Below are 55037 nucleotides of genomic sequence, written 5' to 3' on the forward strand. Positions count from 1 at the left end.
TGCAACATGGCGATCGTCGCCCAGGGATTAACCCGTTTCAGCTCGATCGCCAGGTTGGTCATCATCATATTTTGGGCGGCCTTTGCGGCCCGGTAGCTGTGCCAACCGCCCAAGCGATTGTCGCTGATCGAGCCGACCCGAGCGGACAGCGTGACGTACGTCGGCTCAGGACTTTTGCGTAACCACTGCCAAAAGGCCTTACCGATCAGTGCCGGCGCCAGGGTATTAATTTGGAAACTGCGCAGGGCATTCGCCGGTTGCAACTGGCGAATGCTTTTTTCAGGCCCCATCCCGTCCGCGTGCAGCAGCCCGACTGTGTAAATCAGCCTGTCCAAGGGTTCGTCCGCGGCCATCACCGCGTTCGCCAAGGCCTGGATGCTGTCCTCGTCGGTGACATCGACGCGCCAATCGCCGCCGCTGCGTGCGGCCACCCAGACCGTCTGGCCGAGGTCGCGCAAGTGCGCCGCCCAGGCCTTTCCGATGCCGGCGGTGCCGCCAATGATCAAAGTCGCCATTTACGAGGCCGTGCCCGCGCGGGCTTCCGAAGGCCGTGCCCAGGCATCCGGCCAATGGCCACCGAGTTCGAGTGTGCGCTGATAGGCGGTCGCGGCCACCCAGCGACCCAGCTCATGGACACGTGCCTCGTCCATGCGCGTGGCTGGCCCGGACAATGAAATCGCCACCTGGGCGGCCCCATGCTCGTCAAACACCGGTGCAGCCACGCAGCGCAAACCCGGGTTGCGCTCTTCCCAGTCGATCGCATAGCCACGCTCGCGGATGGCCTGCATATCGGCCAACACCGCGTCCGTTGAATCCAGTGTGGTGGCGGTAAAGGCCGCCGGCATCGGTTGTGGCAGGTGACGCAGGATCGAAGCGGATTCCCGGGACGCTAACAGGGCCTTACCGACGCCCGATGCGTATGCCGGTGCGCGCGATCCCAGGGGCGCCACCATGCGCATGACTTCGCGGCATTCGACCTGCCCGACAAAGATCACCTCGTCACCATCCAGGGTGCCCATGTTGGCGGTTTCGTTGCCGCGCTCGGACAGTTCAACCAAGGCTGGGTAAAGATCGCGGACCCAGTCGCGGGCGACGAAAAATGCGGTGCCGACCTCGAAACAGGTCATGCCAACCTGCCATAGGCCGTCACTGGACTGGCGCACGAAACGTTGTTGCACCAAGGTGTCCAACAGCCTGTGTGTGGTCGACGGCGCCAGCTCAACCGCGCGCGCCAAATCGGCCAGCGCAAGCCCGTGGGGATGGGCGGCCAAGGCCTTTAACATGTTCAGCCCGCGGGCCAAGCTTTTAACTTGAGTGGTGTCGTTTTGGCTCATTCATCTAGTCTACCGCGCCGGCTGAATTTCACCAGATGGAATTGACTTCCATTTACACCCGGCGTCGGATTCTGATGGCCTAGGCCAAACCCTCGATACGCGGCACCAGACGTGTTTCGCCACGAAAGGTTTCGCTGACCGGGCGCCAGACCAGTCGTACTGACTGGCCGAGCGCGACTGGCGCCGTTTCACCGGCGCGCTTCAACGCCCGAAACCAGACCGTACGGAACTGCCGGCCCCCGCAGCTCACTTGCAGACTTAAATGGACCGGATCTTTGCCCACGGCACGCAACGCATCGATTTTGAATACACCGACAAAGCTGGGCGCCTCGAAGCCGCGGCCGTAGGGCTGAAGGCCGTCGATTTGCTCGATCAGCGGGGCGCTTAAATCGGCCGGATCCAAGTCGCCATCGTGCCAACGCATCGGTTGGGGCTGCTCGCTGACTTGCTGACGCACGGCGGTGTCTAAGGCCATGGCGAATTCGGTTAGGTGAGCCTTGGGCAAGGTCAGGCCGGCCGCCCCATGATGGCCGCCAAAACGCGACAGCCACTGGCTACAGGCCTGCAAGGCTTGTTTCGCATTGACCCCCGGAACCGAACGCATTGAGCCGACGAAATACGCCGGTGCCTGGGCTGGTGCCAATACCACGCTGGGCAACCCGGTGCGCTCGGTGATACGCGAGGCAACAATGCCTTGGACGCCGGGGTGTCCTCCTTCATCCGACACCACTACACAGAAACGGCCGGTCTCGCGCTGACGAACCGCCTTGGGCATGCAGGCGTCGACCATGGTGCGCTCCAAGGCCTTGCGCGACTCGTTGTCTTGACTCAACTGATTAAGGTGACGGATGGCCTCGCCCTTGGCCCCCGACAGCATCAGGTAAAGCGCCTGCATCGGGTCATCAATTCGGCCGCGGGCATTGATTCGGGGCCCCATCTGAAAAGCCAGCGTCTCGGCGCTTATCGGCAGGTTGTCCGCCCCCATCAGTTCGGCGAAGGCTTGCCACACCGGACGCTGCAGCCGATTGATTTGACCCAACCCGGCACGCACCACCGCGCGGTTAATCGCACTGCCACCCAAGTCGACACAGTCCGCGACCGTGCCCAAGGCCACCGCATCCAGGGCGTCGATCAACTTAGGCGCGTCCGCCGCCAGCTGGCCCGCCTCGATCAGCCCCTGGCGTAGCCCGCTCATGATCAGCCAGCTGACCATGACCCCGGCAATACTGGGGTCAGGATAATCGCAGTCCGGTTGGGTCGGGTTAATCACCGCCAGTGCACTGGCCGGCACACCCTCGGCCGGGATTGCATGATGATCGCCAACAATGACATCGATACCCGCGGCGGCAAGCTGGGCAATGCGCGCTTCGTCGCTGGTGCCGCAGTCCGCCGTAACCACCACCGACGGACGCGTGGGGCTGCTGAGCAAACGATCCACCAAGGTCTGAGAAATGCCATAACCATCGTGAATGCGATGGCCAATCCACGAACTCAAACGCTCGCTAGGAACACCGAAATGATGCCGAAGGGCATGCAGCAAAACCCAGTGCGAGGTAATCCCATCGACGTCGTAGTCGGTGATCAAGCCAATCGACTCGCCCTGCTCAATCGCCCGCACTAGACGCGCAATCGCGATATCCATACCACGAAGGCGCATCGGCGAGGCCAGGTGCTTGAGCGATGGATTGAGCGCACCGGCGACTTGGTCGGCTTGGTGGTCGGATAGCCGACCGGCCAAGATCCGAGCCTGAAGCAAGGTCGCCCCACTGTTTAAGGCCTGATCAAAAACGGCCTCGGATAACGCGCGTGGGGCGCATTGCATGTTAAATGTTCGCAGCGACGTAGGCTTGAATCGCGGCCACGTCGTTTGCCAGTACCTGGTAGCGCTCCTGCCGATCCATCAGGTCAGCCATGCTCGACGGCAACGCCGAGGGCGTCAGCCCGGCGGCCACCACGGCCTCGGCGAATTTTGCCGGGTGCGCAGTGGCCATGCAGATCATTGGCGTAGTGCCGACGTGATCCTCGGCAACGCGCACGCCAATGGCCGTGTGCGGGTCCAAAATCTCGCCACTTTGGGCGTGCCAACGTTTGATCGTGGCGACCGTTTCGGCGTCGTCGACCGCACCCGACGTCCAACGCTCAGCCGCCTGCATGATTGCTGCAGGAATCTGTGCATGACCGGTCTCGGCGAAAGTCTTCATCAAGTCGTCGATCATGGCGCTGTCACCGCCGCTCAGGGCGTACAGCAGGCGTTCAAAATTCGACGACACGACAATGTCCATCGACGGCGACAGCGACGGCGACAGCGCCTGGCGCGCCAACACACCGCCCTTGATTGACCGATCCAGAGCATCGTTATGGTTGGTCGCGACGATGAACTGCTCGACCGGCAACCCCATTTGACTGGCCAAGTGACCGGCGAACATGTGCCCGAAGTTGGCGCTTGGCACGGCAAAGGAGATCGCCTTGTCCGGAGCCCCGAGGCGCAAGCCTGAGTAAAAGAAATAGACAATCTGGGCCATCACCCGCGCCCAGTTAATACTGTTAACCGCAATCAGTCGCTTGCCATTCAAAAACGATTGGTCATTGAAGCTGGCCTTGACCGCCGCCTGACAATCGTCAAAATCGCCTTGGACGGCGATGTTAAACACGCTGGGGTCCAACACCGTGGTCATCTGGCGACGCTGGACGTCGGATACCCGCTCGTGCGGGTGCAAGATAAACACATCCAGCTGGTTGCCGTGGCGGCAGCCTTCAATCGCCGCACTACCGGTGTCGCCGCTGGTGGCACCCAAGACAACGCCGCGCTCGCCTTTGCGGGCCAACGCCAAGTTCAACAAACGCCCCAACAGTTGCAGCGCAAAATCCTTAAAGGCCAGGGTCGGGCCGTGGAACTGTTCAAGCAACCAGAGGTTACTGTCGAGCTGTTTTAACGGGGCCACCGCCGGGTGATTGAACTCGGCGTAGGTCTCGGTCAACAGCGCCGCATACTCGGCCTTGGGCATGAATCCGTCGACAAATGGCCAGGTCACTTCCAGGGCCAATTCGGCGTAGCTGAGTTTGGCCATTTCACGCAACTGCTCGGGGCTAAACGTGGGCAAGGACTCGGGCACATACAAACCACCGTCCGGGGCCAAGCCTCGCAGCAATACGCCTTCAAAGTCGAGGGCGTCGGAACGTCCACGGGTCGACACATAGCGCATCATACGAGGCTCTCCACGCGGATCTTAACAGCCGGTTCGAGGACCGATTCAAGCGCTTCAATTTCGGCCAACGCCGCGTTCATGTCGGCTTCTTTGACGACACCGGTCAACAGCACCACCGGAACCGAATCATGCGGGTCCTGGACCTGCTTTTGCACGATCGACTCGATGCTGATGGCATGGTCACCTAGACGCTTGGTGATCTGGCTTAGGACACCCGGGGTGTCCGCCACCTGCAAACGCAGATAGTAGGCCGAGTGAATTTGATCAATGCTCAAAATCGGCTCGCCGCCCAACGCGTCGGCATGGAAGGCCAAATGCGGCACCCGATTCAGCGGATCCGCCGTTAGCGTGCGGGCAACGTCGACAATGTCAGCGACCACGGCGCTGGCGGTCGGCTCACCGCCGGCGCCAGGCCCGGTGTAGGTGGTCGGGCCAACCGCATCGCCCTGAACTTGAAGCGCGTTAAGCACGCCATTGACGTTGGACAGCAACCGGTTCTTGGGCATCAGCGTCGGGTGAACCCGCAACTCGATACCGCCGCCCGTGCGCTTGGCCACGCCTAGGTGCTTAATTTTGTAACCGAGTTGGTCGGCGTTGGCGACATCCGCAGGTGTCAGCGCACCAATACCCTCGGTGTAGCAGGCGTCAAACTGGAGCGGAACGCCGAACGCAATCGAGGCCAAAATCGTCAACTTGTGAGCGGCATCGATGCCCTCGACGTCAAAGGTCGGGTCGGCTTCGGCGTAGCCCAGTGCTTGCGCTTCGGCCAGCACCTCGTCAAAGGCACGGCCTTTCTCGGACATTTCAGTCAGGATGAAGTTGCCGGTGCCGTTAATGATGCCCGCCAGCCATTGGATACGATTGGCGCTAAGGCCTTCACGGATCGCTTTAATGATGGGGATACCACCGGCGACTGCAGCCTCAAATGCGACCATCACGCCGCGCGCTTGGGCGGCTGCGAAAATTTCGTTGCCGTGGATGGCGATCAGCGCTTTGTTGGCCGTGACCACGCCCTTTCCTGCCTCAATCGCAGCCATCACCAACTTCAACGCGAGGTCGGTACCGCCGATAAGCTCGACCACAATATCGACGTCCGCGGCGGTCGCCACGGCCAGCATGTCGCGTTCAACGCGAATACCACTGAGGTCAACGTCAGGCTTGTCGGTGCGGACGCCGGCACAGGTCACTTTGACCGGGCTGCCGACGCGGCGCTCGATTTCGGATTGATTTCGGCGTAGCACTTCCAAGGTGCCCTGGGCCACAGTGCCCAGACCACACAGGCCGATTTTGATCGGTTCCAATGAACTTTCTCCTTACAGACTACGCCGCGTTAGCGTCGTCTTTGGTTAACATTTTGCGGATTGAACGAACGGCTTGGCGGATGCGATGCTCGTTCTCAATCAATGCGATGCGCACAAAGTCATCGCCATAGCTGCCAAAGCCGATGCCCGGGCTGACCGCCACCTTGGCATCCGTCATCAGTTTCTTAGCAAATTCCAGTGAGCCCATGGCGCGGTAGCGCTCTGGAATTTTAGCCCATACGAACATCGTCGCCTTGGGCCGCTCGATGTGCCAGCCGGCAGCCTCGAGGCCATCGCACAAGACGTCGCGGCGGCTCTGGTACATGTCACGAATTTCTTTGACACAGGTCTGGTCGCCTTCGAGGGCCGCGATAGCCGCCACCTGAATCGGCGTAAAGGTGCCGTAGTCCATGTAACTCTTAATCCGCGCCAGGGCCGACACCAACTCGGGGTTGCCACAGCAGAACCCGACGCGCCAGCCCGGCATATTGTAGCTTTTGGACAGGCTAAAGAACTCGACCGCAATGTCTTTGGCGCCCTCGACTTGGAGGATGCTGGGGGCTTGGTAGCCGTCAAAGCAAATGTCCGCGTAGGCCAAATCCTGGACCACCCAAATTTGATGTTCCTTGGCGATGGCAACGATTTTCTCGAAAAACTCGAGATCAACGCAGTCCGCGGTTGGGTTAGCCGGAAAGTTCAGCACCAACATTTTTGGCTTCGGGAAGCTGTTGCGGATGGCGTTGGTCAGTTCTTCGAAGAAATCATGATCCGGGCCAATCGGCACGTGGCGGATGTCGGCCCCGGCGATCACGAACCCGTAGGGGTGAATCGGGTAGGCCGGATTGGGTACCAACACGGCATCACCCGGCGACAGCGTGGCCATGGCCAAATGCGCCAAACCCTCTTTTGAACCGATCGTAGCGATGACTTCAGTTTCCGAGTCTAACTCGACGTCGTAGCGTTCTTTGTACCAATTGGCCATGGCCCGGCGCAGGCGCGGGATGCCGCGGCTTTGACTATAGCGGTGGGTATCGCCACGTTCGGCGGTTTCGACCAGTTTTTGTACGATGTGTTTGGGCGTTGGCTGATCCGGGTTACCCATGCTGAGGTCAATAATGTCCTCGCCTGCCGCTCGCGCCGCTTGACGCATCTCACCAATGACATTGAAAACATAGGGGGGTAAGCGCTGAATGCGCTGGAAATCCGTGTTCATGCAGTCCTCGAGCCGGCAGGTAATTTGAGCCGGCTAGGTTACCACCCTTTTTGCTCAAATTGGCGAGCTACAGGCCCATTTGAGTCGCCAATTCAGCGGCCGGCACATAACCGGGGATCAACTGCCCAGAGGCCAATACAATGGACGGCGTACCGCGCACGCCGACCTGATTACCCAGCTCATATTGCGCAGCAATCGGGTTGGCACACTGGGCATCAGCGACGGATTTTCCGGCCTTGGCACGGGTCAAGGCATCGTGCGGATCGGCGGCGCAATACGCGCTGACGTACTTGCGGTAGCTGTCCGATTGCAAACCGGCGCGCGGAAACGCCAAATAGCGCACTTCGATGCCCAGATCGGTGTACTGATCGATCTCGGCGTGCAACTTGCGGCAATAGCCGCAGTCGATGTCGGTGAACACATCAATACGCGCCCGCACCGGTCCGTCGGGCGAGAAAATCACGGTCTCGGCATCCGCCACCGCAGCCATCAACTCGACCCGGCCACCCCAACGCGCTTGCTCGGTCAGGTTGACCAAGTTGTCCGGAAGCGCCTGATACAGATCGCCACTCAGTAGGTGGGTACCGTTCTCGGTCGCATACAGTGTTTCGCCGCTGGCCAAGCGCACTTCGTACAGCGGTGAATCGGCGACCGCGGTAACCCGCTCAATCGCAACTTGGTTACTGAGGGCTTGAAGGCCGGCGCGGACCGCGTCTTCTTTGGGGCCGGCCACCGCAGCGGAAATCGATAGAGATACCCAACACAGCAAAAAACGCATCAACAATTCCTTAATTATTTCGAGGGTGGTGGGCGTCGTGCAGGGCCTGCAAACGCGCCGTCGCCACCTGAGTATATATCTGAGTGGTGCTGAGGTCAGCATGCCCAAGCATCATCTGAACAGACCGCAAATCGACGCCATGGTTCAACAAGTGGGTGGCAAATGCATGACGCAGGCCATGCGGCGACAGACCCGGATTAACCCCCGCCGCCAGTGCCACCGCCTTTATCCGGTACCACAGCGCCTGACGGGTCCAGGCGCCCTTTCGCCCCGGCAACAAATAATCGCTGTCCCCGGCCGCGGGCAACAACGCCCGCGCCTGCTCCAGGTAGCGACCGATCCAAAACACGCACTCCTCGCCCAGCGGCACCAAGCGCTCTTTACTGCCTTTGCCGGTGACCCGAACCACCCCGGCCTGGCGATCGATCATCGGCAAGCGCAGCGCAGTCAATTCCGACACGCGCAGACCCGCCGCATACAGGATTTCCAACGCGACCTTGTCGCGCAGTCCGTGGACCGTCGATACATCCGGGGTCGCCAGCAGGGCGTCAACATCCGCCTCGGACAGGGTTGAGGGCAAAGTGCGCGGCATCCGCGGCGCCGGCACGTCGCGGCTGGGGTCATCGGATCGCAGGCCGATCCGAACCAGGTACTGACACAGCCCACGTACGGACGACAGCACGCGAGCCAGCGAGCGCGTCGACAACCCAGTGACCTGGCGGTCAGCCAAGTAAGCCGATAAATCGGAAACGCAAAAAACCGCCAGGGTTAATTGACGGCTATTCAGCCAGCCAACCCAGGCGGTTAGGTCGCGGCGGTAAGCCGCCAGCGAATTTTCAGACAACCCCCGCTCTAACCAGAGGCTGTCCAGGTATGCCGCTACCCGATCGGTATCGGTCACGGCAAACCTTTTACTTAGTAACCAGCTTCTCGCGGATACGCGCGCTACGGCCGCTGCGCTCACGCAAGTAGTACAGCTTGGCTTTACGAACGTCACCACGACGCTTGACTTCGATGCTGTCGATCAGCTTCGAGTAGGTCTGGAAGGTACGCTCAACGCCCACACCGTGGCTGATTTTACGGACCGTAAAGCCGCTGTTAACGCCGCGGTTACGCTTGGCAATAACGACGCCTTCAAACGCCTGCAGACGCTCACGAGTGCCTTCTTTTACTTTAACCTGAACGACCAAAGTGTCGCCGGGACCAAACGCGGGGACTTGCTTGTCCATTTGTTCGGTTTCTAGAGCCTCAATAATCGGGTTCTTCATCGTTTTTTCCGTCTCTCGTGGTGCTCGCTTTCTCAAGCGTGCTCAAATGCTCGTTAATCATCGAAAGTTCTGTTGTTGTCAGACGCTTTCGCTCAAATAGATCGGGCCGGCGATCCCAACTGCGCTCAAGGCTCTGTTGCAATCGCCAGGCTTCGATCCGGCCGTGGTGTCCGCTACGCAGCACCTCCGGCACGGTGTTCCCCCGGTAATCAACCGGTCGGGTGAAGTGAGGACAGTCCAACCAGTGCGCAGCGAACGAATCCTGCTCAGCCGATGCCTGGTCACCCAACACCCCGGGCACCATTCGACTGACCGCATCGATCAATACCATGGCACCCAATTCACCCCCACTAAGCACGTAGTCGCCCAGTGAGACTTCTAAATCCACGTGTTCATCGACCAAACGCTCATCGATGCCCTCGTAGCGCCCCGCCAATAAAATCAGCTCGGGCAGTCGGGCCAGTTCTTGAACCAACGGTTGGTTCAGTGCTCGACCCTGTGGCGACAAGTACACCACCGGCGCATTCGGCAAGGCTTCGCGGGCCTTGATGATGGCCGCTTCGGTGGTGTCGACCTGCATTAACATGCCAGGCCCACCGCCGAAGGGGCGATCATCCACCGACCGGTGATTGTCGGTGGCATGATCACGGGGATTAAAGCCCGTGACCGAAATCAAACCGTTTTGGCTAGCCCGTTCCAACACCCCAACCGAGGTCAACTGCTCTACCCATTCAGGGAACAGCGTCACCACGCCGAATCGCATGTTAGAAGGCCTCGTCCCAGTCCACTTTAATTAAACGTTGCGCGATATCGACCGATACCAACGCTGAGTCAATCCAAGGGATCAGGCGCTCCGCATCGTCTACTGACGTCGCATCCGCCGCTACCACCAACACATCGTTGGCACCGGTTTCCATGACACTCGCGACCACACCTAAATCGATGCCGCTCGCGTTGACAACCCGACAGCCAGTGAGCTGATGGTGGTAGAAATCATCACCGTCTAGGTCAGGCAGGCTGTTCAACGGAACCCAAACTTCGTAGCCCTTAAAGGACTCGGCTTGGTTTCGGTCAGCGTCCGGCGTCAACTTGCACACCCAACCCTTCGCCTGCGCTTTACCTTTCGGTCGGTCCAACACCCAGTCTTCACCAAGGTATTGGCCCTTCTTAACCGGGTGTGGCCGCCGCAACGTCCAAGGGCGATAATTAAACGCCTGCTTGGGTTCGCCAGTGAACAGCTGTATCCAGTTAAAGCCTTGGATGCCCCAAGGCGATCCGATCCTGCCGATCAGGATCAGTTCGTCACTCAAGCGGCTTTACGAGCCGTCTTGACCAACTGCTTAACGCGGTCTGAAACCTGTGCGCCTTTGGCAACCCAAGCGTCAACCGCTTCGATGTCCAAACGCAGGCCTTCGGCGCCGCCACGGGCTACCGGGTTAAAGAAACCCAGACGCTCGATGTAGCGACCATCACGCGAAGTGCGCGAGTCGGTGACATTGATATGATAGAACGGGCGCTTTTTAGAACCGCCGCGAGCCAAACGAATTGTGACCATGTAGTCGTCTCGTCTCTTATAAAAAGCGGCGCAAATAGCCGCTTTGTGTGTGAATTCGGATCTGCTAGGCCAAAGAGGCCATCCCAGAGGGTGCGAAATTTTAGTGATTGAAGGCGCCGAGCGCAAGCCCTAAAAACGCGGAGGCATTCCACCGCCGCCGCCAAGCATGCCGCCAAGGCCTCGAGCCATACCAGCCATGCCCCCTTTCTTCATTTTTTTCATCATCTTACCCATTTGCTTGTGCTGCTTAAGCAAACGGTTGAGGGCGGCCAGATCTTTGCCCGCACCGCGGCAGATACGATTTTTGCGTGAGCTATTAAGGATATCCGGGTTGCGACGTTCCCCCGGCGTCATCGAATTGATCAACACCTCCATTTCTTCAAACGGCTTATCGGTGATCGCCTCACGCGCCCCCGGCGCCAACTGGTTGGCACCCGGCAACTTGTCGAGCAGGCTGGCCACGCCCCCCATGTTTTTCATCTGCTGTATCTGCTCGCGGAAGTCCTCGAGGTTAAAGCTTTGACCTTTTTGAACCTTGGTGGCGAGTTTTTTAGCCTTGTCGTGGTCAACCTTGCGCTCGACATCCTCGATCAGGCTCATGACGTCGCCCATGCCCAACAGACGCGACGCCACCCGATCCGGGTGGAACGGCTCTAGGGCATCGGTCTTCTCACCCATGCCCATGAACTTGATCGGTTTGCCGGTGATCGCCTTGACACTTAAGGCGGCACCGCCACGGGCATCGCCGTCGGCTTTAGTCAGCACAACACCGGTTAACGGCAATGCCTGACCAAATGCCTTCGCCGTATTGGCCGCGTCCTGACCGGTCATGGCATCGACCACAAACAAGGTTTCAACCGGATTCAGACTGGCATGCAGGGCCTGAATTTCGGCCATCATGTCCTGGTCAATCGCCAAGCGGCCGGCGGTATCCACCAGCAGCACTTCGACGTTCATGCGCCGGGCTTCGTCCAACGCTTGGGCGACGATGTCGACCGGCTTAGCCGACGGGTCGGTTGGGAACGCAGGGACACCGACCTCGTCAGCCAGAATTTTAAGCTGCTCGATGGCGGCCGGTCGGTAAACGTCAGCACTGACCACCATGACGCGCTTTTTCTCACGCTCCTTTAAAAACCGCGCCAGCTTGGCCGTGGTCGTGGTTTTACCCGCGCCCTGCAAACCGGCCATCAGCACCACGGCCGGCGGACGCGCACGCAAATCCAAGCCCTCATTGGCGCGGCCCATGACCAGTTCCAGCTCTTGGCGAACGATCTTTAGGAAAGTCTGGCCCGGCGACAGTGATTTCTTGACCTCGGTGCCCATGGCCCGCATGCGCGTGGTGGTGATGAATTCTTTGACCACGGGCAGCGCGACGTCGGCTTCTAACAACGCCGAACGAACGTCTTTCAACGCCCCTTTGATGTTGTTTTCGTTGAGACGACTTTTACCGGTGACCTTATTCAGGCCTTCGGACAGCTTTTGTTGCAGGTTATCGAACATGCGCGGCGCACCAAGGTGTGGAAAAGCGCGTAGTATAAACAGGCTTGAACCAAATTTGCGGAGCATTCATGAACCCCATTTTGCTTTCTGTGATTGCCGCCGGCGGATACGCCCTCGCAGCAGCCATCGAAGCACGCCACATTGACAACGACCGGCGCGAACATAAACGCGTATTCGTGGCTGCCATGACGATCGCATTGGCCTGCCACCTGTGGGTGGTATTGAGCTCCCTCGGCGGTCAGGGCGAGACCTGGACGGTCAGCCTAATCGCGACACTGTCACTGAGTGCCTGGATGATTGGCGTAGTGGTGGTGGGACTGCGCCTACGCCAACGCCAAGGCATTTTACTGGCGCCGCTGTTAGCGGCGGTGTCGGTCATTGCACTGGGATCAGGCTTTGACTCGATGGCCGGGCGCAGCGTCACGTCGAACCTTGGTCTGGCGACGCATATCGTGCTGTCACTGGCGGCGTTTTCGGTGCTGTTTATTGCCGGCGCCCAATCCTTGCTGCTGGGCTGGCAAAACCGCGCCCTCAAGCAACACCACTTCAGCGCCATTGCCGGGCTGCCGTCGATGAAGCGCATGGAGGTGCTGCTGTTTGATTTATTGACCTCGGGCTGGATGCTGTTAAGTGCGGCATTGCTGACGGGCTGGGCGTTTATTGACGATCTATTTGCCCAACACCTGCTGCACAAAACCGTGCTGTCTGCCGCGGCCTGGCTGGTATTCAGCGGGCTGCTGATCGGTCGCCGCCTGTTTGGATGGCGCGGTGCCACCGCCACCGCTTGGACCTTGACCGGTTTTGGGGTCTTGGCACTGGGCACCTTAGGCAGCAAAATCATGCTCGAACTTGTCTTGGATCGCGTCTAAATGCCCCCGGTTACCGAATCAGATCTGTATTTGCTTGGCGTCTTGCTGGGCCTCCTCGTGCTGAGCGCGTTTTTCTCCAGCTCCGAAACCGGGATGATGTCCCTTAACCGGCTAACGCTGAATCACAACGCCCGCATCGGCAACAAGAGCGCACGTCGCGTCAAAGCGCTGCTGGACCGCCCAGATCGATTGATCGGGGTGATCTTAATTGGCAACAACTTTGTCAACATTTTGGCCAGCGCGATCGCCACGGTTTTGGCGACGCACTACTTTGGCGAAGCCGGCATCGCCGCTGCGACCCTGGGACTGACACTGCTGGTATTGATCTTTGCCGAGGTCACGCCGAAAACCCTGGCAGTGCTGCACCCGGAGCGGATCGCCTACCCAGCCTCATGGCTACTGACACCGCTGCTAAAACTCCTGTACCCGTTGGTATGGGTCGTTAACGCGATCAGCAACGGGCTGCTGCGGCTATTCGGAGTCGACACTAGCACCGATGGCGACCAGCGCCTGTCGCGAGACGAATTGAAGACCGTGGTCTGGGAATCCGGCCACGGCATCCCTAAACGGCGCGCCATGGTGACGCGAATTCTGGATTTGGAAGAGGTCGCGGTCGAGGACATCATGGTCACCCGCGGCGAAATGTTCGCGCTCGATCTGGACGAGCCGATGGACGAGATTCTGGACGACATCCGCTCCAGCAACCACACCCGACTGCCGGTCCACCAAGGCGACGCCAACAATATTCTAGGCATATTGCACCTGCGATCCATTAGCCGATTGCTGTCGGCCGATGGCGACAGTGCGATGACCAAAGAACGGCTGCATGAATTGCTTGACGAGCCCTACTTTATTCCCGAGGGCACCCCGCTACATACCCAGCTGTTTAACTTTCAAAAACACCGTGAGCGCATGGCCTTGGTAGTGGACGAATACGGCGATCTGGAAGGCCTAGTCACGATCGACGACATCCTCGAGGAAATCGTCGGCGACTACACCACCGACCACGCCCAAAGCGCCAGCACGGACCTGTACCCGCAGGACGACGGGTCATGGCTGATTGATGCCGCCACTTACGTCCGCGACATCAACAAAGAGCTGACCTGGACGCTGCCGACCGACGGGCCAAAAACCCTGAACGGCCTGATTGTTGAAGCCCTCGAAATGATCCCTGATCATGCCGTAAGCCTGGTCATCGCCGGCTACCGGATGGAGGTACTGAGCATTCGGGACCAGCGCATCCGCACTGCCCGCATCTGGCCTGCAAAAAAGGTCGAACAGGACCTTCAGTAGCTTGATTATTCGCGCATAAACACGTATCCAAGTCATAAGCGTACAAAAAAAGGAATACCGCTTATGTTGTTGCACCACATCTACGGACTTTTTAGCCACCCAAACGACGAATGGCATGATATCGAGCGCGAGCGCGCCAACAACAAAGTGCTGTATCAAGGCTACGTTGCGATCCTTGCTCTAATCCCGGTTATCTGTGGCTACATCGGCACCGTCCACGTAGGCTGGCGTATTGGCGGTGGTGACCTTCATTTTCTGACGCCGCAAAGCGGCCTTATCTTATGCCTGCTGTCTTACCCGGCACTGCTCCTCAGTATCTTCGTGCTGGGTAAGCTGATTGACTGGATTGGCAAAACCTACGGCGCCGAGGCTAACGCCAAGCATCCACGTGGCATGTCGCTGGCCAGCTACGCCATGACCCCTATGTTCTTGGCTGGTGCGGTCGCGATCTATCCCAGCATCGCGCTAAATATGCTGGTCGTTATGGCCGCCATGGCTTACACGGTCTACCTCATCTACACCGGCGTACCCGTGCTTATGCACATCACCGAAGAGCGCGGCTTTTTATTCGCCTCATCGATCATCACCATGGTGTTGGTAACCCTGGTCGGCGTGCGCGTCGCCACCGTGATTGTCTGGGTCGCATTTTTCCCGCCGGTCTACATCTAGTCAAAGTGAGCGCGGTCACACTTTTTAACGGTGTGTACCGCGGTCCGACTCGCACCCACCCCGCTCAGCGCATGGTGACGCCTCTACCGAGGATGACACCATGCAGACCATTCCCAGCTTTGATGAACTTGTTGAAATCAATCGGCACTCGCCGGCCGATCTGGAAGCCTTGCGCGCGGGGCTGATCAAGCACACCATCGACCAAGCACCCGAAGCCACCCGCCGACGCCTCAATGGCCTGCAGTTCCAAATCGAAATGGAGCGCCGACGCGCCAGCAACGCACTGGCGGCCTGCATCAAGATTTCGCGCATGATGCACGAGTCGCTGGGCGAACTGACAAGCCTGTTGCGCCCCGAGAGCAGCGAAGGCTATGGTATTGACTCACCGCCGCGTCAAACGGCCAACGTCATCCCATTGCGAGCACAAGAACCCTAATGACTTATTGTAGCGACTGCGGTGCCACCACTGAGTGGCAGGTACCACCTGACGACAACCGGCCACGACACATTTGCTCGGCCTGCCACACCATCCACTACGAAAACCCGAAAATTATCTGCGGCTGCTTAGTCACCTACAACGACCAGGTGCTGTTGTGCCGACGTGCCATCGAGCCACGCCACGGACTGTGGACACTGCCCGCAGGCTTTATGGAAAACGGCGAAACGGCGGCCGAGGGCGCCCTGCGCGAGACCTGGGAAGAAGCCATGGCGCGACCGACTTTGCAAGGCTTGTACGCCCTCACCAGCATCCCCTACATCAGCCAGGTCTACATGATTTTTCGTGCCACCCTGGACGCTCCCGAGCATGCCCCCGGGCCGGAAAGCCTGGAAACACAGCTGTTCACGGCGGACCAAATTCCGTGGGACGAGTTGGCATTTCAAACGGTGCGCAAAACCTTGACCCAGTGGGTTCAGGATCAATCACGCGGCAGCTACCCACTGCACGAAATTGACATTACCGAAAGTGAGCGCGCGCGCGTCTGAGCGGCGGACCGTGCCCGGCGTGCTGGGCTCACCCCATACCGAATAAGGATTGCCCGTGTCGCTAGCCCTGTCCGATCTCTTGCTGCTCGTCGTCGAACCCTCATCCATGCAACAAAAAGCCCTGTCGGCGCTGCTAAGGGCGCGCGGGGTGCAACATATTGTCACCGCCAAAACCGGTAACGAGGCCTTCACCCTGTTGCAAAGCCAAACCCCGGACTTGGTGCTCAGCTCGTTTTATCTGGATGACATGACCGGCTCGGACTTAGTTCGCGGCATGCGCCGCGAGGATGCGTTGGCCCACGTCCCGTTTGTGCTCGTCAGCAGCGAGACACGGTTCGAACCGCTGGACCCGATTCGCCAAGCCGGCGTGATCGCGCTGATTGATAAGCGCGCGCCCGAGCAAGGCCTTGATGAAGCACTGGCCGCGACCTTGGAGTACCTGCAACCGAGTCGAATTGACCTCGGCAATATTGACAGTGAAGACGTCGTTATTGGGCTGGCCGACGACAGCCGCATGGCCCGACGGCATATGCTGCGGACCCTAAACGCCCTCGGCTTTGAGCGCATCCACTGCGTCGAAGACGGCGCCCAGGCCCAGCAGCTAATAGCTGAACAAAACCTAGACATCTTAATTACCGACCTGCACATGCCAAACGTCGACGGCGAAGCCCTGTGCCGGTGGGTCCGCAACGAATCCGCACAGAACAGCATCCCCATCCTCGCCGTCACCTCGGACACCGACCAGCAGCGGCTGGACTCGGTGATGCAAGCCGGCGCCAACCATGTCTGCACCAAGCCCTTTGACATAAACCACTTGTGTCAGTTGCTGCCACAATTGCTGAAGTAAGTTACAAACAAAAAGTGAACACCAACACGCTTGTACAAATAATCACTTGACGCACCCCCGAAAATCGTTCAAATTTTCTAAACAAAAGGTGAACAAGGAAGGGCGTTCACCAACGATAAGAAATTAAACAGGCGAGAATGGAGACGAGCACATGTTGGTACTGACACGAAAAATCGGCGAAAAAGTAATGATCGGTGATGACATCAGCGTCACGGTCCTTGGCATGTTTGGCAATCACGTACGGCTGGGTATTAGCGCCCCGAAAACCGTCGGCGTCCACCGCGAAGAAATCTGGCAACGCATCAAGTATGAAGACGAGAGCGCAGCGGCCGGCTAATCCGCCCCATCGGAACACAGACGCTTGCATCACGCAGGCGTTTTTTTTGCCTTAAAAATGTGACATCGGTCGCAGACAGACCGTTAACTCAGTCCTTTGGTACGTAGGGCGATCGAATCTCGGCGCTAACACTAGCGGCATCACTGACGAGGCTCATTGCATGCTCCAAACTATCGAACGATCAGATTACGACCGCCGAGCGCCCAGCCAATCGCGCTTGTTCACGCTGCTCGATACGCGCCGCCAAACATGGATGCTGTACTCACAACTGGCCGACGCCCGCCCCTTCAAGTCATCCAGCGAGCTGGACAGTCTGGTTCACCGGTTTTGCCAGACGCTGATTGACTACACCGCCAGCGCCCACTTCCAGCTTTACCACCGACTGGCAGAGGGCACCGAGGCACGGGCGAACTTGATGGCCGTCGCCGAAACGATTTATCCGGTGATCGCGCGCTCCACCGACGTGATTTTGGCCTTTAACGATGCCTTTGGTGAACACGACCAACTCGACGGCGAGGCGCTGGATGCGGCGCTGTCGTATTTGGGCGAAACCCTAGTTCAGCGAATCGAGCTGGAAGACAGGATCTTAGAAGCCGCGCGACACGATCGTCGCAGCGACACCCAGGCCTAAGCGCATGTTGGCCTCGGTAGCGGCGGCCACACTGGCCACCGATTGACCGCGTATTTGGGCGACCCGGTCGATGACCGCGCCCACCGATACTGGCCGATTGGGTCCATCCCAGCCAGCTGGTGGCAGATCCGGACTGTCCGACTCGACCACCAATGCGTCCAGCGGAACCGATTCGACCCATGCTGCGAGCCGCGGACGATTCGGGTGCAACAGCGGTCCACCAATCGATAGTTTCCAACCACGCATGGCCCAGTCCATGGCCTGCTCGGGTGACCCGCTAAAGGCGTGAATTACACCAACCACCCAGGGATACTTCGACGCCACCAGGTCAAGCTGGTGCAGCGCCCCTTTACCAACCGCATGCACCACGCAGGCCCGCCCCAGTGATTGAGCCGTGGCAAACTGCCCTTCCAACAAACCCAGGTCCGACGGATAGCGGGTATCAATACCGATTTCACCGACCCACCAGTCCGTGCGCTGTTGTAGCACCGCGGACAGTTGGTCCAGCGCATCCGCCGGGGCCGACACCTGCGGATGCCACCCCACGGCAATGGCCGCGCCTTGGGCGGCAAAGTAGTCCAGCCGCGCCAGCGTCTGCGGCGACAGCTCGGTCGCCGACACCAGCAGCCCGGTCAGCCCGGCGCCGCACGCCTCGTCCAATATCGCCTGACGCGACGGCCACAGCGCATCAAAATGCAGGTGCGTGTTGGCGTCGAACACTCAGTGCTCGCGGGTGGCGCGGAAATTAACCTCGGGGTAGCGCTCTTGGGCCATAGCCAGGTTGACCCGTGAAGCCGCCAGAAAGGTCAGGTGATCGCCCCCGTCCATGGCCAGGTTGGTCTCGTACTTGCGCTTAAACTCGGCGAACTGCTTGGCATCGGTCGAGTCGACCCAGCGCGCGGTGCTGACGTTGACGCCCTCGTAAATGGCCTCGACGCCGTACTCGTCTTTTAGACGATACGCGACCACGTCGAACTGCAATGAGCCAACCGCGCCCAGCACCACGTCACCGTTGGCGACCGGGAAGAAGACCTGGGTTGCGCCCTCCTCGGCCAATTGGCGCAAGCCCTTATGCAGTTGCTTGGCCTTAAGCGGGTCGCGCAAACGCACACGCTTAAACAATTCCGGCGCAAAGTGCGGAATCCCGGTGAACTTTAGATCCTCGCCTTGGGTGAAGGTGTCACCAATTTGAATCGTGCCGTGGTTATGCAGACCAATAATATCGCCAGGGTAGGCTTCCTCGACGGCGCTACGATCGCCGGCCAAAAAGGTCAAGGCATCGGCGATTCGGGTGTCCTTTCCGATCCGCGCATGGCGCATTTTCATGCCGCGCTCGTATTTGCCCGAACACACCCGCATAAACGCAATGCGGTCACGGTGTTTGGGGTCCATGTTGGCCTGAATCTTGAACACAAAGCCCGTGAACTTGGGCTCGGACGGCGCCACGATACGCTCGCCACCGGCGACACGGTCCAGCGGCGCCGGCGCCCATTCGACAAAGCCATTGAGCATTTCGCGAACCCCAAAGTTAGACATCGCGGTACCAAAGAAAATCGGCGCTTGTTGGCCGGCCAAATAGGCCTGCAAATCAAACTCGTGTGACGCGCCTTTGACCAGTTCCACTTCGTCGGCGAATGCCTGCCAGTCCAACCCCAGCAGCTCACGCGCAGCGTCGGTGTTCAAGCCCTGAATACGCTTATCATCCGGAATAATATTGCCCTGACCGGGGGTAAACAGGTGCAGCTCGTCGTTGACTAGGTGGTAAACGCCTTTGAAGGCTTTGCCCATCCCGATCGGCCAGGTAATGGGCGCCGCCGCAATGCCCAGCACGGTTTCGATCTCGTCGAGCAGATCAACCGGCTCGCGTATTTCACGGTCCATCTTGTTGACGAAGCCAATAATGGGCGTGTCGCGCAGGCGGCACACATCCATCAATTTGATGGTCCGTTCTTCGACACCTTTGGCACCATCAATAATCATCAGGCAGCTATCAACCGCCGTCAAAACGCGGTACGTGTCCTCGGAGAAATCGGCGTGACCCGGCGTATCGAGCAAGTTAACGGTGCGGTCGCTGTACGGGAACTGCATCACGGACGAGGTCACGGAAATGCCACGTTCCTTTTCCATCTGCATCCAGTCCGAGGTCGCGTGCTTGTCGTTTTTGCGGCCCTTGACGGAGCCGGCAACCTGAATGGCGTTGCCGAACAACAACAGCTTTTCGGTAATCGTGGTCTTGCCGGCATCAGGGTGCGAGATAATAGCGAATGTTCTTCGCTTGTTGATTTCATTGATAAAATTGCTATCCGACATACCCTTAAAAAACCTTATTTGTACTTAAAACTTGTACGTATTGGTTAAAACGCCCTTGGCGGGACTAAAAAGCCCTTTATTCTAACGAATAACCGCCGCGCTCACTAATTTACTGCTCTAAAACACCCTGCAGCTCATCAATCTGACGTTGATATGTATGTGGTGGTTGGTGCGGGCACCGAGTGGTGCACCGGCGCAGGTTTACGCGTTGCTGTGCGGGCGCTGTGGAGGCATTCAGTCCGCGGCGAAGGCCGACCGGCCTGGCTAGTGCCCAAGCAACAACTCGAATCCACCCTGCGCCGGTTTCGACTGGGCCATCAGATGTTCGAACAGCGCCAGACCTCCGCTGGTGTCGCCGATCATGACCGCGCCCACGACGGCACCCTCATCAAGCCACAGTTTTTTGTAGATGCCCGCATCCAGGTCCGCCATTGTAAGACAGCGCGCCGCCGGCGGATCGATCTGGCCACAACTGAACAGTTGAATGCCACTGATTTTGAGCTGCGTCATGGCCGACCGGCTCGACCTGCTGGGTGGCTTTGCCGGTGTGAACCTGGACGCCCAAGGCTTTGAGTGCATTCGCCGCTTCCAGTCCAAGCCAGCCGCCGCCGGCCACAACACCGGTTTTAGAGGTTTTGGCCCGGGCTTGAATGGCGTCCAGGTCCTCTAAGGTTCGGTAGACAAAGGTTCCCGGCACATCCCCACCGGGAATCGGCGGCACGAAAGGAAAAGACCCAGTCGCCAACACCAGCGCGTCGTAATCGACCCAATCGCCATTGACGTTGATCCGTTTGCCGGCGCGGTCTATCGCGCCGACCTCCGCGGCCAGCGTCAGCGATACCGAATCGCCCTGATACAACGACGCCGGCCCCATCAATAGGTGCTCGGACGATTGCCGCTCGAACACCTCGGACAGATGCACGCGGTCATATGCGCGGGTCGGCTCGGCGCCGAAAACCTGAATGTCGAAGCGGCCTGCTTGGCCCGCGTCAGACCCTATTAACTGTTCAACGAAATGGTGCCCGACCATCCCATTACCGATTACTAAAATGCGTTGCGCCATGGTTGTCGTCCCTTGCCGGTAACGGACATAAAAAAACGCCCACCGGCATCGCACCAAAGGCCTCGGCTTCGGACAGCCCTTGAAACTGCATCAGCAAACCCTTGGCCTGCTCAATACGCTTGCGGCTGGCCAGCTCAAGGCGGGCAGCTTGCAGTGCTGTGCGGACCTCGGCCAAGTGTTGCGACTGCTCGCTGATCAGCTCGTATAAACCAAAACTTGCCCCGACCAAGGAGCGCAGTGGATCCGTGCGTTCGTCGCCGGACGGCGACGGATCACGCGCAAACATATTGGGGACGATCGGTTCGGCGAGTCCGCGGCGCAAAGCAGCCACACTCGCCAACTGTACCGCCAACAACTGGTCAATCCAGTCGCTGACCAAGCCAAACCAGGTTTCCGCCAGCGTCGCCGGTACCGGCTGCGACGGGCTAAAACCGTCTATCAGCGCCTGCATGGCCTCGAACTGTTGGTATGCCGCGTGGTCAGTCAGCGCCATGGCGCCCAATGAAATCGCCGATTCAAGGGCCTGTTGTTGGTGCTGACGAATACGCTGAACGCGCTGTAAAATGGGCGGATCAAACTGCCCCATCGCCAGGCCGAAACTGGGCCAGGCGCTCACATTGCCCCTGTTGAGCCGGTTCGATGCTGCGCTGAAGTTGTGCCAGCCATGCCGATGCCATACGCGCCCCCGCCAATCGATTGATAATTGGCATTTATATTGCTGCGCAATACCCAGAGTTACCAGACAAAGATTCAGGGCAAAGGCTGGCGTGCGATCGAAACGGCGGACATCATTGTTTACGACGCACTGGTCAGCTCGGCATTAATGGCCGAAGTGCCGGCCCACATCCGGCGCATTTACGTCGGCAAGCTCAAGGGCCATCACAGCATGCAACAAGCTGACATTTCTGCGTTGTTAGTAGAGTAGGCCCGACTGGGCGCTCGGGTAGCTCGACTCAAAGGCGGCGATTCGCTGGTGTTTGGCCGACTGGGCGAGGAGTTAGACGCCCTGGAGGACGCTGGCATTGGTTATCAAATCATACCCGGCATCACCGCCGCAGCCGGCTGCGCCGCCAGCCTCAAAATGCCCCTAACCGAGCGCGGGGTCGCCAACAAACTCCGACTGGTCACCGCACACAGCTGCGACGACACCACGATCGACTGGGCCGGGCTGGCGCAAACCGACGAAACCCTGGTGTTCTATATGGGGCTGAGCATGGCCGAGCATATTTCGGCTCGCCTGATCGAGCATGGGCTGGCGCCGGAATGGCCGGTGGCTCTGGTCCAAAGCGCAAGCTGTCCGGCCGAACGCACCGTCATCACCACCCTCGAGCACATGGCCGCGGACCGGCATCGCCATCAACTGACCTCCCCCACACTGATTGTCGTCGGTCGCGTGGTCCGCCGAGCCTGCACGCTCAGCACGGTTCGCCAGTCGGCCTAAACCACCGTATACTGCCGCCCACTGTTACCTCGAACCCACACAACAACGGCCCCGTTTCGGTACTAGAACGGGGCTTTGTTGTTTATGACTCAGGATTCCTATGATCAACCGATTCCACCAAGACTGGCTCTCTAATATCCGTGGCGACTCGCTCTCCGGCTTGGTCGTGGCGCTGGCATTGATACCCGAAGCCATTGCCTTTTCAATCATCGCCGGGGTCGATCCCAAAGTAGGGCTGTACGCCTCGTTCTGTATTGCCACCGTGATTGCCTTTATTGGTGGCCGTCCGGGCATGATTTCAGCCGCCACCGGCGCCATGGCACTGGTTATGGTGACGCTGGTCAAAGAACACGGTTTGGAATATTTGCTGGCGGCGACGCTGCTAACCGGTTTCATCCAGATCATCGCCGGCTACTTGCGCCTTGGCAGCCTGATGCGATTTGTGTCGCGTTCGGTCATCACCGGGTTCGTCAACGCCCTGGCGATTCTGATCTTTATGGCCCAGCTGCCGGAACTGACGGATGTCACCTGGCATGTGTATGCCATGACGCTGGTCGGGCTTGGGATTATTTACCTGTTCCCGTACGTCCCGGTGATTGGCAAGATTCTGCCGTCCCCGCTGGTCTGCATTATTGTTTGTACGGCGTTCGCGATGGCCACCGGTTTGGGCGTTCGCACGGTCGGCGACATGGGTGACCTGCCCGACACCTTGCCGATTTTTCTGTTCCCGGACGTGCCCTGGAACCTGGAAACCTTGTGGATCGTATTGCCGTACGCCGTGGCGCTGGCCGCCGTCGGCTTGCTGGAATCGATGATGACGGCACAAATCGTCGACGACCTGACCGATACCGAAAGCGACAAAAACCGCGAGTGCAAAGGCCAGGGCGTGGCTAACATTGCCTCGGGCTTACTGGGCGGCATGGCCGGTTGCGCGATGATTGGCCAGTCCGTCATCAACATTAAATCCGGTGGCCGTGGCCGACTGTCGACCCTGGTTGCCGGCGTTGGCTTGATTATTTTGGTGGTTTTCCTGGATGACCTGATCCGGCAAATCCCGATGGCGGCGTTGGTGGCCGTCATGATCATGGTCTCGATCGGCACCTTTAGCTGGGACTCGCTGTTGAACCTGAAAAAGCACCCGTTATCCAGCAACATTGTCATGGTCACCACCGTGGGTGTGGTGGTGGCGACGCATAATTTGGCCATTGGCGTGTTCGTTGGTGTGCTGTTGGCCGCGCTGTTTTTCGCCAACAAAGTGGCCCACTTTATGGGCGTCAAAAAAGACGTCACCGGCGCCAGCGTGCATTACACCGTGACCGGCCAGGTGTTCTTTGCCTCAGCGGACAAATTCGCCGCCTATTTTGACTTCAAGTCCGTGGTCGAACACGTGGTGATTGACCTGACCCAAGCGCACTTTTGGGACATCTCGTCGGTGGCGTCATTGGACAAGGTCGTATTGAAGTTCCGTCGCGAAGGGGCGACAGTCGAGGTATTGGGACTCAACGAAGCCAGTGCCACGATCGTTGACCGCTTTGGAGTGCACGACAAACCCGACGCGGTTGATGACGTCTTAGCCGGCCATTAAGGATGCGACATGACCCAGATCATTGCCTGTATCGACGGATCTAAATCCGCCACCGCCGTGTGCGACGCCAGTGCATGGTGCGCCACTACGCTGAACGCCCCGGTCCTAGCACTGCATGTGCTGGATCGGGCGGAAACACCAGCGCTGGCGGATTTAACCGGTGCGATTGGTCTGGGTGCCCGCGAGCAGTTACTAAAAGAACTGGCGGACTTGGATCACCAACGTGTTCGCCTCGCCGCCGAAGAAGGCAAAATCATGCTTGAAGCGGCCGGCGATCAATTGCTGGCCGATGGCGTTGTCGACGCACGCCAACTGCAGCGCCACGGCAGTTTGGCCGAAGCACTCGACGACTTGAGCGACGATACCCGCGTGGTCATCATTGGCCGCCAAGGACAGACCCACCAAAGCGCAGCCGAAACCGTCGGCTCACAACTTGAAACCATTGTGCGCACTGCCAAGCACCCCGTTTGGGTCACCCCCAGCACCTTTGTGGCTCCCAAACGTTGCGTGATTGCCTACGACGCCAGCACCACCGCCAAGCACATGATCGAGCGGCTGTGCCATTCGCCGCTGCTGACCGACATGGACGCGACGCTGGTGATGGCCGGCAATGACACTGACGAGCACCGCCAGCAACTGGACTACGCCCAGCGCCAACTCGAGGACGCCGGCCACACGGTCTCGACCCAACTGGTCGAGGGTGAACCGCTGGTGGTACTGCATGAGTTGGCGCAATCGGACGACACCTTATTGGCCATGGGCGCTTTCGGACACTCGCGCATCCGCGAATTTTTAGTCGGCAGCACGACCAACGAAACGCTGCGGCACGCACGCTCATCGGTTGTATTATTCCGATGAATCCCCGAAGGTAGCGTCCTCGACACTGTTCAGGGTTTTGCATGCCAGATATCGTTGTAACTTTTTTCGTTTTGGGTCTATTTGCCGGCCTGCTCAAGTCCGACCTAAAAGTCCCCAAAGCCGCGTACGACACGCTCAGCCTGCTGTTGATGCTGACGATCGGTCTAAAAGGCGGCATGGCACTGTATGGCAACATGCAGGGCAGTCTATTTATCGAGCTACTTGCCGTCGCTGCCCTCGGCGGTCTGATCCCGCTAGTGCTGACACCGCTGCTGCACAAATTCATGCGACTGAACATGGCCGACAGCGCCAGTGTCGCCGCCCACTACGGATCAGTCAGCGCGGGCACGTTCGCGGTTGCATTGGCGTACGTGGAGTACCTGGGGTTGGAGTTTGGCGCCCAGGTGACGCTTTACCTGGTGATGATGGAGTTGCCGGCGATCATTGTCGCGCTCGCCTTGCACCGTAAACTGAGCGGCGACACCACCGCCACCGATCACGCCGGGCTGTGGCATGAAACCCTGACTAACCGCGGCGTCGTGCTGTTAACCGGTGGCGTACTGATTGGCTGGATTTACGGCCCGAACGAAGGCGCGGCGGTGACGGATTTGTTTATCGGCGCGTTCCAAGGCGTGCTCGCCCTATTCCTGCTGGAAATGGGCCTGACCGCGGCCGATACGCTGCGCCCCTTCCCGCGCAACCAATGGCGCGTGCTGTTGTTTGCCGTGATCGCACCGTCGATTCTGGGCGCCATTGGCGTCGGCTTAGGTGGGGTGCTGGGGTTGCCATTAGGGTCGACCGTCATTTTAGCGTCCATGGTCGCCAGTGCGTCATACATTGCGGCCCCGGCGGCCATTCGTGTGGCCATTCCAAACGCCAATATTGGCCTGGCGATGTTGCTGTCGTTGGGCCTAACTTTTCCGTTCAACGTGTTGGTCGGGATTCCTTTCTATCACTGGATGGCCAGCTAAAACAGGCTGCCTGAGTTAGCCAGGTAGCCCTCGGTGGCCTGGCCCAATACGGCGTGCTCGGTCGGTGCCACACGTAGGCCATCGTCCAGCCACTGGACCCATGGGTCCAGCCACTGTCCGGGCTGAACCCGCAACAGACCACCGTTATGACCACCGGGTGCGCGCGCATGCAGCGCAGCCCTGGCAAACGTCAGTTGCTGAGGCATGACCAAGTGATCATCATCAAAGCTCTGTACCCAGATCGGCACATCCAGTGCCTGTAACCCTTGGGACATGGCGCCGGCGCCGTAAACAACGTCCATAATCCAATGCCAAGTCGAGGACGATACATCCAACCCGTCCAGCAACCATTGCGTCAGCGCCTTAGGGCGCGTCGCACTGAACAACCCTTTCCACGACTCCGGTTTCAACGCCATGAAGCCCGCGCTTAATACCGCCGCCGGTACCAGGCCGCGAGCCTCGGCCATAAATTTAGTGTGCGCCCGTTGAGCCGGCGTCAGCACCGCAGCCAACTCGCCCATCTGGCCGTCCATCGGTGCCGCCACCAGCGACAGCGAACGCACCGGGACGCCGTCCAATGCCGCCATCGCCGCCAACACACCGCCCAGGCAATAACCCGCCAAGTGTACCGGTTTGGCGACCGCCTCGGCGGCCTCGATAATCGATGCGACCAGGTCATCCGGCGTCGGCATACTGTCGTTGCTGGCCCCACGCCAGACCAGCGCGTACACATCCAGCCCCAGCTCCAATTGACGAGCAATCACGCTGCGGCCATCGCACAGATCTAAAATGACGTGTTTGTTAATCGGTGCTGGCACCCACAGCAGTGCCGGCCCGACCGACTCGGCGGCACTGTAATGGACCAGCTCGGCATGCGGGCCGCGCCACACGATACGTCCCGGGGTCACGCCGATGTCGTCGCCGTACGCGGGTTTGCCGGGCAAATCGAAGTCGCCCGGTGCGCCCATCAGCGCTTGCCAGGCCTCGGCGTTACGCCCTTGAATACGCAATCGCGCTTGCAAGTCCGGCGCCAGCCCCAGGTTTTCCCAGGCGTCCTTGTTCAGCGCGCCAGCCGACAGCGGCGACGCACTCGAACGCGCCATGGCGCTTTGCACCGCACGAGCGTCTTGCTGGCACTGGTCGAGTGACAGCCATTGGGACCAAAATGTTGGCAGGACCTGAGACTTCATTAACCCAGCATGCACCAACAAAGCGCGCCTGACGATGTTTGGGGGCTATGCTTTGGGCCAAGGTTTAGTGATACTGGCGCCACAACGATAAGGAGTCACCGATGCGGGTCATCAAGAAATATCCCAACCGTCGTCTTTACGACACGTCCAAAAGCACCTACATCACGCTGGAAGACGTCAAAGCATTGGTCCTGAACCATGACCGCTTTAAGGTCATCGACTCCAAAACCGAGGAAGATTTGTCGCGCTCTATCCTATTGCAGATCATCATCGAGCAAGAAGGCGACGATGGCGGCAGCGTGATGACCAACGAAGTGTTGGGCAGCCTGATTCGATTCTACGGCCAGCCGATGCGCGGTGAAATGTCCAAGTACCTGGAATCCAGCGTGCGCGTTTTCCTGGATCAACAGGACAGCATCAAAGAGCGCATGCAGAACCTGGTGGATGTATCCCCGGTCGGCATGATGACCAAGATGGCCGAGCAAAACATGAACATGTGGCTCGGTTTAGGCAAGGCACCGACCCCGAAAAAGGACGACGAATAAGTCGTCCTTGGACCGCTCTCGTACCCACCATTAAATTATTTTGCGCGCTGCACAAAAAAAGCACTTGACGCACTGCAACAAATCCCTATACTCGATCTCAAGTTGTGCAATGCACAACACGACAAAACTTATTTGGAGAAACGATCATGTATCAGAAAATGATGGAAACTATGAGCAAGAATGTTGAGTCCATGTTCGACACTGCAAAGTACGAAGATGCGATGAAGCCGATGGCCCAGATGGTTGAGCTGAACAAAAAGATGCTGGAAACACTGGCAACTAAGCAAGCTGACCTGGTTAAAGAACTGTTTGAAGGCAGCGTTGCCCAAGCAAAAGAACTGACCGCTACTAGCGATCTGTCTAGCGCATTGGCCAGCCAGAAGAACTACTTGGAAGGCGTTCAGGAAAAGCTGGTTTCAGCGGCTCGTGACACCCAAGACGTTTTGACTGTTGCACGTGACGAAGCCACTGCACAGGTCCAGACTGCCGTTGAAGGCGCGTCTAAGTTCCAGTAAGTGTTGATTGCCTGACCTCGTCAGGCGACTCACTGCAAAGCCAGAGCCTGTCTCTGGCTTTTTTTTGTCCGAAAAAAAGGGGATGCTATACGGACACTGATAACGAGACACCCCATGCCCTTTACCGCATTTCGAATTCACGACGACGAACCCCGTAACCGCATCGAGACCATCGAGACCGGCGACCTGCGCGCCGGCGACACCTTGGTCAAGGTGACCTACAGCGGCCTGAACTATAAAGACGCCCTCGCCGTCACCAACACCGGCAAAATCATTCGCGACTTCCCCATGGTGCCCGGCATTGATTACGCAGGGACCGTGATTGAATCCGAGCACTTTGCCCCGGGCACCGAGGTCTTACTGACCGGCTGGGGCGTAGGTGAACGTCACGATGGCGGTCTAGCTGGCGTCGCCAGCGCCAAGGCCAAGTGGTTGCTGCCGTTGCCCGCCGGGTTAAGTGCGCGCCACGCCATGGCGCTCGGAACCGCCGGTTTGACGGCCATGCTGGCGGTGATGGCGATTGAGGACGGTGGTGTCACGCCGGCGTCTGGGCCGATTGCGGTTACCGGCGCCGGTGGCGGTGTCGGCGGCATCGCGATCAAGGTGTTGGCTGGGCTGGGCTATGACGTCCACGCCGTCAGTGGTCGCCCGGAGCAAGCCGAGCGCCTGAAAGCGCTGGGCGCCAGCACCGTGGTCGATCGCAGTGAGTTGGCACGCGATGCCAAACCCCTCGAAGCGGGTATTTGGGCCGGCGCTGTCGACGCCGTCGGCGGCCAAATGTTGTCAACGATTTTGGCCACCTGCCAGCCCGGCGCAGTGGTCACCGCGATGGGCAACGCCGGCGGTATTGGTTTAAAAACCACCGTCTTCCCGTTCATCCTGCGCGGCGTTCGCCTGCAAGGCATCGACAGCGTGTTCGCCCCTTTGGACAAGCGCGCGGCCGCCTGGGCACGCCTGGCAACGGCGGTCCCGGAAGCATCACTGGAAGGTAGCATTGAAGAAATCGGTTTGGAGGGTGTCGAAGACGCCTGTCAGCGCCTAGTCGCCGGCCAGGTGGCCGGCCGTATTTTGGTTCGTCTGGCGCCTTAAGTCAGATCGACTCAAAGGCAACATCGCTGCGCGCTGCCAAAATGAAATCTGTTTTGTGCAGCCCGCCAATTTCGTGGCTCCACCATTCCACCGTGACTCGCCCCCATTCGGTCAAAATAGCCGGGTGATGGCCGACTTCCTCGGCTAACTCGCCCAGACGATTGGTAAATTTAAGCGCCTCGGCAAAGTTCTTAAACCGGTACACGCGCTTTAAGTGGGCAATCGCATCCACAGTGACCAAACGCCAGTTGCCGACTTCCGGCAACAGATCAAAAATCTCTTGCTCGTCCAACTTAGTCGCGGTTGGCGAACAGGCTTCGCAGTGTTGGTTGGCTAAGGGTTCCATGCGAACTCCTTGGATTATGGGGGACCGTATTATCAAGGAAAGTTTATGACAAAGTACATCGCTGAATTGAACATCGCCCGCGTCCGCGCTGACATGGACAATCTGATCATGCGCGGCTTTATCGACGGAATCGCGTCCGTCAACGCCCAGGCCGAGGCCAGCGACGGCTTCATCTGGCGCGACTGCGCATCGCTGAAAGCCTTTATGTATGGCGAACTGCACGCCTACTACATGAAGGGCCGGCGCGAGTGGTTCCACAAGATGGACAGCCCGCACAGCTGTTTGTGGTGGGTCAATGCCGGGCACCAGCCCTCGTTAACCGAGGCCAAGGCCAAGCTGGACGCCCTGACCGCGCATGGGCCAAGCGAGGCGGTGTTTACCTTTGCCGAGATGAACCGGTTGCCGGGGTGATCGGATGGTGAATCAGACCGCGTCAGCCGGAGCCAACCGATTGGCCGTTTGTTACAGCGGCATACCCGCCCATTGAAGGTCCCTACTACTCACGCCGTTAACTGCAGCGCCTCCCGCAGAGCAACACGAATGGCAAACCGCGACACCGGAATTTATCGACAAAATCTAATCGATTGACAATCGATTAGAGCGGCAAGTCAATCAAGGCGCACAAGGGGCAAGCGTCAGGAGCGCACCCTTAGTGCGTGACTGCCGCGCGCCCCGATGGGCAACGCCGAGTGGCGCCGCCGATCTAATCGATTTGGGCGGCAAGTCAATCAAGGCGCACAATGGGCAAGCGTCAGGAGCGCACCCTTAGTGCGTGACTGCCGCGCGCCCCGATGGGCAACGCCGAGTGGCAAACCGCGACACCGGAATTTATCGACAAAATCTAATCGATTGACAATCGATTAGAGCGGCAAGTCAATCAAGGCGCGCAAGGGGCAAGCGTCAGGAGCGCACCCTTAGTGCGTGACTGCCGCGCGCCCCGCCGGGCAACGCCGAGTGGCGCCGCCGATCTAATCGATTTACCCAAGTGCGTGACAGCCGCGCGTACCGAAGGGCAACGCCGAGTGGCGCCGCCAATCTAATCGATTTGCGCGGTGTGGATTTTAGCAGCCCACTCCTTGGGCCCGGTCTGGTGCACGCTGGTGCCGTTAACATCAACGGCAACCGACACGGGCATATCTTCGACGACGTATTCGCGGATGGCTTCCATGCCTAGATCTTCGAAAGCGACTACGCGACTTTTCTTGATCGCCTTGGACACCAGGTAGGCGGCGCCGCCAACGGCCATTAGGTAGGTCGCTTTGTGCTTTTTAATCGCCTCGATGCCGACGGCGCCACGTTCGGCCTTACCGATCATGCCCATCAAACCGGTCTTCTCCAGCACCGTCTCGGTGAACTTGTCCATCCGCGTCGCGGTGGTCGGACCGGCCGGCCCCACGACTTCGTCGCGAACGGCATCGACGGGGCCGACGTAGTAGATGAACTTGCCTTTCATGTCGACACCGTCAGGCAGCGATTCACCGCGTGCAAACATATCGACCATACGCTTATGGGCGGCGTCACGGCCGGTCAGCATGGTGCCGCTTAACAACAGCGTCTCACCCGGCTGCCACTGCTCCATTTCCGCCTGGGTCAGGGTATCCAAGTTGACGCGGCGCGCGGTCGGGCCAGCATCCCAGGTAATTTCAGGCCAGTCGTCCAGCGACGGCGGTGTTTGCAGGGCCGCGCCCTCACCGTTCAGCACAAAGTGAGCGTGACGGGTCGCCGCACAGTTCGGGATCATCGCCACGGGCAATGACGCCGCATGGGTGGGGTAATCCAGAATTTTCACGTCCAGCACAGTGGTCAGTCCGCCCAGCCCCTGGGCACCAATGCCCAGGTTATTAACCTTTTCAAACAGCTCGATGCGCAGCTCTTCGACTTTGTTTTGCGGCCCGCGCGCGATCAGCTCTTGGATGTCGATAGGGTCCATCAAGGATTCTTTGGCCAAGACGGCGGCTTTTTCAGCGGTACCGCCAATGCCTATGCCGAGCATACCCGGCGGGCACCAGCCGGCGCCCATGGTCGGAACTGTTTTCAGCACCCAGTCGACGATGCTGTCCGATGGGTTCAGCATCGCCATCTTAGATTTATTTTCCGACCCGCCGCCCTTTGCCGCCACCGTGATGTCAACGGTATTGCCCGGCACCACCGAGTAGTGGATCACCGCCGGTGTGTTGTCCTTGGTATTGGTGCGCTTGCCGGCAGGGTCAGCCAGGATCGATGCCCGCAACACATTGTCCGGGTGGGTGTAGGCCCGGCGCACGCCTTCATTGATCATGTCGTCCAACGACATCGTCGCGTCCCACTGAACGTCCATGCCCAGCTTTACAAAAACCGTGACGATGCCGGTGTCTTGGCAGATCGGTCGCTTGCCCATGGCGCACATGCGCGAATTGATCAAAATCTGGGCCATCGCGTCTTTGGCAGCTTGGGACTGTTCCCGCTGGTAGGCCGCGTAAACGCCCTGAATGAAGTCTTTGGGGTGGTAGTAGCTGATGAACTGGAGTGCGTCGGCAACGCTGTCGATCAGATCGTCCTGGCGAATCACGGTCATTGGGCAAACCCTTCTTGGAAGTGAGAATCCGGCATAAATTGCCGCCATAGGATACCTCAACTGGTCGACACATTTGCGCCCTCCACCCCCCTTCTTTGGACCAACCTCTTGTGTCTTTTCTCTAGTCAGAGGACACTTAAGTTAACGGTTGCGTCAACCAAAATATTTTCGCGGCTCACTACAACAATAAATCCATAGGGGATTCTTCATGCGCAAACGCATTCTTGCTGTGGCCTTTGCCGCCATAACATCCGCTTCGGGAGCTCAGGCTGCTGGCTTCTACTTGAAAGAACAATCGGTCGTGGGCCAAGGCCGCGCCTTCGCCGGCTCCGTCGCAGGCACCGATGGTGCAAGCTCTGCTTACTTCAACCCTGCCGGCGCCGTTGGAGAACGTAATCAAATCGAGTTTGGTGTGCACATTATTTCGCCAATGGCTAAGGTTACTGATACCGGTTCCAATCTGGCTGCCGACACCGTGAACCACACTACAAACACCCAGACGCCTTACAGCGCCAAGCCAGTACCTAATTTCCATATGACTCACCAGCTGAGTGACGACAGTGCAGTTGCATTGAGTGTTGGTGCTCCATTTGGCTTTGGCAACAAATACGACTCCAACTTTTCAGGTCGTCTAAGCAACATTGAAGCAGACCTTTCAGTTATCGAACTCTCCGGTTCATACGCGAAAAAAGTATCTAACAAGACAACGATCTCTGGCGGCATCGTGTTCCAAGACTTAACGGTATCTCAGTTGCAAGGAGCCAGTAGCAACGTTGCAGTAAACGCTAAGTTAAAGGGTGAGAGCACCGACTTCGGCTACGTCGTCGGAATCAAACACGAACTCAACGACTCCACCACAATAGGAGCATCATATCGATCTCAAGTGACTCACGTGGCCAAAGGAACATTCGGTGTAGTTGGCGGTACTCAAGTAAACGTTGAAGCACCATTCCAATTGCCCGACATATTTGCCTTAGGTGTTGCTCACTCAGTAAGCGACAAAACCCGCGCATACGCTGACGTTACGTGGTACGGCTGGAGCGCTTATAAGTCATCCACCATTGCGGTTACAGCGGATAACACACCTTTGCAGGCAGGAACTGCAACAGCAATTGGCCTGCCAAAAACCATCCAAAACAACTACAGCGATACGATTAGCTTTGCAATCGGCGCAGAGCATGACTACAACGATGGCTACACCTTACGCGCTGGCCTCCACCTTGATCCCACGCCAACAAACGATCAAGACCGGACCCTCGCAACCCCTGACGGCGACCGAACATGGCTATCAGTCGGCGGCAGCAAGGTCGTCAACGAAAACTTGAGTTTGGATGCAGCGCTGACCTACATCCTTGTGGAAGACGGCATCGTGAATCAAACGGCGATTAACACTCGAGCCAAAGCCGAAGGCAACGTCGGCATCCTATCCCTGGGCCTCCGCTACAAGTTCTAACGCCCAAAGCCCCATCAAAAACCGGCCCTCGTGGCCGGTTTTTTTTTTACCCCTCCACCCACCTCAACCTACTTAACCTTTACGTAAACCAAGCCTGATTGCTCTGTGATAAACTGCGCGACTTCGCAAAATCACAGGGTTTCAAATGTCTAAGGTTGAATCATTCGAACGCCAGCAATTGCTGGATTGCGGCTACGGTAAAATGTTCGGTCACGGCAACGCACGCTTGCCGGTTGGCAACATGTTGATGATGGATCGCATTACCCATATCAGCGACGAAGGCGGCGAAAACGGCAAAGGCGACATCATCGCCGAATTGGACATCCACCCTGACCTTTGGTTCTTCGAATGCCACTTCCCCGAAGACCCGGTCATGCCCGGCTGTTTGGGCCTGGACGCCCTGTGGCAACTGGTTGGCTTTAACCTAGGCTGGCGCGGCAACCCCGGCAAGGGACGCGCACTGGGTGTCGGCGAACTTAAGTTCACCGGCCAGATTCTGCCGACGGCGAAAAAAGTTACCTACCGCATCACCATGAAGCGCGTGATTCAGCGTTCATTGGTCATGGGCGTGGCAGACGGCACGGTCGAAGTCGATGGCAAAGTCATCTACGTCGCCAAAGACCTGAAAGTTGGCTTGTTCAGCTCGACCGACGACTTCTAAACATTACCCTGTAAGAGGCGCACACATGCAACGCGTTGTTGTAACTGGCATGGGCATTCAGTCCTGCATCGGCACGGACTTGGCTAGCGTCAAGGAAAGCCTGTACCACACCAAATCTGGCATCACCGCGAATGCTGAATATGCAGAGCGCGGCATGCGCTCGCAAGTCAGCGGTTCGTTGGAACTGGACAAAGATCGCATCGATCGTAAATTGATGCGCTTTATGGGCAACGCGGCTGCATTCGCGTACCTGAGCGCGGTTGATGCTATCGCCGACTCGGGCCTCAGCGACGACCAAATCAGCAACATTCGCACCGGTATTGTCGCCGGCTCCGGCGGCGCATCCAGCGCCAGCCAGGTCGAAGCGGCCGACATTCTGCGTGACAAAGGCGTGCGTCGCGTCGGCCCCTACCGCGTCACCCAAACCATGGGTTCGACCGTGTCGGCTTGCTTGGCGACGGCGCTGAAAATCAAAGGCGTCAACTACTCGATTACCAGTGCCTGCTCGACCAGCGCGCATTGCATCGGGCATGGCGCTGAGCTGATCCAAATGGGCAAGCAAGACATCGTTATTGCAGCCGGCGGCGAAGAAGAGCACTGGACATTGTCGTGCTTGTTCGATGCCATGGGCGCCCTGTCCAGCAAGTACAATGACACGCCTGAGCGCGCGTCACGTGCGTATGACGCCAACCGAGATGGCTTTGTCATCGCCGGTGGTGGCGGCGCGGTTATCCTGGAATCGTTAGAGCACGCCTTGGCGCGTGGCGCCACGATCTACGGCGAATTGGTTGGCTACGGCGCGACCAGCGACGGCGCGGACATGGTCGCACCCAGCGGCGAAGGCGCGGTTCGTGCTATGCAACTGGCGGCCAGCACCGTTGATGGCCCGATCGACTACATCAATGCCCATGGCACCTCGACGCCGGCCGGTGATATCACCGAGCTGGGCGCAGTCAAAGAAGCCTTTGGCGACGCCCGCCCGGCGGTCAGCTCAACCAAATCACTGACGGGCCACAGCTTGGGCGCCACTGGCGTTCAAGAAGCCATCTACAGCCTGATCATGATGCGCGACGGCTTTATCGCCGGCAGCGCTAATGTGGAAGAGCTGGATCCGGGTGCCGAGGGCGTTGACGTCGTGAGCACCACCCGCGATCAAAAATTGACGCGTGTCATGTCCAACAGCTTCGGCTTTGGCGGCACCAACGCGTCATTGGTGTTCCAAGCCTACGATTGATGCCACAGGCCAAGGCTATGCGGTAACAGACAACGACGGGGTTGACGACTCGTCCGGCGAAACGTTGTTCTTCAAAGCTGGCCGTTACTGAACCATCGCTCAAGTCTGAAAGCCCGGCCTCGCGCCGGGCTTTTTTATGTCGCCACGAAAGTGCTAGAGTCGATGAAGACCAATAATAAGGAGAACACCATGTTACGCACTCTGACACTGGCGGCGGTGCTGCTGGCCCCGCTCGCCATGGCCGACACCCTGAAAGCCGTGTTCCAAGTCAACAGCAATGACCCAAAGACCATGAACATTGCGCTGAATAACATCAACAACACCTACCAGTATTTCCAGGCACAGGGCCAAGACATCGACATTGAGCTGGTGGCGTATGGCCCCGGGCTGCATATGTTTCGCAAGGACACGTCGCCGGTCAGTGGGCGCTTAGAAGCCATGGCAATGGAGATCGAGGGCATTCAGTTTTCAGCCTGCAACAACACCATGAAAGGCATGACCAAAAAAGAAGGCAAGGCGCCGGAACTGATCGATGAAACGACCGTTGTGCCGTCCGGTGTGGTGCGGCTGATTGAGCTGCAAAACCAAGGTTACGCCTACATCAAGCCTTAGTTGCCCGGAATACAGCCACCAACATAGCAATTCGCATTGCCCTGGATCCGGGCAATGCGCTGGTTGCGCACGCGCTCCCACTGATCGACCGGATCCTGCGCCGCCCACTGCGTTAACAAATAGGTCTGCGAGCGGCCCAACAACAACCCGTAGCGGTCGCGCATGTAGAAATAGATACGCGCGATATCACCCTGCCGGTGCGCCGGCGGCTCGGCTTTGCGGGCCTTAAAGTCGACTTCAAAATCGCAGGCGCCGTAGACCCGGCGTTCACCGCGTATGTTACCGAACGGAAAGTTCGAACGATCGCCATTCAACTCGCCAACCGAGGGCACCAGGTTGTGCAAATCCGTGGCCATGCGCAAATACTCAGGATCATTACGCTCGCAACCCTTGCGCTTGCCGTCGCGCCAACACGCGCGCTGGTGACCCAGCTGCCAGGCTGGCATCACGTGCTCCCATTCCATGCGCCGGCCACGTTCGGGTTGTTTGCGAATTTCATAGCCGCACGCCGCAGCATTGATTCGCCGATCGAAAAACCGGCAGCCACAATAAAATGTACGGGTGTCGAAGGCGTGCACGATGGTCGCGTCACGCTTCATCGCGGTGTACCAGGGCACCGAGTCGTCCGCCGTCGCCAGCCACGAGCTCAATGCCAATAGCGCGCTAATCAGTCGGGGCGTTAAGGGCATCCATTAACCATGTGCGCACCTGGGCATCGCGCCGGCGATTCAGCAACAGGCGTGCTTTCAGACGAACGCGTCGGCGCGTCGTATTCAGAATCCGAGTCCGCCGGATTTGATTGGTGCGTTTCATTCGCCGCTCTGCCGATAGATTTGATCAACAATTTGAATCATCTGGCTGCGCCATGGCAAGCGCTTGATACCAAAGTTCTGGAGCAGGCGATCACAGTCCAAGCGCACATCCAACGGACGCGGCGCGCGCGCGGGTACATCAACACCGCGGATTGGCTGCAGCAAGTCGTCCGGCAAGTCCTCGCGCTGCAGTGCCTGGGCGTACACCAATTCACCCATTTCAAACCAGCTGGCACTGCCACCACCGCCATAGTGGTAAATGCCAAAGGCGGTGCTGCCCAAGTCGAGCTGGCGAATTTGCGCGGTAATCACGCGCGCCAGATCTGGCGCGCTGGTCGGGGTGCCCACTTCGTCGGACACCATACGCAGCACCTTGCCATCACGAAAACTGCTCAGCGTTTTACCGATAAAGCGGCGCGGGTCGGCACTGAATACCAACCCCACACGCAAGATGATGTGCTGGGGCAAAATCGCTTCGATTTCGGTTTCAGCTTCGCGGCAGTAGTGCCCAAACAGGTTCAACGGCGCGGTCGCGGCGTCTTCTTTGTAGGGGCCGTTATCGCCATCGAACACGTATTCACTGGTTAAGTGAATCAAGGTAGCACCGGTTTGCTTGCACCCCATGGCCAAGTTGATCGGGCCTTCGACCAGCAGGCGGCGCGCCGCGTCGCCCTCGGTTTCGGCCTTATCGACATCGGGAAAGCGAGCCGTATTGACCACAAAGTCCGGCTCAACCGCACTTAGCGCGGCCATCACGCTGGCCTCGCTGGTGATGTCCATGTCACTCACACTCATGCCGGTGACGTTAAAGCCGGCCTGATCAAAGGCCTGTAATAGAGCCTGACCGACCTGGCCGGAGGCGCCGGTGACCAGCACCGAGGGGGGCGAAAATACGACTGAATTCATGCGCGGAAAATTACCATAAAAAAGGCCTCAAATGAGGCCCTAGTGGTACTTAGAACGGAATGTCATCGTCACCAATGTCATCCGCAAAGCCAGGCGGCGGTGCCGATGCCGCTTGTGCCGGAGCGGGCGCCGGTGCAGCCTGACGAGGAGCCGACGGCGCCTGGGGTGCATTGTTTTGCTGATAACCGCCGCCCATGGGTGCGCCACCGCCCATGTTGTCGCCACGGCCATCCAGCATTTGCATTTCACCGCCGACGATTTCCGTGGTGTAGCGTTTCTGACCGGACTGGGCGTCATCCCACGAACGAGTACGCAGTGAGCCCTCGACGTAGACCTTGCTGCCTTTTTTCAGGTACTGACCGCAAATTTCGGCTAACCGATTAAAGAACACCACGCGGTGCCACTCGGTCCGTTCCTGCATTTCGCCGGTGTTCTTGTCACGCCATGATTCGCTCGTCGCAATCGACAAATTCGCAATCTGTGAGCCGTTGTTGGTTGCGCGCATTTCCGGGTCGTTACCCAGATTGCCCACCAAAATTACCTTATTAATGCCTCGTGCCATGAGGATCTCCTTTCAATGTTCGGCTCAGTTTATCGAGCGGACTGGGCCAGCAAATCCGTCAACTCGGATTCGTTCAGTGCGTCTTTGCTGACCTTTAAGTAGGCCACGGATCCGGCTGGACTGACGGCGGCTTCGACCACGCCCGTAACCGCAGCCAACTTGGATTCCCAGGACTCGATTGAGAAGGTATTCAGGTCAATCGCAACAACCCGGGAGCGATGCCGTGGCGGCTCGGGAGTACGATACCGCAGGGCCAACCAAATACAACCGCCGAGCGCCAGAGCCGTAAATAACCCTGAGGGTCCGAGCACACTCAGCAGCGGCCCGCCGAGCAAGCCCCCGACAAAGGCACCGAAAAATTGGATGGTCGCGTACAGCCCGGTGGCGGTACCGCGATCGCGCACCGGCGCGGCCTTGGCCAACAATGACGGCAAGGTCGCTTCAAGCAAGTTGAACCCGAAAAAGAACATCCCGCCGGCCAGCACAAACATCCAGTACTCGGTCAGCCCCAGCGCCAGCAGTGCAAAGCCGCCAATCAGCCCGGCGATGGCAAAGCGTTGGCCGCCAATCAGGCGGTGCTTGGCTTCGACCCAACCGGTTGCCAAAAACGCAGGCAGTGCACCCAGCAGCATCACCACCACGTACAAACCGGTGTGATCGTCCGGCCCAATTCCGGCGCCGACCAACTGGGCCGGCAAAGCCAAAAACAGCGCCATCAGGACCGCATGCAGCAGCCCCACCCCCAATACTGAGGATGCTACGCCGGGCGTGTGCCAAACGTCGCGCACGCGCTGGGCACTGAACACGGCACCCAAGGCACGCAGCGGCGCCGGACGCGGCAACAGGCACGATAGCAAAGCCGCTAACAATGCGAGCCCAGCGGTCAGCTCAAACAGCCCCGCCAAACCGCGCCACGGCATCAACGCCGGACCCAGCACCAGCGCGGCCAAAAAGGTCAATCCGATCGAAATGCCAATCACCGCCATCACCCGTGCCCGACGCTCTTCACCGGTTAAATCGACGACCCAGGCTAGCAATGACGACGAAATCGCACCGGCACCCTGCAGGGCACGACCAAACACCAGTTCCAACATGCTGTCGGCCTGGGCACACCACCACGAGCCCAGTGCGAACACCAGCAAACCGATAAACACAATTTTAAAGCGCCCAATGCGATCCGACAGCTGGCCCAACGGGACTTGCAAGACCGCTTGGGTCAGCCCGTACACGCCAATCGCCAACCCCAACAGCAATGGCGAATACCCGGGCATCCCGACCGTGGCGAGCGCCAGCACAGGCAAAACGATGAACAGCCCCATCATGCGCGATGCATAGAGGGCCAAAATAATGGCGATGGGCAAAACAGATATCCGCAGCAATGTTAACTAGGCGCACTCTACCGTAAAAAAGGTCAGTTCGGGGTATTTGGCAGCGCGGCGCGCGGCTATACTCCGTGGTTAACTCAACTAAGGTTTACGCGTGGAAAACATCCAAATTCGAGGCGCACGGACGCATAACCTCAAGAACGTTGATCTGGACATCCCCCGAGACAAACTTGTCGTCATCACCGGCCTATCCGGCTCGGGCAAGAGCTCATTGGCCTTTGACACCCTGTACGCCGAAGGCCAACGCCGCTACGTCGAATCGTTGAGCGCGTACGCGCGCCAGTTCCTGTCGATGATGAATAAGCCCGACGTCGACCACATCGAGGGCCTGTCACCGGCCATCTCGATTGAACAAAAATCGACCAGCCACAACCCGCGCTCTACCGTCGGCACGGTCACTGAAATTTACGACTACCTGCGTCTGCTGTACGCCCGCGCCGGCGAACCGCGCTGCCCGGATCACGACGTTGCGCTGTCCGCCCAGGCCGTCAGCGACATGGTCGACCAGACCTTGGCATTGCCGACGGACAGCAAGGTCATGGTGTTGGCACCGATCGTGCGCGATCGCAAGGGCGAGCACCTGCACGTGTTTGGCGACCTGCGCGCACGCGGGTTCATCCGCGTTCGAGTCGACGGCACCGTGTGTGACTTGGACGACGTGCCGGCGCTGGATAAAAAGTTCAAGCACACCATCGAGGCGGTCGTGGACCGGCTGAAAACCCGCGACGATCAACGCGCGCGTATCGCCGAGAGCTTGGAAACTGCGTTGGATTTGGCCGGCGGCATCGTCTACCTGGAATCCATGGAAGGCCAGTTCGAACCGATGCTATTTAGCAACAAGTTCGCCTGCCCGCACTGCGGCTATTCGCTGAGCGAATTGGAACCGCGCTTGTTTAGTTTCAACAATCCTGCCGGCGCCTGTACCGAATGCGACGGCTTGGGTGTGCACCAGTTCTTCGACCCGGCACGCGTCGTGGTCGACGAAGACCTGACCTTGGCCCAGGGCGCAATCAAGGGCTGGGACCGTCGCAACTACTATTACTTTCACCTGTTAAGTGGCGTCGCCGATCAATTCGGCTTTGACACCGACACGCCCTGGGTCGACTTGAGCGCCGACCAGCAAAGCAAAATCCTGTACGGCACCGGCAAGGTCGAGGTCGACTTCAGCTACGTCAACGACCGCGGCACCCAAGTCCATAAAAAGCACCCGTTCGAGGGCATCCTCAACAACATCGAACGCCGCTACCACGACACCGAAAGCCAACAGGCACGCGACGAGCTGGCCAAATTGATGGCGACTAAACCCTGTGGCGCCTGTGGCGGCAGCCGGCTGAACAAGGCCGCCCGCCACGTCTGGGTCGGTGACAAGCGCCTGCCGGAAATAGTTGACTACCCAGTTGGCATCGCCTTTAACTACTTCAACGAGCTGAACCTGCCCGGTCACCGCGGCGAGATTGCCGCAAAAATCCTCAAAGAAATCCAAGATCGATTGGGCTTTTTGGTCAACGTCGGGCTGGACTATCTGAGCCTGTCGCGCAGCGCCGACACCCTGTCCGGCGGCGAAGCCCAGCGCATTCGCCTGGCCAGCCAAATTGGCGCGGGCCTGGTCGGCGTCATGTACGTATTGGACGAACCGTCGATTGGCCTGCACCAGCGCGACAACGAACGCCTGCTGGGCACGCTGACGCGGCTGCGTGATTTGGGCAACACCGTGATCGTGGTCGAGCACGACGAGGACGCCATCCGCAGCGCCGACTACGTCATCGATATCGGTCCGGGGGCCGGCGTACACGGCGGCCAGGTGGTGTCCAAGGGCACCGCCGCCGAGGTCATTGCCGACCCCAACAGCCTGACCGGGCAATACCTGTCCGGTGCCAAACACATCGAAATGCCGCCACAGCGGCTGGCCCCGCCCGAGGACAAGTGGTTGAAGGTGTTGGGCGCCAGCGGCCACAACTTAAAAGACGTCGACTTGGAAATTCCCGTCGGCGTACTGACCTGTATTACCGGGGTCAGCGGCAGTGGCAAATCAACCCTGGTCAACCGGACGCTGATGCCGGCGGCGGCACGCGCCCTTAACGGCGCGCAGCTGATTGAACCGGCGGCGCACAAGGCAATCGAGGGGCTGGAGCACTTCGACAAGGTTATCGACATTAACCAGGCGCCCATTGGGCGCACGCCGCGGTCCAACCCGGCCACCTACACCGGCATTTTCACGCCCATCCGCGAGCTGTTCGCCGCCACCGAAGAGGCCCGCACACGCGGCTACAAGCCCGGCCGCTTCAGCTTTAACGTCAAGGGTGGGCGCTGTGAAGCCTGCCAAGGCGACGGCTTGATTAAGGTCGAAATGCACTTCCTGCCCGACGTATACGTCGAGTGCGACAGCTGCCATGGCAAGCGCTACGATCGCGAAACGCTGGAAGTGCGCTACAAAAACTCGAACATCAGTGAAGTGCTGCACATGACCATCGAGGACGCCTGCGAGTTCTTCAGCGCGGTGCCCCAGATCAGCCGCAAGTTACAAACGCTGCTGGACGTTGGGCTTGGCTATGTTCGGCTGGGACAAAGCGCGACCACGCTGTCGGGCGGCGAAGCCCAGCGCGTCAAATTGGCCAAAGAGTTGTCGCGCCGCGATACCGGGCGCACGCTGTATATCTTGGACGAGCCGACCACCGGTTTGCACTTCCATGACATCGAACAGCTGTTGAAAATGTTGCAGCGATTGAAAAACGCCGGCAACACCGTGGTCGTGATCGAACACAACTTGGACGTGGTCAAGACCGCGGACTGGGTCGTTGATTTAGGACCGGAAGGTGGCGATGGCGGCGGCATGATCGTTGCGACAGGCACGCCCGAAGCGGTCGCGGACAACCCTGCGAGCCACACCGGCGTGTTTTTGAAAGATGTATTGAAAGTCGCGAAGCGGGCTGTTGCTTAGTCGACGTTGACCGCGAGGGGCTCGCTGGCAGCGACCGGCAGCCCCGCCGCCAACCAAGCATCGGTGCCATCGGCAAACCAAAACAGCGAGCGGTAACCTAACTCGGCCAAGTGCTGGGTGGCATTCCAACCCATCCAGCAGTCCTTGATGCAGTACACCACGATGGGGTGCCACAGACTGCCGCCGGTTAACCGACCCACGGTTTCGCTGAGGTAGGCCTGCATGTCGTCTTCGGACACTCCAAAGCCCACATTCGGTGTCCACACCGAGCCGGGAATGTTTTGGCGCGGCGCGTGTTCCGGCCAGGTTCCGTCCAGTTCATCGTAGCGGCCTTCGGGGATCGACAACACATCCAACAGCAATGCACCCGCCCGCGCGAGCGCTTCAACCTCGAGCGCACCGACACGCGTACCTCCCGGTACCGTCATCGGTGTTTCAGTGGTGTAGTGGTGGATGCGAAGCCCGGTGTCGGGATCGAAATCACTGTCAGCGGCCCGCGCGTTAAACGCCAGGCCCGCCATCAATGTCAATATTAACCAGTTGGTCACTTAGTCAATGCGCCCTCTACAGTCAGGCCCAGTGAAGTCCAAGCCTGCATACCACCGCGGTAGTATTTCAGCTTCTCGACCGGATAGCCAAGGGCGACCATGCTGTATTTGGCGCGTTTGAACATCGCCGGGGTTTGACCACACCAGTATCCGTTGCAGTAACCGACGATGGTTTTGGCATTGTCAAAGTTCAAGCTGCCGTCATCGTTTTCTTCCACGCCAAACACTTCGGTCAGGTAAAACAGCGCATCGTCTTTAATGTCTGCAAAGTTTTTGAAGGACACGTTGGTGGTGCACGGAATATGCAGATCTTCGTGCCAATTCTCAGTTCGGGTATCGACCACCAAAATAGAGCTGTCGACACTGGCCTGTTCCATGTAGTCAATGAACTCCAGCTCGCCCAAGGTGTCGATGCCAGCGGACACAATCATCGGCTGTGGCATGCCCTGTCCGGTCTTGTTGTAGGCTTCGTGAACCTGATTGCCGGCGGTGGCATTACGCTCGATCACACAGGTCTTGTCACCCAACTCGACGGTGACTGAGGCCACACCGCGTTTGATCATCGGGCCTTCAGCCAGGGTCGCGGTCGCAAAGGTCACGGCTAACAGTGCCGCGGTAAGGTGCTTTATTTTTTTCATGATGGTTTTCTCCTAAACTCCAATGGAAATCTAAATGCCTTTAAGGCATAACGATAGCTACAATTAGTATAACGAGGTTTTTTATGCGCGTTTCCCCATCGCTGTTATCGCTCGCGCTAACGGCAGCCCCCGCAATGGCCCAAACCGAGGTCACCACCGCCGGCTTGTTTGCCGACCATTACCCCGGTGACGGCACCACCGCGGTACTGGTGCTACATGGCACCCTGGCCCACAAGCGGATGGAGATTATAGCGACCATAGCGACATTGCTAAATGACGACTACGACCTGCCGGTGGTGGCGCCGAATTTGAGCCTGTCATCGCCCGCGCGAACCAGCATGGTCGACTGCGCACAAACCCATGATCACCGCGACAGCGATGCACCGCGCGAAGTCGCCACATGGATTGACTGGATGCAGCAACAGGGCTACGACAACATCATCGTTGCCGCCCACAGTCGCGGCGGCGCGCAACTCTCGACGTATTTAGCTGACACTCCCGCGGACGTGGTCTCGGCAGCTGTACTGGTGGCCCCGGCGACCTACAATGCCGAGTACGCCGCCGACAGCTACCTAAACGCCACGGGGCAACCCTTGGCGTCGGTCATGCAGCGCGCCGGTGCACTGGCGCCGGACAGCCTGATGGACGTCCCACGCTTCGTCTATTGCGATGATGCCACCGTCAGCGCCGGCGCCTTCATCGACTACTATACGCCGCGTCCGACCTTCGATACGCCGACCAACTTACAAAATGTGACGCTGCCGACGGTTGTGGTGATGGGAAGCGATGACACTGTGGTGGCCGACCTCCCCGATCGTCTGGCGGCAACCAACTTAGGCGATAACGTCCGCGTGGAAACCATCGACGGCGCCGACCACTTTTTCCGAGACCTGTATGCCGATGACATTGCGACATTTATTGCTGAGCACGCTGGTCTTTAGCGCCAGCCTCGCCGCGCAAGACTTTAGCCAGTCCGCACAACCCGCGCTGGTGTTTGTGACCCAGTCCAACTGCCGCTTTTGCGTGCGCTTGGACCGTCAGGTCCTGAGCCCTCTTAAGGCCAGTGGCTTGTTCAATCAGGGCGTGACCTTCGTCGAGGTCAGTTTAGATGCCGGCGAGTTTGTCACCGACCATGACGGCCTGCGCGTAGAAGGCCAGGCATTCGCCGCGCGCTACGGGGCCTTTGGCACGCCAACTTTGTTGTTTCTAGATGCCCAAGGCGTCATTCAGGGGGAGCCGTGGTTCGGTGTCCCCGACGCCTTGGATTTCTATGGAGCAAAAATCGAAGGCGCCGTGGCTAACCTAAAGGGCCTTACGAACTAAGGCCCGGATTGGTTTTGATACCGACGATTTTCGGCGTATTCAGCTTGTTCACACGGACCGTGTCTTGGGCCCGCAAGTACTCTGCGGTGACCTCGGAAATATCCGGGCCCGGCGCCTGCGAGCCAACCGTCGCCCACCCCGCCACCTTGTAAGACTTGCTCGCTTCGATCAGCGTGCCATCGTCCAAACGCATCTCGGTGATGCGGCTACCCATACCGGCCAGCGGATTAATGGTGTAATCCAAACCGCCGACACGCACCATGTCGCCACCCTGTTGGTAATACGGATCTTCGTTGAACAGGTTGTCCGCGACGTCCTCCAAAATCAGCTTCAGCTCTTCGCCGCTCATGTCCCGAGCATAGGTTTCGCCATAAGTGATCGCGGTCTGGTCCAGCACATTTTCCATGGTGATGGCGTCGCCCGCCAACACCGAGGTGCCCCAGCGGAAGCCCGGTGACAGCGAAATCTGGGCGTTTAAGACCTGTCGTAAGCCATCGCAGATGACCTGATCGAAGGTGCCGTTAAAGTTGCCACGCCGGTATAGCGTTTCATCCGCGACCGCCAACTCTTCTTGGAGCTTGCCCAAATAGGGCGCACGTTCGCGGGTAATCAGCGCGGTCATGGCCGCATCCGGCTCGATGATGTTCGAGAACACCGGAATCAAGCGGTGCTTATAGCCGACCATGCCCTGTTCGGACAGCTCCAAGTCCATGACCGCCAGGTACTTGCCGTTGGAGCCGGCGTTGGTGACCAGAGTTTTGCCCCCCGGGTTGGCGATTTCAAGCGGTGCGGGTACCGCGTCGTGGGTGTGCCCCCCGAAAATAACGTCAATGCCACTAACGCGGCTGGCCATTTTGACGTCGACGTCCATGCCATTGTGCGACAACACCACCACCGCGTGCGGCTTATGCTCGGCACGGACCTGGTCAACCAGTTCTTGCATGTCGTCATCGCGAATACCAAAGGTCCAATCCGGGATGAAGCGCGACGGGTTGGCGATGGGCGTATAGGGGAATGCCTGGCCAATAACCGCGACCCGGTAGCCGCCCATTTCCTTGATCACATAGGGCTTAAACGCGTGACCGGTGTCTTCGTCAAAGACCGGCGCGTCATCAAAAATTGCCTCGTCCGTGACCTTGACGTTTTGGGCCACAAAGTCACCATTGAAGGCCTCAATATTGGCCAGGATTTCGTCGTCCTGGTAGGTGAATTCCCAATGCCCCGTCATGACGTCGACGCCCAGGTCGTTACAGGCACGCACCATGTCCATGCCACGCGTCCACAGCGACGTGCCGCTGCCCTGCCAGGTGTCACCACCGTCCATCAGCAAGGTTTTGTCCTCGCCGTAGCTGCCGCGCAAGGCATTGACCAGCGTCTTCAAGTGGGCGAAACCACCAACACGGCCAAAGCGGCGTGCGGCTTCGTCAAAACCCAAGTAGGTAAAGGCGTGCGCCTCGGGCGTGCCAGCTTTGATCCCAAAGGCATCCAGCAAAGCGTTGCCAACCAAGTGCGGCGCGCGCCCGTAGGCGCCGTGCAGGCCCAAGTTTACATTCGGTTCGCGAAAGTAAATCGGGTTCAACTGGGCGTGGCAGTCCGTGATGTGCATCAAACGAACCTGGCCGAACGGCGCAGTGTCAAACAATGCCTTTTGGGCAGCAGCGGCATTACCAATCGGCAGCGCGCCACCGGCGGCGGCCAAGGCCATCAAACGGCCAAATTCACGACGGTCCATGCTCATGGACAGACTCCTACAAAATAAGTGGGGGATAAAAAAGGGTGGCCGAAGCCACCCTTGAAAGGACTGCGCGTTACCTAGGTACGCGCATTTTCCAGTTTTGGTCTTCGTTCTCGGCCTGGAAGACCGAAGCCTCGGCCCAGTAAAGGGCCTTGCTGGCCAAACCCTTAGCTTCGTCAGCCTTGCCAGCTTCCTTAGCGGCCTGAGCCTTCTTAATGGCTGGGGCGGTGATGGTCCACTCGTAGCCCATTGCCTTGGCCTTGCTGTTGGCCGCACTCGCTTTTTCAAGCATCGCGTCAACACTCATGCCATGCGATCCGGCTTGGGCCGTCGCCGCCGCCAACATCACGCCGGCTAGCATCCATCCTTTGACTAATTTCATGGGATTTCCTTATTTGCGGGCGCCGGGGCCGTTGAATTCCAAGCCGTTGCTCATGTAGGTCAAGAAATACTCTAGGTTCGAATACTCCGGTCCCTGTGCCTTCAAAGGCTTAGCGCGAACGTTGGTATTACAGCCACCAAAGCGGCGGTGCAAGGTGCCCATCGCCTGCCACTTGGAGCGGTACACAGGCCAGTGACTGGCGTGACCAAACGCAGGTGACATCGTGTCCGCACGGGCATTCAGACCGGCGCCATACATATGGCAATCCGAGCACGAAAAGTTCAGCTGACCACGCTTGGTGTAGAACATTTCTTTGCCAGATTCATAGGCCGCCAAAGCGCCCGCATCATCCGCCGGAATCACCGTATTGATGACTTGGCCGCGTGACTCGTAGCTCATGTAGGCCGACAAGGCAGCAATTTTGCCCTTCTTCCAACCCCATGCTTTTTCGCCATTGGCGGTCCGGCACTCATTAATCGCCCGTTCCATGGTCACCACCATGTCGCGATCACCATCCCAGTACGGGTAGTTTTCACGCTGCGCCGGGCTGTCAAAGCAGTCGGCAAACGACTTACCGTTGGCAAAGGCCGTGTTGTACAGCTCTTCACCGGCTTCGATTTCAGGCTCGTACGGAGGAAATTCTTCAATCGCTTCCCACTGTTCACGGGCGCCCGGCAAAATCGAATAAACCCCGTTAATGAAATCGCCCTCGGCGACTTGTGAGAAACGCGACTCGTAAAACTTCTGAAACGCTTTCTGATCCGCTTCAGGGCTCGCAACCGCGGCCCCTGAAACAGCGACGCTCAACGCAAGTGTTAATCGGGTGAGTGTTGTCATTGTTATGCCACCTCCCAGTAGACTTATTTGACCGTGATGTCGGCGCTATCGGTGGCACCCGTGTTGTCCGACCACGCGATGGTCAGTGCGCCACCTTTTTCACCTGGGTATGCAAAGGCCAGGTAAGGGTCTTTAGACACCGAGCTATTAAACTCAGCGCTAAACACCATCGTCCCGCCCGACATTGCCGTGACGTTTTGAATGAAGTGCGGGGGAATTGCGTTGCCGTCTTTGTCTTTGCGCAGCCCAGTTTCCATCGGGTGCTTCATCAACACTTTAACGTCGACCATGCCATTTTTAGCTTTGGCTTTGCCTCGGATTGTTTTCGCCATGAGTATTCTCCTATTAACCGCCGCAGCCGCCGATGGTGACTTTCACTTCCTGCGAAGCGCTGTAGAGCTTGCCGCCCGATTTGACGACCGCAACCACGTTTGAGGTTTCGCCCATGCGCACACGGGTCTTGACCAAGCCTGCAGTGCCCGCACCCAGAGTTGCGGTCATTGCCAGCGGCGAGGGGTTGTTATCAATAAAGATAGCAATTTGCTCGACCGGCAAACTGGTGCTGACTTCGAGCGGCACAACCGCGCCGTTTTCAGCGATTTCGGGCGCCTTGAGTTTGACCTCAGCGCTGGCCTGGTTGTCGGCGGACCCGAACAATTCAGCCATCGCCGCAGTGCTTTCGCTGGCTTTCATAGCGGACTCAGACCAAGCGGCCCAGGCCATGCGCGGCAGCGCAATGCCCGCCACGACTGCGCCACTTAAGGCGCGCAATACAGATCGACGATCCATGGTGATATCTCCTCTCTTACAAACTGTGTACGAACTCGACCACCAGGTCGATTTCGGCTTCGGTCAAAATCCCGTTACGGCCAAACGGCGGCATCGAGGTCATTGGGTTGCGCTTGGTGGGGTCCCAAATCTGGGCACGTAAATCATCCTTGTTCGGATACCGTGCCTTCATCGCCATCAACGGCGGACCCCAGTTACCGGCCAAGGTGCCGCCTTCCATCTGGTGACAGGTCAGGCAATTGCCCTTCTTGCGATCAAAGGCGACTTGCTTGCCCTGCTCAACAGCGCTATCCGCTGCCGCGCCTATAGATCCCGCCAACAATGTGGCAGCCAGTACGGATTTCATTATCATTTTTTTCTCCTTATTAGACCCAGTCAGTACGCCTACTGACTGGACTCAGCCATATATGATACGGCGTCCGCGACCACGTCATCAGCCAAATTCGTGAACCCACCTTTTGGCGGCATGTAGCCGGCATCGCCCTGGTAACCCTGAATCGCGTGCTCAACCAAGCTGGCTAAGCCCTGGCTGATACGCCCGGACCAAGCCGCCTGATCGCCAACCTTAGGTGCGCCGGCAACGCCGCTGCCGTGGCAGGCCGCGCAATACTGATCATACGCGCCCTGGCCACGAACTGCCACCTCCGACAGACTGACTTTAGTGGCAGTCGAGGCTTCAGGCGCACTGTCGCCGTAATGGCTGGCCGAGACACCGCTGTCTTCTTTAAAGTGCCCAGTCGGGCTAAGGCCGCCGATCGTGCCGACGATGGTCATAGCCGCCGGGTCCGCACAGTCCTCAAAACACCGCGCGTTAACCACATCAGGCCGGTCATCGACGTAAAACGAATCTTGATTGGGCATCTCAACCTCAGCAAAGCTGGCTTGGCTGAGCTCGAAGTCATAGTCAATAATGTCATTCAAATACAGCACGTATGCCGTGATCTTGTAGACCTCGTCGTCACTTAAGGACTGCGGCTGCGGGTACGGCATAGCCCGGTGGATATAGTCCCACAGGGTGGATGCGTAGGGCCAATACGACCCGACCGTCTTTTCAGGCCGCTCTTCGGTCAGGCTGCCCTCGCCCCCAGCCAGCACCGGCCAACGCCCAGCGCCCTCGCCAAACGAGCCGTGACACATGGCGCACTTAGCTTCGTACAACGGCTCGCCCTGTTCGGCGGTACCGCCACCGGGCGGTAAACCCATCCCGTCGGGGCGAATATCAATATCCCACCCGGCGATTTCGTTATCGCTGGCCGGGGTGCCGAAACCGAGGGACGCGGCCTGGGCACCAACACTGAACAGAGCGGCAAGCAGAGCCAACTTAGGTAATTTGAACATTGGTCACCTCTCCACTAGCGTGCACGTTCCAGGTATGAATTGAGTTTTTATGATAAATCGTATTGGTCCCGCGCTCGCCGCGCAGCTGCGCCAGTGTTGGCTGGACGTAACCGGTCTCGTCAATCGCGCGCGACTGAATCAACCAAGGCTCGCCATTCCATTGGGTTTTAAAACCAAACCGCGTTAAAGCCTTGGGCAAGGCCAAGCCTTTGACTTCGGCTTTTTGCCAAGTAACACCGCCATCAAACGACAAATCGACCGCCTTAATGGTGCCGCGTCCTGACCAGGCCAGGCCTTCGATCTCTATAAAGCCTTTTTGCTGAATCGGGTTCTCTGGGCACGGGTTCGTCACCACAGAGTTGGTCTCTTGCACAAACGAAAACTTGCGTGAACGTCCGTCCGGCATCAAATCGGTGTACTTAGACGTCTCTTCACGGTGGTACCAAGGCTGGTCACCGACTTCCAAACGACGCAGCCATTTGACACTAGTGTTGCCCTCCCAACCCGGGTTCATCAAACGCACCGGAAAACCCTGCTCAGGGCGCAATGGCTCGCCGTTTTGGGCGTAACAAATCAGTGCGTCATCCAAGGCTTTGTCGATCGGGATCGAACGGCTCATACCGGCCGCATCCGAGCCTTCGGCAAGAATCCACTTGCCCTCGGCCTTAACCCCAACTTCCGCCAGCAGCGTCGACAAGCGCACGCCTGTCCACTCCGAGCACGAGACCATGCCATGGGTGAACTGCAGCGCCTCCATTTGGGCACCTTTCCACTCCATGCCACCGTTCGCAGGGCATTCGATAAAACGAATTTCCGTCACCGACGGCATCCGCATTAAATCGTCCAGCGTGAAAATTAACGGGCGCTCAACCAGCCCGTGGATCATTAGCTGATATTCGTCCGGGTTAACCTCAGGAATACCGCCGTGATAGCGCTCAAAGTGCAAACCGCTGGGCGTAATAATGCCCTTCAGGTCCTGCAACGGCGAAAATGAAATGGAGGATTCGGGGCTGGCGGTCAACCAGGGCACTGTCCGGCGCTGAAGGTCAGTAAAGTCCGACGGCCGCCCGTAAGGACGGGCAACAACGCCGCGACCCAAGGTTTTGGTCCATTCAGGCAGATTCGGCGCCTTGTTCGAGGCTAGCGCCGGTGTCACAGCACCCGCAGCAGCCGCGGTCGCCACAGCGAACCCTTTGCGCAAAAAATTGCGCCGATCCGCGCCCTTTAACTGGGCCGCTTCATCGGCGACCGCACTCATCAATTCCTGAGTGCTTGGCTCATATAATGATTTCACAGGCTTCTCATCACGTTTGGTTATATCGTTATGCCAATAGTATACAAGCAAGCATGGACCTCCTGTCTAGCCGTGCTAACGTTATCTGCCTCTGAAACATGGAATAGCGCCACTAATGTCTAACCCCCGTCGTGCACCGCACTACTTACTGCCGATTCTCGCAAGCGTCGCCCTCGGCGGCTGCAGCATCATCAGCCCGACCCCTGCGATCATGGGCGAGCAAACCCTGTGCACGAACTACCTGATGTACGAAATGTGTGCCCACGACAGCGACCAAGACCGCATCACCGATTATTTCTACTTCGGTGACGATGACCATGTCTTCCTAGTTCGCAAGGGCTTCAAACCACACACGCGTCCGCTACACCCCTGCGTCCAAACCATGTCACCGCGCCTACAGGCCACCGCCAACGACACACTGAACCCCGACATTCAGGCCAACCGCCAAGCCGCGTCCGAGGTCAAACAACGTCTAATCCGTGGCTACCTGGCGTTGCTACCGAAAATCACACTGTGCAATGCCCGCTTAGGTCGCGGACCCGAGAGCGCCGACGACTTTCTAGCCGACTAAATTTTGAGCAAAAAAAAGCCCGGCGTTAACCGGGCTTTTTTCAACTGAGGGCTTATTCGCCGACAGCTTCGTCCACTTCAGGACGACCAACCAACTCTACGTATGCCATAGGTGCCGCGTCACCTTTACGGTAACCGCACTTCAGGATGCGTAGGTATCCGCCGGGACGCTCGACGTAACGAGGGCCCAGTTCACGGAACAACTTGGCTACGATCGCGTCGTCACGAAGACGGGCGAACGCCAGACGACGGTTAGCAACCGAGTCTTCTTTGGCCAAGGTAATCAACGGCTCTGCAATACGACGAAGTTCTTTCGCCTTAGGCAGTGTTGTACGGATCAGTTCGTGCTCAAACAAGCTCGCTGCCATGTTCTTGAACATAGCCTTACGGTGGCTGCTTGTGCGATTAAACTTCCGTCCACTCTTTTGGTGACGCATGTCAAATATCTCTGTCTAGGGGCCAAGCCTTTCGGCGGCCCGTTAATTCAGTCTTCGGGCTTACAGACCGGCCGGAGGCCAATTGTCCAAGCGCGAACCCAAGCTCAAACCGCGAGAAGCCAATACGTCCTTGATCTCGGTCAGGGACTTCTTACCCAGGTTCGGTGTCTTCAACAGCTCAACTTCAGTGCGCTGAATCAAATCACCGATATACAGGATATTTTCGGCTTTCAGGCAGTTCGCGCTGCGAACTGTCAGTTCCAAATCATCCACCGGACGCAACAAGATCGGGTCAATTTCTTCACCCTTCTCTTCTGCTTGCGGGGTTACTTCGTTCTCGAAGTTAACGAACACGCTCAACTGCTTCTGCAGAATCGTCGCCGCAAGGGTGACGGCTTCTTCAGGGTCGAGTGTGCCATTGCTTTCGAGCTCAATAACCAGCTTGTCCAGGTCAGTGCGCTGCTCTACACGAGCGGCCTCAACGACGTAAGAAACCTTGTTAACCGGGCTGTAAGTCGCGTCGATTTTCAGAGTGCCGATGACACGGCCTTCTTCTTCATCGTCACGCTCCGCAGCGGACTCGTAACCACGGCCGCGAGCGACCTTGATTTCCATGTCCAACTCGATGCCGTCGCCGAGGTGACAGATCACCAGATCCGGATTGGCAATTTCAACCTTGCCACCGGTGGTGATGTCGCCTGCGGTGACGATACCGCCAGTCTTACGAAGAGTCAGCAACGCTGTCCCTTCACGACCGACGATGTCTACCGCGAGTTCTTTAAGGTTCAGCAAGATCTCGATGACATCTTCTTGGATGCCATCGACGGCGCTGTACTCGTGCTCTACACCTTTAATACGGGCTTCGGTAACCGCACAACCGGGCATCGAAGACAGCAAAATGCGGCGTAACGCATTGCCTAAAGTGTGGCCAAAGCCACGCTCTAGGGGTTCCAAAGTGATCTTGGCCTTGGTCTGTGAAAGCTCTTTGACCTGGATCTGATTCGGAGTCAGAAGCTCGGATACTGCTAGTGACATAAAGTCCTCGTAGTCCTGTGTTTACTTAGAGTAAAGCTCAACAATCAAGCTTTCGTTGATCTCAGAAGATAACTCCTGACGATCAGGAACGCGCTTGAAGGTGCCTTCCATCTTAGTGCCATCAACTTCCAACCAGTCGCACGCCGCACGGCTTGCTGCTAGTTCCAAAGCGGCTTTAATACGCAGCTGGCCTTTGGCCTTCTCGCGCACACTGATTACATCGCCTTCAGACACCTGAAAGCTAGGAATCGTGACCTTTTGGCCGTTTACCAGAATGCTGGCGTGGCCAACGATCTGACGTGCTTCTGCACGCGTTGAGCCGAAGCCCAAACGGTAAACAACGTTGTCCAAACGACCTTCCAGCAAAGCCAACAGGTTTTCACCGGTTGCGCCTTTACGGCGTGCTGCTTCTTTGTAGTAACCGCGGAATTGCTTTTCCAGAACGCCGTATGTACGACGAACCTTTTGCTTTTCACGCAACTGAAGACCGTAGTCAGAAACCTTGCTGCGGCGTGCGCCGTGCATGCCAGGAACCTGTTCGGTGTTGCACTTGCTTTCGAGCGCTTTGACGCCTGACTTCAGGAACAGGTCTGTTCCTTCACGGCGGGCCAGCTTACAAGTAGGTCCTAAATATCGTGCCATGTCGAAACTCCTTAAACGCGACGCTTTTTAGCGGGACGGCAGCCGTTATGAGGAATCGGTGTCACATCTGTGATTTGACCGACCTTCAATCCAACTGCGTTCAACGCACGAACAGCGCTTTCACGACCCGGGCCCGGGCCCTTGACGCGAACATCAATGTTTTTCATGCCCATCTCGACTGCGACAGTCGCAGCGCGCTCTGACGCAACCTGTGCAGCGAACGGTGTGCTCTTACGCGAACCACGGAAGCCACTGCCACCTGAAGTTGCCCAAGACACAGCATTACCCTGACGGTCAGTGATGGTCACAATAGTGTTGTTAAATGACGCATGAATGTGGCAGACCCCTTCGGATACCTGCTTTTTCACTTTCTTGCGGCTTTGTTGCTTAGCCATAAATTCTGTCGCCCCGATTACTTACGAATGGGTTTACGAGGACCCTTGCGGGTACGCGCATTGGTTTTAGTGCGCTGACCATTCACCGGCAAAGAACGACGGTGACGCAGACCGCGGTAGCAGCCCAAGTCCATCAAACGCTTGATGTTCATGCTGATTTCACGGCGCAAGTCACCTTCAACGGTGCCTTTGCCAACTTCGGTCCGCAGGGACTCCAGTTCAGCTTCAGTCAAGTCTTTGATCTTGGCCGCAGGATTAA

At 58.3% G+C, this 55037-nt stretch carries 66 protein-coding genes (2 of these 66 running past the window's edge); 25 read left to right on the top strand and 41 right to left on the bottom strand.

Annotated features, from left to right (window positions below; genetic code table 11):
- From GH975_RS09440 to ffh, 13 genes are all read right to left on the bottom strand, one after another.
- Nucleotides 1–515 carry the 5' portion of an SDR family NAD(P)-dependent oxidoreductase gene (locus tag GH975_RS09440; RefSeq protein WP_153714282.1) on the bottom strand. 172 nt of this gene lie to the left of the window's left edge, so 515 of the gene's 687 nt are visible here — the first part of the coding sequence; the start codon lies at nucleotides 513–515; its stop codon lies off the left edge, out of view.
- Nucleotides 516–1334, bottom strand: coding sequence for an IclR family transcriptional regulator (locus GH975_RS09445; protein ID WP_153714283.1), 819 nt, complete (start codon nucleotides 1332–1334; stop codon nucleotides 516–518).
- Nucleotides 1335–1413: 79 nt separating this feature from the next.
- Nucleotides 1414–3156 carry a single-stranded-DNA-specific exonuclease RecJ gene (locus tag GH975_RS09450; protein WP_153714284.1) on the bottom strand — a complete coding sequence of 581 codons (1743 nt, stop codon included), beginning with the start codon at nucleotides 3154–3156 and terminating at the stop codon, nucleotides 1414–1416.
- Between the two features lies 1 nt (nucleotide 3157).
- Nucleotides 3158–4537: a threonine synthase gene (gene thrC / locus GH975_RS09455; protein WP_153714829.1), complete on the bottom strand. Its 1380-nt coding sequence runs from the start codon at nucleotides 4535–4537 to the stop codon at nucleotides 3158–3160.
- Nucleotides 4537–5841, bottom strand: a complete 1305-nt coding sequence (locus GH975_RS09460) for a homoserine dehydrogenase (protein WP_153714285.1) — start codon at nucleotides 5839–5841, stop codon at nucleotides 4537–4539. Before GH975_RS09460 ends, thrC begins: the two co-directional genes overlap by 1 nt.
- Before the next feature lie 19 nt (nucleotides 5842–5860).
- Complete coding sequence (gene alaC, locus GH975_RS09465) at nucleotides 5861–7054, bottom strand: alanine transaminase (RefSeq protein WP_153714286.1); 1194 nt, start codon at nucleotides 7052–7054, stop codon at nucleotides 5861–5863.
- Nucleotides 7055–7121: 67 nt separating this feature from the next.
- Nucleotides 7122–7832, bottom strand: a complete 711-nt coding sequence (locus GH975_RS09470; RefSeq protein WP_170272619.1) for a thioredoxin fold domain-containing protein — start codon at nucleotides 7830–7832, stop codon at nucleotides 7122–7124.
- Nucleotides 7833–7842: 10 nt separating this feature from the next.
- Nucleotides 7843–8733 carry a site-specific tyrosine recombinase XerD gene (xerD, locus tag GH975_RS09475; RefSeq protein ID WP_153714288.1) on the bottom strand — a complete coding sequence of 297 codons (891 nt, stop codon included), beginning with the start codon at nucleotides 8731–8733 and terminating at the stop codon, nucleotides 7843–7845.
- A gap of 10 nt (nucleotides 8734–8743) precedes the next feature.
- The gene (gene rplS / locus GH975_RS09480) at nucleotides 8744–9100 is read right to left on the bottom strand and encodes a 50S ribosomal protein L19 (RefSeq protein ID WP_153714289.1); all 357 of its coding nucleotides are present in this window, start codon (nucleotides 9098–9100) and stop codon (nucleotides 8744–8746) included.
- Nucleotides 9081–9863, bottom strand: a complete 783-nt coding sequence (gene trmD / locus GH975_RS09485; protein WP_153714290.1) for a tRNA (guanosine(37)-N1)-methyltransferase TrmD — start codon at nucleotides 9861–9863, stop codon at nucleotides 9081–9083. The genes rplS and trmD overlap by 20 nt, the downstream gene beginning before the upstream one ends.
- 1 nt (nucleotide 9864) lies before the next feature.
- Nucleotides 9865–10410 carry a ribosome maturation factor RimM gene (gene rimM / locus GH975_RS09490; protein ID WP_153714291.1) on the bottom strand — a complete coding sequence of 182 codons (546 nt, stop codon included), beginning with the start codon at nucleotides 10408–10410 and terminating at the stop codon, nucleotides 9865–9867.
- The gene (gene rpsP / locus GH975_RS09495) at nucleotides 10407–10655 is read right to left on the bottom strand and encodes a 30S ribosomal protein S16 (RefSeq protein ID WP_153714292.1); all 249 of its coding nucleotides are present in this window, start codon (nucleotides 10653–10655) and stop codon (nucleotides 10407–10409) included. The genes rimM and rpsP overlap by 4 nt, the downstream gene beginning before the upstream one ends.
- A 129-nt stretch (nucleotides 10656–10784) precedes the next feature.
- A complete protein-coding gene (gene ffh, locus GH975_RS09500) occupies nucleotides 10785–12155 on the bottom strand; it encodes a signal recognition particle protein (RefSeq protein ID WP_153714293.1) in 1371 nt (456 codons plus the stop codon).
- 68 nt (nucleotides 12156–12223) lie between these two features.
- Here ffh and GH975_RS09505 point away from each other — a divergent pair, with 68 nt between their 5' ends.
- From GH975_RS09505 to GH975_RS09540, 8 genes are all read left to right on the top strand, one after another.
- Nucleotides 12224–13024 (top strand): cytochrome C assembly family protein, encoded by an 801-nt coding sequence (locus tag GH975_RS09505; protein ID WP_153714294.1) that lies wholly within the window; start codon nucleotides 12224–12226, stop codon nucleotides 13022–13024.
- Nucleotides 13025–14317 (top strand): HlyC/CorC family transporter, encoded by a 1293-nt coding sequence (locus GH975_RS09510; protein WP_153714295.1) that lies wholly within the window; start codon nucleotides 13025–13027, stop codon nucleotides 14315–14317.
- 63 nt (nucleotides 14318–14380) lie between these two features.
- Nucleotides 14381–14986 carry a Yip1 family protein gene (locus tag GH975_RS09515; RefSeq protein ID WP_153714296.1) on the top strand — a complete coding sequence of 202 codons (606 nt, stop codon included), beginning with the start codon at nucleotides 14381–14383 and terminating at the stop codon, nucleotides 14984–14986.
- Between the two features lie 100 nt (nucleotides 14987–15086).
- On the top strand, nucleotides 15087–15422 hold the full coding sequence (locus tag GH975_RS09520; RefSeq protein ID WP_153714297.1) for a DUF3135 domain-containing protein: 336 nt from the start codon (nucleotides 15087–15089) through the stop codon (nucleotides 15420–15422).
- Nucleotides 15422–15970 (top strand): NUDIX hydrolase, encoded by a 549-nt coding sequence (locus GH975_RS09525; RefSeq protein WP_153714298.1) that lies wholly within the window; start codon nucleotides 15422–15424, stop codon nucleotides 15968–15970. The genes GH975_RS09520 and GH975_RS09525 overlap by 1 nt, the downstream gene beginning before the upstream one ends.
- A gap of 55 nt (nucleotides 15971–16025) precedes the next feature.
- The gene (locus GH975_RS09530) at nucleotides 16026–16817 is read left to right on the top strand and encodes a response regulator (protein WP_153714299.1); all 792 of its coding nucleotides are present in this window, start codon (nucleotides 16026–16028) and stop codon (nucleotides 16815–16817) included.
- Between the two features lie 151 nt (nucleotides 16818–16968).
- Nucleotides 16969–17154 carry a carbon storage regulator CsrA gene (gene csrA, locus GH975_RS09535; protein WP_153714300.1) on the top strand — a complete coding sequence of 62 codons (186 nt, stop codon included), beginning with the start codon at nucleotides 16969–16971 and terminating at the stop codon, nucleotides 17152–17154.
- 160 nt (nucleotides 17155–17314) lie between these two features.
- Nucleotides 17315–17785, top strand: a complete 471-nt coding sequence (locus GH975_RS09540; protein ID WP_153714301.1) for an Rsd/AlgQ family anti-sigma factor — start codon at nucleotides 17315–17317, stop codon at nucleotides 17783–17785.
- On the opposite strand, the gene GH975_RS09545 is transcribed toward GH975_RS09540, so the two are convergent.
- From GH975_RS09545 to GH975_RS09565, 5 genes are all read right to left on the bottom strand, one after another.
- Nucleotides 17741–18505: a TatD family hydrolase gene (locus GH975_RS09545; RefSeq protein ID WP_153714302.1), complete on the bottom strand. Its 765-nt coding sequence runs from the start codon at nucleotides 18503–18505 to the stop codon at nucleotides 17741–17743. The two genes, GH975_RS09540 and GH975_RS09545, sit on opposite strands and share 45 nt — an antisense overlap.
- Nucleotides 18506–20095: a peptide chain release factor 3 gene (locus tag GH975_RS09550; RefSeq protein ID WP_153714303.1), complete on the bottom strand. Its 1590-nt coding sequence runs from the start codon at nucleotides 20093–20095 to the stop codon at nucleotides 18506–18508.
- Nucleotides 20096–20359: 264 nt separating this feature from the next.
- The gene (locus tag GH975_RS09555) at nucleotides 20360–20590 is read right to left on the bottom strand and encodes a hypothetical protein (RefSeq protein ID WP_246164791.1); all 231 of its coding nucleotides are present in this window, start codon (nucleotides 20588–20590) and stop codon (nucleotides 20360–20362) included.
- Nucleotides 20484–21158, bottom strand: coding sequence for an FAD-dependent oxidoreductase (locus GH975_RS09560; RefSeq protein ID WP_153714305.1), 675 nt, complete (start codon nucleotides 21156–21158; stop codon nucleotides 20484–20486). Before GH975_RS09560 ends, GH975_RS09555 begins: the two co-directional genes overlap by 107 nt.
- Entirely contained in the window at nucleotides 21130–21774 is a 645-nt protein-coding gene (locus GH975_RS09565; protein WP_211365805.1) for an ANTAR domain-containing protein, read from the bottom strand. The genes GH975_RS09560 and GH975_RS09565 overlap by 29 nt, the downstream gene beginning before the upstream one ends.
- An 87-nt stretch (nucleotides 21775–21861) precedes the next feature.
- On the opposite strand from GH975_RS09565, the gene GH975_RS09570 reads away from it, so the two are divergent.
- The 5 genes from GH975_RS09570 to GH975_RS09590 all read left to right on the top strand — a co-directional run bounded on the left by GH975_RS09570 (nucleotide 21862) and on the right by GH975_RS09590 (nucleotide 26013).
- Entirely contained in the window at nucleotides 21862–22083 is a 222-nt protein-coding gene (locus tag GH975_RS09570; RefSeq protein ID WP_153714306.1) for an SAM-dependent methyltransferase, read from the top strand.
- 6 nt (nucleotides 22084–22089) lie between these two features.
- Nucleotides 22090–22599: a uroporphyrinogen-III C-methyltransferase gene (locus tag GH975_RS09575; protein ID WP_153714307.1), complete on the top strand. Its 510-nt coding sequence runs from the start codon at nucleotides 22090–22092 to the stop codon at nucleotides 22597–22599.
- Between the two features lie 100 nt (nucleotides 22600–22699).
- Nucleotides 22700–24184 carry a SulP family inorganic anion transporter gene (locus GH975_RS09580; RefSeq protein WP_153714308.1) on the top strand — a complete coding sequence of 495 codons (1485 nt, stop codon included), beginning with the start codon at nucleotides 22700–22702 and terminating at the stop codon, nucleotides 24182–24184.
- A gap of 9 nt (nucleotides 24185–24193) precedes the next feature.
- On the top strand, nucleotides 24194–25042 hold the full coding sequence (locus GH975_RS09585) for a universal stress protein (protein WP_153714309.1): 849 nt from the start codon (nucleotides 24194–24196) through the stop codon (nucleotides 25040–25042).
- A 41-nt stretch (nucleotides 25043–25083) separates the two neighbouring features.
- A complete protein-coding gene (locus GH975_RS09590) occupies nucleotides 25084–26013 on the top strand; it encodes a sodium-dependent bicarbonate transport family permease (protein ID WP_153714310.1) in 930 nt (309 codons plus the stop codon).
- Here GH975_RS09590 and GH975_RS09595 read toward each other — a convergent pair.
- A complete protein-coding gene (locus tag GH975_RS09595) occupies nucleotides 26010–27203 on the bottom strand; it encodes an alpha/beta fold hydrolase (protein ID WP_153714311.1) in 1194 nt (397 codons plus the stop codon). The genes GH975_RS09590 and GH975_RS09595 overlap by 4 nt on opposite strands.
- A gap of 101 nt (nucleotides 27204–27304) precedes the next feature.
- Here GH975_RS09595 and phaR point away from each other — a divergent pair, with 101 nt between their 5' ends.
- The 3 genes from phaR to GH975_RS09610 all read left to right on the top strand — a co-directional run bounded on the left by phaR (nucleotide 27305) and on the right by GH975_RS09610 (nucleotide 29352).
- Nucleotides 27305–27748, top strand: coding sequence for a polyhydroxyalkanoate synthesis repressor PhaR (gene phaR / locus GH975_RS09600; RefSeq protein ID WP_153714312.1), 444 nt, complete (start codon nucleotides 27305–27307; stop codon nucleotides 27746–27748).
- 170 nt (nucleotides 27749–27918) lie between these two features.
- Nucleotides 27919–28263: a phasin family protein gene (locus tag GH975_RS09605; RefSeq protein WP_170272622.1), complete on the top strand. Its 345-nt coding sequence runs from the start codon at nucleotides 27919–27921 to the stop codon at nucleotides 28261–28263.
- A 114-nt stretch (nucleotides 28264–28377) separates the two neighbouring features.
- Complete coding sequence (locus tag GH975_RS09610) at nucleotides 28378–29352, top strand: acrylyl-CoA reductase family protein (protein WP_153714314.1); 975 nt, start codon at nucleotides 28378–28380, stop codon at nucleotides 29350–29352.
- A gap of 1 nt (nucleotide 29353) precedes the next feature.
- On the opposite strand, the gene GH975_RS09615 is transcribed toward GH975_RS09610, so the two are convergent.
- A complete protein-coding gene (locus GH975_RS09615) occupies nucleotides 29354–29698 on the bottom strand; it encodes a 4a-hydroxytetrahydrobiopterin dehydratase (protein ID WP_153714315.1) in 345 nt (114 codons plus the stop codon).
- 45 nt (nucleotides 29699–29743) lie between these two features.
- Here GH975_RS09615 and GH975_RS09620 point away from each other — a divergent pair, with 45 nt between their 5' ends.
- Nucleotides 29744–30109 (top strand): DUF3291 domain-containing protein, encoded by a 366-nt coding sequence (locus GH975_RS09620; protein ID WP_153714316.1) that lies wholly within the window; start codon nucleotides 29744–29746, stop codon nucleotides 30107–30109.
- A gap of 625 nt (nucleotides 30110–30734) precedes the next feature.
- Here GH975_RS09620 and GH975_RS09625 read toward each other — a convergent pair.
- On the bottom strand, nucleotides 30735–32252 hold the full coding sequence (locus GH975_RS09625) for a fumarate hydratase (RefSeq protein ID WP_153714317.1): 1518 nt from the start codon (nucleotides 32250–32252) through the stop codon (nucleotides 30735–30737).
- Nucleotides 32253–32460: 208 nt separating this feature from the next.
- On the opposite strand from GH975_RS09625, the gene GH975_RS09630 reads away from it, so the two are divergent.
- The 4 genes from GH975_RS09630 (at nucleotide 32461) to GH975_RS09645 (ending at nucleotide 36212) form a co-directional block, all read left to right on the top strand.
- Nucleotides 32461–33705: an OmpP1/FadL family transporter gene (locus GH975_RS09630; protein ID WP_153714318.1), complete on the top strand. Its 1245-nt coding sequence runs from the start codon at nucleotides 32461–32463 to the stop codon at nucleotides 33703–33705.
- 145 nt (nucleotides 33706–33850) lie between these two features.
- Nucleotides 33851–34366, top strand: coding sequence for a bifunctional 3-hydroxydecanoyl-ACP dehydratase/trans-2-decenoyl-ACP isomerase (fabA, locus tag GH975_RS09635; protein ID WP_153714319.1), 516 nt, complete (start codon nucleotides 33851–33853; stop codon nucleotides 34364–34366).
- 25 nt (nucleotides 34367–34391) lie between these two features.
- The gene (fabB, locus tag GH975_RS09640; RefSeq protein ID WP_153714320.1) at nucleotides 34392–35600 is read left to right on the top strand and encodes a beta-ketoacyl-ACP synthase I; all 1209 of its coding nucleotides are present in this window, start codon (nucleotides 34392–34394) and stop codon (nucleotides 35598–35600) included.
- A 189-nt stretch (nucleotides 35601–35789) separates the two neighbouring features.
- On the top strand, nucleotides 35790–36212 hold the full coding sequence (locus GH975_RS09645; protein WP_153714321.1) for a DsrE family protein: 423 nt from the start codon (nucleotides 35790–35792) through the stop codon (nucleotides 36210–36212).
- Here the strand turns inward: GH975_RS09645 and GH975_RS09650 are convergent.
- From GH975_RS09650 to GH975_RS09670, 5 genes are read right to left on the bottom strand one after another with little or no spacing between them, the layout of a single operon-like run.
- On the bottom strand, nucleotides 36209–36901 hold the full coding sequence (locus tag GH975_RS09650) for an endonuclease (protein WP_153714322.1): 693 nt from the start codon (nucleotides 36899–36901) through the stop codon (nucleotides 36209–36211). The two genes, GH975_RS09645 and GH975_RS09650, sit on opposite strands and share 4 nt — an antisense overlap.
- Nucleotides 36876–37025 (bottom strand): hypothetical protein, encoded by a 150-nt coding sequence (locus GH975_RS09655; RefSeq protein ID WP_153714323.1) that lies wholly within the window; start codon nucleotides 37023–37025, stop codon nucleotides 36876–36878. The genes GH975_RS09650 and GH975_RS09655 overlap by 26 nt, the downstream gene beginning before the upstream one ends.
- Nucleotides 37022–37930: an SDR family oxidoreductase gene (locus GH975_RS09660; protein ID WP_153714324.1), complete on the bottom strand. Its 909-nt coding sequence runs from the start codon at nucleotides 37928–37930 to the stop codon at nucleotides 37022–37024. Before GH975_RS09660 ends, GH975_RS09655 begins: the two co-directional genes overlap by 4 nt.
- Nucleotides 37931–37979: 49 nt before the next feature.
- Entirely contained in the window at nucleotides 37980–38492 is a 513-nt protein-coding gene (gene ssb / locus GH975_RS09665) for a single-stranded DNA-binding protein (protein ID WP_153714325.1), read from the bottom strand.
- A gap of 29 nt (nucleotides 38493–38521) precedes the next feature.
- Nucleotides 38522–39853: an MFS transporter gene (locus GH975_RS09670; RefSeq protein WP_153714326.1), complete on the bottom strand. Its 1332-nt coding sequence runs from the start codon at nucleotides 39851–39853 to the stop codon at nucleotides 38522–38524.
- Nucleotides 39854–39971: 118 nt separating this feature from the next.
- Between GH975_RS09670 and uvrA the strand changes: the two genes are divergently transcribed.
- A complete protein-coding gene (uvrA, locus tag GH975_RS09675; RefSeq protein WP_153714327.1) occupies nucleotides 39972–42815 on the top strand; it encodes an excinuclease ABC subunit UvrA in 2844 nt (947 codons plus the stop codon).
- On the opposite strand, the gene GH975_RS09680 is transcribed toward uvrA, so the two are convergent.
- On the bottom strand, nucleotides 42812–43363 hold the full coding sequence (locus GH975_RS09680; RefSeq protein WP_153714328.1) for a rhodanese-like domain-containing protein: 552 nt from the start codon (nucleotides 43361–43363) through the stop codon (nucleotides 42812–42814). The two genes, uvrA and GH975_RS09680, sit on opposite strands and share 4 nt — an antisense overlap.
- Nucleotides 43360–44001, bottom strand: coding sequence for a rhodanese-like domain-containing protein (locus tag GH975_RS09685; protein ID WP_153714329.1), 642 nt, complete (start codon nucleotides 43999–44001; stop codon nucleotides 43360–43362). The genes GH975_RS09680 and GH975_RS09685 overlap by 4 nt, the downstream gene beginning before the upstream one ends.
- Before the next feature lie 83 nt (nucleotides 44002–44084).
- Here GH975_RS09685 and GH975_RS09690 point away from each other — a divergent pair, with 83 nt between their 5' ends.
- Nucleotides 44085–44942, top strand: a complete 858-nt coding sequence (locus tag GH975_RS09690) for an alpha/beta hydrolase (RefSeq protein ID WP_153714330.1) — start codon at nucleotides 44085–44087, stop codon at nucleotides 44940–44942.
- A complete protein-coding gene (locus tag GH975_RS09695; RefSeq protein WP_153714331.1) occupies nucleotides 44896–45324 on the top strand; it encodes a thioredoxin family protein in 429 nt (142 codons plus the stop codon). The genes GH975_RS09690 and GH975_RS09695 overlap by 47 nt, the downstream gene beginning before the upstream one ends.
- Here the strand turns inward: GH975_RS09695 and soxB are convergent.
- From soxB to soxC, 8 genes are all read right to left on the bottom strand, one after another.
- Nucleotides 45314–47062 carry a thiosulfohydrolase SoxB gene (gene soxB / locus GH975_RS09700; protein ID WP_153714332.1) on the bottom strand — a complete coding sequence of 583 codons (1749 nt, stop codon included), beginning with the start codon at nucleotides 47060–47062 and terminating at the stop codon, nucleotides 45314–45316. The two genes, GH975_RS09695 and soxB, sit on opposite strands and share 11 nt — an antisense overlap.
- A gap of 70 nt (nucleotides 47063–47132) precedes the next feature.
- Nucleotides 47133–47441, bottom strand: coding sequence for a hypothetical protein (locus GH975_RS09705; RefSeq protein ID WP_153714333.1), 309 nt, complete (start codon nucleotides 47439–47441; stop codon nucleotides 47133–47135).
- A gap of 9 nt (nucleotides 47442–47450) precedes the next feature.
- On the bottom strand, nucleotides 47451–48278 hold the full coding sequence (gene soxA, locus GH975_RS09710; RefSeq protein ID WP_153714334.1) for a sulfur oxidation c-type cytochrome SoxA: 828 nt from the start codon (nucleotides 48276–48278) through the stop codon (nucleotides 47451–47453).
- A gap of 23 nt (nucleotides 48279–48301) precedes the next feature.
- A complete protein-coding gene (gene soxZ, locus GH975_RS09715; RefSeq protein WP_153714335.1) occupies nucleotides 48302–48610 on the bottom strand; it encodes a thiosulfate oxidation carrier complex protein SoxZ in 309 nt (102 codons plus the stop codon).
- Between the two features lie 13 nt (nucleotides 48611–48623).
- A complete protein-coding gene (soxY, locus tag GH975_RS09720; protein ID WP_246164715.1) occupies nucleotides 48624–49067 on the bottom strand; it encodes a thiosulfate oxidation carrier protein SoxY in 444 nt (147 codons plus the stop codon).
- 16 nt (nucleotides 49068–49083) lie between these two features.
- Nucleotides 49084–49419 carry a sulfur oxidation c-type cytochrome SoxX gene (gene soxX / locus GH975_RS09725; RefSeq protein WP_153714337.1) on the bottom strand — a complete coding sequence of 112 codons (336 nt, stop codon included), beginning with the start codon at nucleotides 49417–49419 and terminating at the stop codon, nucleotides 49084–49086.
- Nucleotides 49420–49451: 32 nt separating this feature from the next.
- Nucleotides 49452–50405 (bottom strand): c-type cytochrome, encoded by a 954-nt coding sequence (locus tag GH975_RS09730; protein ID WP_153714338.1) that lies wholly within the window; start codon nucleotides 50403–50405, stop codon nucleotides 49452–49454.
- A complete protein-coding gene (soxC, locus tag GH975_RS09735) occupies nucleotides 50389–51699 on the bottom strand; it encodes a sulfite dehydrogenase (protein WP_246164716.1) in 1311 nt (436 codons plus the stop codon). Before soxC ends, GH975_RS09730 begins: the two co-directional genes overlap by 17 nt.
- 115 nt (nucleotides 51700–51814) lie before the next feature.
- Here soxC and GH975_RS09740 point away from each other — a divergent pair, with 115 nt between their 5' ends.
- Complete coding sequence (locus GH975_RS09740) at nucleotides 51815–52270, top strand: hypothetical protein (RefSeq protein ID WP_153714339.1); 456 nt, start codon at nucleotides 51815–51817, stop codon at nucleotides 52268–52270.
- Between the two features lie 52 nt (nucleotides 52271–52322).
- On the opposite strand, the gene rplQ is transcribed toward GH975_RS09740, so the two are convergent.
- The 5 genes in view from rplQ to rpsM are tightly spaced (at most 60 nt apart) and all read right to left on the bottom strand, a layout consistent with a single transcriptional unit that may run on beyond the window.
- Complete coding sequence (gene rplQ, locus GH975_RS09745; RefSeq protein ID WP_153714340.1) at nucleotides 52323–52706, bottom strand: 50S ribosomal protein L17; 384 nt, start codon at nucleotides 52704–52706, stop codon at nucleotides 52323–52325.
- Between the two features lie 60 nt (nucleotides 52707–52766).
- Nucleotides 52767–53741, bottom strand: coding sequence for a DNA-directed RNA polymerase subunit alpha (locus GH975_RS09750; protein ID WP_153714341.1), 975 nt, complete (start codon nucleotides 53739–53741; stop codon nucleotides 52767–52769).
- 21 nt (nucleotides 53742–53762) lie between these two features.
- Nucleotides 53763–54383, bottom strand: coding sequence for a 30S ribosomal protein S4 (gene rpsD / locus GH975_RS09755; RefSeq protein ID WP_153714342.1), 621 nt, complete (start codon nucleotides 54381–54383; stop codon nucleotides 53763–53765).
- Nucleotides 54384–54394: 11 nt separating this feature from the next.
- Nucleotides 54395–54778 carry a 30S ribosomal protein S11 gene (rpsK, locus tag GH975_RS09760; protein WP_153714343.1) on the bottom strand — a complete coding sequence of 128 codons (384 nt, stop codon included), beginning with the start codon at nucleotides 54776–54778 and terminating at the stop codon, nucleotides 54395–54397.
- A 17-nt stretch (nucleotides 54779–54795) separates the two neighbouring features.
- On the bottom strand, nucleotides 54796–55037 hold the 3' portion of the coding sequence (gene rpsM, locus GH975_RS09765; RefSeq protein ID WP_153714344.1) for a 30S ribosomal protein S13. 115 nt of this gene lie beyond the right edge of the window; only the last 242 of its 357 coding nucleotides appear in the window; the start codon falls outside the window, past its right edge — the gene reads right to left on this strand; the stop codon is at nucleotides 54796–54798.

Source organism: Litorivicinus lipolyticus (genome assembly GCF_009650135.1).
GTDB classification, from domain to species: domain Bacteria; phylum Pseudomonadota; class Gammaproteobacteria; order Pseudomonadales; family Litorivicinaceae; genus Litorivicinus; species Litorivicinus lipolyticus.

Bases quoted from the DNA above. Each gene is read 5' to 3' on its own strand.
- GH975_RS09590 (WP_153714310.1), top strand. From the start codon at position 25,084: ATGCCAGATATCGTTGTAACTTTTTTCGTTTTGGGTCTATTTGCCGGC.
- GH975_RS09525 (WP_153714298.1), top strand. From the start codon at position 15,422: ATGACTTATTGTAGCGACTGCGGTGCCACCACTGAGTGGCAGGTACCA.
- GH975_RS09515 (WP_153714296.1), top strand. From the start codon at position 14,381: ATGTTGTTGCACCACATCTACGGACTTTTTAGCCACCCAAACGACGAA.
- fabA (WP_153714319.1), top strand. From the start codon at position 33,851: ATGTCTAAGGTTGAATCATTCGAACGCCAGCAATTGCTGGATTGCGGC.
- rpsP (WP_153714292.1), bottom strand. From the start codon at position 10,655: ATGGTCACAATTCGTTTGGCTCGCGGCGGTTCTAAAAAGCGCCCGTTC.
- GH975_RS09450 (WP_153714284.1), bottom strand. From the start codon at position 3,156: ATGCAATGCGCCCCACGCGCGTTATCCGAGGCCGTTTTTGATCAGGCC.
- GH975_RS09645 (WP_153714321.1), top strand. From the start codon at position 35,790: ATGTTACGCACTCTGACACTGGCGGCGGTGCTGCTGGCCCCGCTCGCC.
- GH975_RS09655 (WP_153714323.1), bottom strand. From the start codon at position 37,025: ATGAAACGCACCAATCAAATCCGGCGGACTCGGATTCTGAATACGACG.
- GH975_RS09685 (WP_153714329.1), bottom strand. From the start codon at position 44,001: ATGAAAAAAATAAAGCACCTTACCGCGGCACTGTTAGCCGTGACCTTT.
- GH975_RS09540 (WP_153714301.1), top strand. From the start codon at position 17,315: ATGCTCCAAACTATCGAACGATCAGATTACGACCGCCGAGCGCCCAGC.
- soxB (WP_153714332.1), bottom strand. From the start codon at position 47,062: ATGAGCATGGACCGTCGTGAATTTGGCCGTTTGATGGCCTTGGCCGCC.
- GH975_RS09630 (WP_153714318.1), top strand. From the start codon at position 32,461: ATGCGCAAACGCATTCTTGCTGTGGCCTTTGCCGCCATAACATCCGCT.
- rpsD (WP_153714342.1), bottom strand. From the start codon at position 54,383: ATGGCACGATATTTAGGACCTACTTGTAAGCTGGCCCGCCGTGAAGGA.
- soxZ (WP_153714335.1), bottom strand. From the start codon at position 48,610: ATGGCGAAAACAATCCGAGGCAAAGCCAAAGCTAAAAATGGCATGGTC.
- GH975_RS09610 (WP_153714314.1), top strand. From the start codon at position 28,378: ATGCCCTTTACCGCATTTCGAATTCACGACGACGAACCCCGTAACCGC.
- GH975_RS09730 (WP_153714338.1), bottom strand. From the start codon at position 50,405: ATGTTCAAATTACCTAAGTTGGCTCTGCTTGCCGCTCTGTTCAGTGTT.
- rplQ (WP_153714340.1), bottom strand. From the start codon at position 52,706: ATGCGTCACCAAAAGAGTGGACGGAAGTTTAATCGCACAAGCAGCCAC.
- alaC (WP_153714286.1), bottom strand. From the start codon at position 7,054: ATGAACACGGATTTCCAGCGCATTCAGCGCTTACCCCCCTATGTTTTC.
- thrC (WP_153714829.1), bottom strand. From the start codon at position 4,537: ATGCGCTATGTGTCGACCCGTGGACGTTCCGACGCCCTCGACTTTGAA.
- csrA (WP_153714300.1), top strand. From the start codon at position 16,969: ATGTTGGTACTGACACGAAAAATCGGCGAAAAAGTAATGATCGGTGAT.
- GH975_RS09505 (WP_153714294.1), top strand. From the start codon at position 12,224: ATGAACCCCATTTTGCTTTCTGTGATTGCCGCCGGCGGATACGCCCTC.
- GH975_RS09520 (WP_153714297.1), top strand. From the start codon at position 15,087: ATGCAGACCATTCCCAGCTTTGATGAACTTGTTGAAATCAATCGGCAC.
- soxX (WP_153714337.1), bottom strand. From the start codon at position 49,419: ATGATAATGAAATCCGTACTGGCTGCCACATTGTTGGCGGGATCTATA.
- GH975_RS09445 (WP_153714283.1), bottom strand. From the start codon at position 1,334: ATGAGCCAAAACGACACCACTCAAGTTAAAAGCTTGGCCCGCGGGCTG.
- soxY (WP_246164715.1), bottom strand. From the start codon at position 49,067: ATGGATCGTCGATCTGTATTGCGCGCCTTAAGTGGCGCAGTCGTGGCG.
- ssb (WP_153714325.1), bottom strand. From the start codon at position 38,492: ATGGCACGAGGCATTAATAAGGTAATTTTGGTGGGCAATCTGGGTAAC.
- rpsK (WP_153714343.1), bottom strand. From the start codon at position 54,778: ATGGCTAAGCAACAAAGCCGCAAGAAAGTGAAAAAGCAGGTATCCGAA.
- phaR (WP_153714312.1), top strand. From the start codon at position 27,305: ATGCGGGTCATCAAGAAATATCCCAACCGTCGTCTTTACGACACGTCC.
- GH975_RS09550 (WP_153714303.1), bottom strand. From the start codon at position 20,095: ATGTCGGATAGCAATTTTATCAATGAAATCAACAAGCGAAGAACATTC.
- GH975_RS09750 (WP_153714341.1), bottom strand. From the start codon at position 53,741: ATGTCACTAGCAGTATCCGAGCTTCTGACTCCGAATCAGATCCAGGTC.
- fabB (WP_153714320.1), top strand. From the start codon at position 34,392: ATGCAACGCGTTGTTGTAACTGGCATGGGCATTCAGTCCTGCATCGGC.
- GH975_RS09615 (WP_153714315.1), bottom strand. From the start codon at position 29,698: ATGGAACCCTTAGCCAACCAACACTGCGAAGCCTGTTCGCCAACCGCG.
- GH975_RS09695 (WP_153714331.1), top strand. From the start codon at position 44,896: ATGCCGATGACATTGCGACATTTATTGCTGAGCACGCTGGTCTTTAGC.
- GH975_RS09650 (WP_153714322.1), bottom strand. From the start codon at position 36,901: ATGCCCTTAACGCCCCGACTGATTAGCGCGCTATTGGCATTGAGCTCG.
- GH975_RS09705 (WP_153714333.1), bottom strand. From the start codon at position 47,441: ATGAAATTAGTCAAAGGATGGATGCTAGCCGGCGTGATGTTGGCGGCG.
- GH975_RS09690 (WP_153714330.1), top strand. From the start codon at position 44,085: ATGCGCGTTTCCCCATCGCTGTTATCGCTCGCGCTAACGGCAGCCCCC.
- trmD (WP_153714290.1), bottom strand. From the start codon at position 9,863: ATGCGATTCGGCGTGGTGACGCTGTTCCCTGAATGGGTAGAGCAGTTG.
- GH975_RS09660 (WP_153714324.1), bottom strand. From the start codon at position 37,930: ATGAATTCAGTCGTATTTTCGCCCCCCTCGGTGCTGGTCACCGGCGCC.
- GH975_RS09740 (WP_153714339.1), top strand. From the start codon at position 51,815: ATGTCTAACCCCCGTCGTGCACCGCACTACTTACTGCCGATTCTCGCA.
- GH975_RS09585 (WP_153714309.1), top strand. From the start codon at position 24,194: ATGACCCAGATCATTGCCTGTATCGACGGATCTAAATCCGCCACCGCC.
- GH975_RS09470 (WP_170272619.1), bottom strand. From the start codon at position 7,832: ATGCGTTTTTTGCTGTGTTGGGTATCTCTATCGATTTCCGCTGCGGTG.
- GH975_RS09625 (WP_153714317.1), bottom strand. From the start codon at position 32,252: ATGACCGTGATTCGCCAGGACGATCTGATCGACAGCGTTGCCGACGCA.
- ffh (WP_153714293.1), bottom strand. From the start codon at position 12,155: ATGTTCGATAACCTGCAACAAAAGCTGTCCGAAGGCCTGAATAAGGTC.
- GH975_RS09510 (WP_153714295.1), top strand. From the start codon at position 13,025: ATGCCCCCGGTTACCGAATCAGATCTGTATTTGCTTGGCGTCTTGCTG.
- GH975_RS09620 (WP_153714316.1), top strand. From the start codon at position 29,744: ATGACAAAGTACATCGCTGAATTGAACATCGCCCGCGTCCGCGCTGAC.
- soxA (WP_153714334.1), bottom strand. From the start codon at position 48,278: ATGACAACACTCACCCGATTAACACTTGCGTTGAGCGTCGCTGTTTCA.
- GH975_RS09560 (WP_153714305.1), bottom strand. From the start codon at position 21,158: ATGGCGCAACGCATTTTAGTAATCGGTAATGGGATGGTCGGGCACCAT.
- GH975_RS09580 (WP_153714308.1), top strand. From the start codon at position 22,700: ATGATCAACCGATTCCACCAAGACTGGCTCTCTAATATCCGTGGCGAC.
- rplS (WP_153714289.1), bottom strand. From the start codon at position 9,100: ATGAAGAACCCGATTATTGAGGCTCTAGAAACCGAACAAATGGACAAG.
- GH975_RS09605 (WP_170272622.1), top strand. From the start codon at position 27,919: ATGAGCAAGAATGTTGAGTCCATGTTCGACACTGCAAAGTACGAAGAT.
- GH975_RS09595 (WP_153714311.1), bottom strand. From the start codon at position 27,203: ATGAAGTCTCAGGTCCTGCCAACATTTTGGTCCCAATGGCTGTCACTC.